Source organism: Streptomyces sp. NPDC046977 (genome assembly GCF_040644455.1).
Lineage (GTDB): Bacteria > Actinomycetota > Actinomycetes > Streptomycetales > Streptomycetaceae > Actinacidiphila.
In genome coordinates, this window is record NZ_JBEYWO010000015.1 from 1 (window position 1) to 57,671 (window position 57,671).

Consider the following 57,671-nt stretch of genomic DNA (forward strand, 5'->3'; position numbering starts at 1 on the left):
TCGACCGGCATGCCCGTCCAGCTGCACGTCGCCGAGCCGGACCCCTTCGAGCCCGACGACTGGCTGAACGCCTGGTACCTGCGCATGCGCAAGGCTACTGACGGGCCGTTCGGCTCGGCGGGTCAGCGGAGTTGGGCGAAGATTTCCTGGAGCAGACGGCGTTCGTACGTCTCCTCGTGGTCGACGCCGCCCAGCATGTAGCCGCCGAACTTGATGTTGCCGCCGGCGTTGTCCAGGGCGATGACCCCGCGGCCGAGTTCGGTGAGGGCCGCTTCGACGTCCGCCAGTTCCACTTCGGTGTTCTCGCGGATGTACAGCTCGGAGAGCTTCCTGATGGGGAGCAGTTCGCCGTGCCATTCCCGGACCACCGCGTGCTGCTTGAACGCGTCACGGTACATACGGGAGCCGGGAATGATCGCGGGTGCGGCGACGGATATCGTGGTGATCGATCCGGCGTAGGTCTCCGCTATGGAGAGCCAGTTGTCGACCTCCTCCTTCAACTGCCGCAATGTGGTGCCCGGAAGGCCGAGGATTCCCGAGAGATACATCTTGTAGTCGAGGCTCTGCGCCAGGTCCAGGGCCTCGATGACCCGGTCGGGCCCCTTGTTGATGCCCTTGGAGTTGTCCTTCAGCAGCTTGGGGTCGAATGCCTCGATGCCGACGTTCCAGGTCTTCACGAAGCCCTTGCACAGCTCGGCGGACTGCAGGAATTCGTAGACCAGTCCGTACGCGAGCATGAACCGCTCGCCCCGGAGGACCTCCGACGCTGCGCAGCCCTCGGCCAGTTCGTCGAGGAACGAGGTCTGCCCGCCCCATTGCGCTTTCGACATTCCCAGGGTGGAGTCGCCGGCAGCGTAGACATTGGACCTCAGCTCGCCGACCAGGATCTCCAGAGCGGAAACTGCCGCGTTGACGTCGGTCGTCTTGGGGGTCAGTCCCTGGATGGAACAGTGCAGGCACCGGCGGGTGGGGCGCCGGCCCCAGTTGCAGCCGCCGTCGAGCGGGAAGGTGACCATGCGCTGCAATGCGTAGTGCGAGGCGTACCAGACCTTGAACGCGTCGTCGTAATGGGCCTCCAACTCGTCCTCGATGAGACGGTAGTCGGGGAGCATCCGCTCGTTCAGCGGATAGGTCGGCGCCGGCTGGTTGCGGACCTCCCCGGAGCCGTCGCGGTAGGCGAGCGAAGGGATCCGGGAGAGCTCCAGCCCTCCTTCGAGCCACGACAGCAGCCCCATCATGGTGAACGGCCCGTTGTTGCCGGTGCAGACGAAGTCCACGATCTTCGACCCGTACGCGCCCGTGAGGACCTCGCGGTGCAGGATCCCGGGGTGGTCGTTGCCGAAGACGATCACGGCACGCGGGTTCACCCGCTTGATCTCGGCGGCGACGATGTAGGCCCACATCGCGGTCGAGGAATAGACGGTGAAGGCCGCCACGTCGGGCGGGTCCGCCTGGATCCGCGCTCGCACGTTCTCCCAGTCGAGGTGGCTCATGTCCAGGTACTGCCAGCCGATTTCCGGGAAGCACGCGTTCTGATACGTGATCATCTCGACCAGCGACGAATGCGGATAGACCGTTCCCTCATTCGCGTAGCGGGACTGGTCGCCCGCGTCGTCGATCAGGGCGCCGCCGCCGGAGTGGCTGCCGCGATGAGCGGATGTGAGCGGCAGCCCGACGTACCAGACCGTCCGGACCCTTTTCTCCCGCGAGCCCGGGACGGGATGATCGACCGGATAGGACCACACATATCGGGAGTCGGTGGCGGAGACCAGCTCTTCCACTGGCTCAAGGCTCATCATCACGGTCTCTCAGCTTTCTGAAAAGGGGAGCTCGCTGCGACCGGCGTACTCGCCGGCATCGCATTTCATCGGTGCGACCAGGTCGCCGACGGCCCCGTGTCGCCATTCCGGCTCGATCGGTCAGCGGTCCCGTGCACAACAAGGAGCATCCGCCGCACCAGATCGTACGGGGGCGGCCCGTGTGGATCACGTCAAGACGGGGTCGTTCTCCGTCATGAAAGCGTTAATCGCCGAGTGGCCGGCCGGGGCCCGATTCATGATGATCCGCGGACACCCCTGGAAACAGAAGTCCGCCCGCATCGCGCACGGTTGGAGGAGACGGCCTCCCCGGAACCAGAAAGGGACCGTCCCAGGATTGCGTGCCTGGTTTTCCGCCCCACCGGAAGCGCACCCGGAAGCGCACGTGCCGCTCGCTGTGCCGGGAACCCTCTCGGCGAGCCCGCCGAAAGAACGAAGAAGAGGACCATGAGCAACACAGGCGACGGCCTGCGCGAACAGCTGACGGCGCGCTTCGCGGCCGGCCGCGAGGCCGTGGCCCGGGCAGCGGCGCTCCCCGCGACCACCGCCGCGGAAGGCCCTGTCCCGCTGTCGCCCGCACAGCGCCGACTGTGGTTCCTCTCGCTGCTGGAACCGGACAGCGCGGCGTACAACGTGCCCGTGGTCGTGCGGCTCACCGGACAGGTGGACGAGCCGGCGCTGACCGGCGCCCTGCGCGACCTGGCCGAGCGGCACCGCGTGCTGCGCGGCGTCGTCGACGCGGACGGCCCCGAGCCGCTGGTGCGGACCCGGTCGGCCGCCGAGGTCCCGGTGACCGTCACGGACCTGGGCGCGGACGACCTGGACGCGGCGCTCGCCGAGGAGACCGGCCGCCCGTTCCGGCTCACGGCCGAACCGCCGATGCGCGCCGTGGTGTTCCGTACGCCCGGCTGCTGGGTGCTGGCCATGACGCTGCACCACATCGCCACGGACGGCTGGTCCCAGCGCATCCTCATGACGGACCTGGCGGCCCTCTACGCCGTCCGGCACGGGGACGGCGAACCGCTGCCCCCGGCACCGCAGTACGCGGACCTGGCGCACGACAGCCCCGATGAGCCGGGTGCGCCGGGTGCGCCGGACGGGCTCGACTGGTGGACCGCGCAGCTGGCCGGGCTGCCCGCCGTGCTCGACCTGCCCACCGACCGCCCGCGGACCCTGGAATCGGCCTGGCCGGGCGCGGCGGCACCGGTCGCCGTACCGCCCGCGACCGCGGACCGGGTGCGCGCGGTCGCCGCCGAGACCGGGGCCTCCCCGTTCATGGTGCTCATGGCCGCCTGGCAGGCCCTCCTCGGACGGCTCGCCGACACCACGGACATCGCGGTGGGCGTACCGCACGCGGGCCGGCACACCGAGGCGAGCGAGCCGGTCGTCGGCTGCTTCCTGGACACCGTCGTGATGCGCACCGACCTCGGCGGCGAGCCCACCGGTCGCGACCTGATCGCCCGTGTGCGGGCCGGCGCGCTCGACGCTTTCGGCCACTCCCGCGTTCCGTTCGAGGACGTCGTGCGACGGCTCCGCCCCGAGCGGATCCTGTCGGCCACCCCGGTCTTCCAGGTGCTGCTCAACCTCTACGACGAGGTGGCCCCGCCCGCGCTGCCCGGCGTACGGGCCGAGTGGTCGTACGTGCCGCCCCGCGCGGCCAAGTTCGACCTGAGCATGGAACTCGCCGACTCCGGCCCGGGCCTGGGGCTGAACGGCCGGCTCGAGTACCGGCGCGACCTGTTCGAGCCCGGAACCGCGGACAGGATCGTGCGGTGGTTCCTCGCCCTGCTGGAAGCGATGACCCTCGACCCGGGACGTCCGGTCGGCGACATCCCCCTGGAACCGGTGACGGGCCCCGCCCTGGCAGGCCCGGTCGCGGAACCGGCCGGAGTGCCGGTCCACGCGCTCGTCGAGCGCCAGGCGGACGAGCGCCCCGACGCGACCGCCGTGACCGCGGCGGACGGCTCCCTCACGTACCGCGAATTGGAGGCCCGCGCCAACCGTCTCGCGCACCGGCTGATCGCCCTCGGCGTCGTCCCGGACCAGCCGGTCGGCATCCTGCTGGACCCCGGGACCGGCTTCGCCACGGCCGTGCTCGCCGTCCTCAAGGCCGGTGGCGCGTACCTGCCGATGGACACGGCCTGGCCCGCCGCCCGTATCCGCGGCATGCTCCGCACCTCCGGTGCCCGGCTGGTCGTGGCGACGGGCGAACCCGCCGACCGCGTCCGCGGGTTCGCCGACGTCGTGGAACCCGGCGCCGCCGCCGACGCCTGGCCCGACACGCGTCCCGCGGTGCGGGTCGGCCCCGATCACCTGGCCCACGTCGTCTTCACCTCCGGATCGACCGGTGCGCCCAAGGGCGTGGCCGTGACGCACGGCAACCTGGCGCACTGCGTGACCGGTCTGACCGCGCGTATGCCCGATGTCGCGGGCGGGTCCTTCGCGATCGTGTCCACGGTCGCGGCCGACCTGGGCCTCGCCTGCCTCTACGGCGCGTGGCTCACCGGCGGCACCCTGCACCTGCCGGACCGGGAGACGGCCACCGACCCTCGGGCCTTCGCCGCGTACCTCGCGCGGCACCGGGTGGACGTGGTCAAGCTCGTCCCCAGTCACCTGACCATGCTCGCCCGCCACGGCGACCTGGCCGCCGTCCTGCCCGCGAAGCTGCTGATCCTCGGCGGGGAGGGCTGCCCGTGGTCCCTGGTGGAGGAGCTCCGCCGGGTGCGGCCCGGCCTCGCCGTGCACACGCACTACGGGCCCACCGAGGCGACCATGATGTCGCTCGTCTGCGACGTGGACGGGGTCGCCGAGCAGGGGCGCACCGAACTGGTGCCGCTCGGCCGCCCGTTGCCCAATGTGACGGGCCTGGTCGTGGACCGCGCGGGCCGGCCCCGGCCGGCCGGCGTCCCCGGTGAACTGCTGCTCGGCGGGCCCGGTGTGTCCCGCGGCTACGTGGGGCGCCCGGACCTGACCGCCGAGCGGTTCGTGGACGGCCCGGACGGCGGGCGCTGGTACCGCACCGGCGATCTCGTCCGGCTGCGCGACGGGGGCGAGGTGGAGTTCCTCGGCCGCACCGACGACCAGGTCAAGGTGCGCGGCCACCGGGTCGAACCCGGCGAGGTGACCGCCGCGCTGCGAGCGCTGCCCGAGGTGGCCGACGCCGTCGTACTGCCCGAGGGGGAAGGGGACCAGCGGCGGCTGGCCTGCTGGGTCGTGCCCGCTCCCCACCGCACGATCCGGGCGGACGCGATCCGCTCGCGGCTGAGGGAGTCCCTGGCCGCCCACATGGTGCCGGACACGATCGTCGTGGTGACCGGCATCCCGCTCACCCCCAACGGCAAGCCCGACCGGGCGGCCCTGCGGGAGGCGCCGAGGCCCGTCGAGCCCGGGACCGCCCCGGCGGCACCGGCCGGCCACGCCGAAAAAACGGTGGCCCGGGTCTGGGAGGCCGTTCTCGGCCTGCCCCGGGTCGGCGCGGCGGACGACTTCTTCGCGCTCGGCGGTCACTCCTTCGCGGCCACCAGGATGGTGGGCATGCTGGCCGAGGCCACCGGTTGCAGGCTGCCGGTGCGCGTCGTCTTCGAACGGCCGGTGCTGCGCGACCTGGCCGCCGAGCTGGAGCGCCGCACGGCGGAGCCGGCGGTGTCCGGACCGGTGCCCCGGCGGCCGGACCCCGGCGCCCCGGTCCGGTTGTCACCCGCACAGGAGCGGCTGTGGTTCCTGTGGCGGCTGCGTCCCGACAGCGACGCCTACAACACCAGCGTGGCGCTGCGGCTGGCGGGTCCGCTCGACGTCGAGGCCCTGCGCGCCGCGGTGCGCGACCTCGGCGCCCGTCACGAGGTGTTGCGTGCCGTCGTCGCCGAGACGGAGGCGGGGCCGGTGGCCGTACCGGCCGCCCCCGAGTCCCTCGCGATGCCCGTGACCGGGGCCGCCGCGGACGAGGTCGGCGCCGCCGTGCGCGCGGAGACCTCGCGCCCGTTCGCGCTGGACGCCGAACCACCCCTACGAGCCCTGCTGTTGGGCGTCTCCGCCGCCGAGCATGTCCTCGTGCTGACGGTGCATCACATCGCCGTGGACGCGTGGTCGTGGACGACCGTCCTGGACGACCTGTCGGCACTGTACGCGGCACGGCGCGGCACCGGCCCCGCTCCGGAACCCCTCGCCGTCCAGTACGCGGACCTCGCCGAGTGGCAGCGCACCGGGCGCGACCGCGCGGACGCGGAAGCGCACCTGGCCTGGTGGACGGCGCACCTGGACGGCCTGAACCCCCTCGCTCTCCCGGTGGACCGGCCGCGCGGCCCGGTGGCCGGCTGGTCGGGAGCGTCCGAGCCGGTCGCCCTCCCCGCGCATCTGGCCGCACGGCTGCGGAAAGTCGCCGCGGAGCTGGACTGCACGCCGTTCATGGTGCTGCTGACCACCTGGCAGGCGCTGCTGGCCCGGCTCGCCGGCACCGAGGACGTGCCGGTCGGCGTCCCGGTGTCCGGACGCAACCGGCCCGGCACGGAACGCATGGTGGGCTGCTTCGCCAACACCCTCGTGCTGCGCGGCGACCTGTCCGGCGACCCCACGGTCAAGGACGCGCTGCTGCGCACCCGGGCCCGGGTCCTGGAAGCCCTCGACCACGCCGAGACGCCGTTCGAGGAGGTCGTGCGGGAACTCCGCCCGGAACGCGACCCCGACTCGACGCCCCTGTTCCGGACGGTGCTCAACGTCATCGGCCTGCCCGCGGCGGCCGACCGGTTCGCCGACCTCGCGGCGACGCCGATCGAGACCGCGCGCGCGGCGGCGCAGACCGACCTCTCGCTCGCCCTGGTCGACGACGGCACCGGGTTCACCGGCACGCTGACCTACCGCACCGGCCTGTTCGACCGGGCCACCGTACGGCGCTGGGCGCGCTGGTACATCGCCCTGATCGAGACCGCGCTCGGCGAGCCGGACCGGCCGATCCTCGGACTCGACCCGCTCTCGGCCGCGGAACGCGCGGAACTGCGCTCGGCCGCCACGGGCCACGCCCTGCCGGAAGGCAGACCGGCCACCGTCGTCAGCGCCGTCCTCGACCAGGCCCGCCGCCGGCCGGACGCCGTCGCGGTCGTCGCGGCCGACGGCACGGTGGACTACGCCGAACTCGCCGCCTGGTCGGGGCAGGTCGCGGCCGTCCTCGCCGAACAGGGCCTGCGGCCCGGCGAACCCGTCGGCGTCTGCCTGCCCCGCGGTCGGCGTCTGCCGGGCGCGCTGCTCGCCGTCCTGCGCGCGGGCGCGGCCTATGTGCCGCTGGACCCCGAGCACCCGTCCGACCGGCTGGCGCGCCTGGCCGCGGACGCGGGCGTGCGGTGCGTCCTGGCGGACGGCACCGCCTCCGCCGCGGCCCGCGCCCTGCCGGGGGTCACCGTGATCGACGTGACCGACGTGGACGAAGCCGCGTCCCGGGCCCCCGCGGCCGACCTGCCGGAGCCCGATCCGCGGCAGGTCGCCTACGTCCTGTTCACCTCCGGCTCGACCGGGCGCCCGAAGGGCGTGCAGGTCACCCACGCCAACCTCGCCGCCTTCGTCGCCGCCCTGTCGGCGAGCCCCGGCATGACGGAGAACGACGTCACCCTCGGCGTGGTGCCGTTCACCTTCGACGTGTTCGGCTACGAGCTGTGGGTCACGCTCGCCCATGGCGCCCGGCTCGCCCTCGCGGACCGCGACACGACCGCCGACGGCCACGCCTTGGCCGACTGGATCGAGCGCACCGGCGTGACGGTCGCGACGGCGACCCCGACCGCGCTGCGCCTGCTGCACACCGCGGACTGGGCCGACCGTCCCACGATGCGGGTGATCAGCATCGGCGAATTGCTCGACCCCGCCCTGGCCCGTGAACTCGCAGGTCGTGTCGGCGCGTTGTGGAACGCGTACGGGCCCACCGAGACCACGGTCTACGCCACGATCGGCCGCGTCGAGCACCCCGCCGACGAGCACGCCGTGCCCATCGGCGGCCCCATCGCCGGTACGCGCGTCCACGTCGTCGACCGGTGGTGGAGACCCGCCCTGCCGGGCAGCGTCGGCGAGTTGTGGATCGCGGGCGCGGGCGTGGCCGACGGCTACCTCCACCGTCCGGAGCTGACCGCCGAGCGCTTCGTCACCGGCCCCGGCGGCGAGCGGTGCTACCGCACCGGCGACCTCGTCCGGTGGCAGGGCCGGCAGCTGGAATACCTGGGGCGCACCGACCTCCAGGCGAAGGTCCGCGGCCACCGCATCGAGCCCGGCGAGATCGAGTCCGTGCTCCGCGAACACCCCGGCGTCGCCGACGCGGCCGTCGTCGTCGCGGGCCCCGACGGTGAGAAGCACCTGGTGGGTTACGTCGTGCCCCGCACACCCGGGCACACGTCGTTCGAGGGCCATCTCGCCGCCCGGCTGCCCGACTACATGGTCCCGCGCCGCTGGGTGCTGATGGACGCCTTCCCCACCACGCCCAACGGCAAGACGGACCGCGCCGCGCTGCCGGAACCCGCCGAGGCGGACCGGCCGGCCGCCGCTCCGGAGTCGATGATGGAGCAACTGGTGGCCAAGGTGTGGGGCGACGTCCTCGGCACCGGCGCGATCGGACGCGAGGACGACTTCTTCCGGCTCGGCGGCGACTCGTTCTCCGCGACCCGGGTGATGGGCCGGCTCCGTGAGGCCCTGGGCCAGCGGCTGCCCGTCCGGGCGCTGTTCGACCGCCCGGTGCTCGCCGACTTCGCCGAGCACGTGGAGCTGACGATGCTCGACCGCCTCGCGGCCGAGCCGGACGGGGAGTCGCGATGACGGCACCGAGCACGTCCCCCGCGTACGACGCACCGCGCCCCCTGATCCTGGTGGGCTTCACGTACGCGTCCCTGCTCGCCGTGGGCGGCTTCGAGCCCGACGGTTCGGTGATCGTCGTCGAGGAACCCGACGTCGTCCGCAAGCGCGGGCTCCGCGACCAGGCGCGGGCCGTGCCCGTGATCCGCGAACTCATCGAGTGGCCCTACCAACGAGAAGGCGCCGCCGACGAGTTCTTCGACGCCCACCCCGATCTGGCCCCCGCGGCCGTCGGGCCCACGGGCGAGTACGCGACGTACTTCGCCGCGCGCCTCGCCGAGCGGTACGGGCTGCCCGGGACCGGCCCCGGCGCGGCACGGCTGCTGCGCGACAAGTCGCTGCTGCGGGAGGCCGCCCGCGAGGCCGGACTGCCCAACCCCGCGTCACAGGCCGTGGCCAGTGCGGCGGAGGTGCGGGCGTTCATGGCGGCCCACCACGGACCCGTCGTGCTCAAGCCGGTCGACCTGCAAGGTTCCCTCGGCGCGCGCATCCTGCGGTCCGCCGACGAGGCCGACGAGGCCTGGTCCGGGAGCCTCGCGGAGTGCGCGGCCCAGCGGGACGGAGCGTCGATGCCGGACCGGGACGTCCCCGCCCGCATGGTGGCGGAACACTACGTCGGCGGCCGGCCCTTCAGCGTGGAACTGCTGGTCTCCTCCGGCCGCGTGCTGTTCGGCAACGTGACCGAGGAGGTCATGTTCCCCGGGCCCCGGCCCGTCGAGCGCGGGCAGCTGGTGCCCGCCGAGATACCCGCCGACCTCGACGCCCTGCTGCGGGAGCAGACCGGGCGGATCGTGACGGCGACGGACTTCGGCACGGGTGTGGTCCACTGCGAGTGGATCGTCGAGGACGGCACCCCCTATCTGATCGAGTGCGCCGGCCGCCTGCCCGGCGACAGCATCGTCGACCTGATCGAGTGGGCCTACGACATCGAACTCGTCCGCGCCTACTGGACCCTGCTCAAGGGCCGCCCGCTCCCGCAGCCGCTGCCGCGGCATCCCAAGCGGGCGGCGGCCGTCCGGTTCACCCACGCCGCACCCGGCGTGGTGGAGAGCGTCGACGGACTCGCCCAGGCCTACGCCGTCCCCGACGTCATCCACTGCGAGGTCCTGGTGCGGCCCGGTGCGACCGTCGAGACGCTCCGCAGCTCCCAGGACCGCAGCGCGTACGCCCTCAGCTGCGCGGCGACGCCCGCCGAGGCGGTACGCCGGGCCGAGGAGGCGATCGGCCGCCTCAGGATCACCACACGGCCGCCGTCCGGCACGCCCGGTCCCTGAGGACCCGGTGCCGGACCAGCCGGAAGTTCACAGCACACACGCTTGCCGAAGGATGAACGCCATGGGAGCCGGGGCTCTCGGAGAAGACGCGCGCATGACCACGACCGACGCACGGGAACGCACCCGCGCGCTGCTGGAGCAGCGGCTCGCCGCCGCCCTCGCCGAACCCGCCGCCACCCTGCCGCGCCGCACCGACCCGTCCGCGCCGGTGCCGCTCACCTCGGCGCAGGCCCGGCTGTGGTTCCTCGAACAACTCGGCACCAGCGGTGCCGCGTTCCACGCCCGCGTCGTCCTGCGGCTGCGCGGATCACTCGACGGGCCGGCCCTGCTCGGCGCCGTCCGGGACCTGGCCGAGCGGCACGAGGTGCTTCGCGGCCGGATCGAGGAACGGGACGGGGCACCCGTCACCGTCGTGGGCGGCGCCGACGACGTGCCGGTGCTCGCCGAGGACGTCGCGCCGGAACACCTGGAGGCGGCACTCGCCGCCGAGTCCGACCGGCCGTTCGACCTGGCGCGGCGGCCGCCGATGCGCGCCGCGCTGTTCCGGACCGGCGACGTCGCGGTGCTCGCGCTGACGTTCCATCACATCGCCATCGACGGCACGTCCATGGGCCTGATCCGCGCGGAACTGCCGCACCTGTACGCGGCCAGGCTCGGACTGCGCGAGGCCCCGGAGCTCCCGGCACAGCACACCGACCACGCCGCCTGGCTGGCCTCCCGCCCCGAACCGGCCGACGACCTCGACTGGTGGGAGGAGCGGCTGTCGGGCCTCGCGCCCCAGCTGAACCTGCCCGCCGACCGCCCCCGGCCCGCCGTCGCCGGCCCCGAGGGCGGCGAGGTCGACCTGGAGATCGCCGCCGACTGCGCCGAGCGGGTCCGGGCGCTCGCCGCGCGGACCGGCTGCACCCCGTTCATGGTCTTCCTCGCGACCTGGCAGGCCCTGCTGTCGCGCATGTGCGCCACCACCGACGTGCCGGTGGGCGTGGTCGAGTCGGGCCGCCGCCACCCCGGCACGGACGCCATGGTGGGCTGCTTCGTCAACACCGTCGTCATGCGCACCGACCTGTCCGGCGACCCGACCTGGACGCAACTCCTCCAGCGGACCCGGGAAGTGGCACTGGACGCGTTCGCCCACGCCGACGTGCCCTTCGAGCGGCTCGTGGCCCGGGTGCGCCCCGACCGCAGCGCCACCACCGCCCCCATCGTGCAGACCCTGTTCAACTTCATCGTCCTGGACGACGAACCGTCCGCCTTCCCGGGACTGGAGGCGGACGCCGTGAGCAGACCCGTGCTCTCCGCCAAGTCCGACCTCCACCTCACCCTGGCCGAAGGGCCCGCAGGCTTCACCGGCACCCTCAACTACCGCAGCGACCTCTTCGACGCCGAGACCGTACGGGCCGTCACCACCTGGTACGGCAACCTGCTGGCGCGAATGCTGGACGACCCCGAAGGGCGCGTAAACGACGCCGCGTTGGCGCCCACCGCCGACTCGGTGCTGCGCGGCCCGGTGCGCGAGGACCCGCCCCGCACCCTGCACTCGCTCGTCGAACGGTGGGCCGACCGCACCCCCGACGCGCTCGCCGTCGTGGCCCCCGACGGACGGCTGACCTACGGCGAACTCGACCGTGCGGCCAACCGCGTCGCCCACGCGCTGATCGCCGCCGGAGTCACCCGCGACGAGCCCGTCGCCGTCCTGCTGGAGCACTCGGTGGCGCTGCCCGCCGCCCTCCACGGCGTCCTCAAGGCCGGCGCAGGCTACCTCCCGCTGGACGCCATGTACCCCGCGAGCCGGATCGCCTCGATCCTGGGGACCGCCGGGGTCCGCACCGTGGTGACCGTGCGGGAGTTCGCCGACGCGGTCCGGGGAGAGGGCAGGCATGTCGTCGTCCTGGACGACCCCGCCGTACTCCGGGACCGCCCCGAGCACCGGCCCGACGTGCCGGTGCGCCCCGGCCACCTGCTGCACGTCATCTTCACCTCCGGATCCACCGGAACGCCCAAGGGCGTCGCCGTGGAGCACGGCAGCGTGACGGACTACCTGGACGGCGTCCTGGAACGGCTCGGCGAGGACGTCCACGGCGGCGTCTACGCCGTGATGTCCACGATCGCGGCCGACTTCGCCCACACCTGCTTCCACGCGGCCCTCACCACCGGCGGCACCCTCCACTTCGTGGCCCGGGAGACGGCCATGGACCCGGCCGCGCTGGCGGGCTACCTCGCCGGCAACCCCATGGACGTCATCAAGCTCGTCCCCAGCCACTTCGAACTGCTCGCCGCCCACGGCGACATCGGCGCCGTACTGCCGCGCAAGCTGCTGATGTTCGCCGGCGAGGCGCTGCCCTGGTCCATCGTCGAGCGGGCCCGCGCGGCCCGTCCCGGACTGCGGGTGCAGAACCACTACGGGCACACTGAATCCACCATGGTCCGCACGGTCTGCGACGTCGACGACGTTCCGGAGGGCCTGCGTACCGGCATCGTCCCGCTCGGCCGCCCGATCCCCAACACCACCGGCTTCCTCGCCGACCGGGACGGCCGCCCTCTGCCCGCCGGCATACCGGGGGAGTTCCTCGTCGGCGGCCCCGGGGTCGCCCGCGGCTACATCGGCGCGCCGGAGCTGACCGCGCAGCGGTTCGTCACCGTGGACGGGCAGCGCCTGTACCGCTCGGGCGACCTCCTGCGGATGCGGCCGGACGGCTGGGTGGAGTTCCGCGGCCGCGTCGACGACCAGGTGAAGGTGCGCGGCTACCGGGTGGAACCGGGCGACGTCGCCGAGGCCCTGCGCGGGCTGCCCGGAGTCGCCGAAGCCGTCGTGCTGCCCGTCGGCGAGGGCCGGCAGCAGGGCCTCGCCGGCTGGGTCGTGCCGGAGCCCGGCACCCGGCTGGAGTCCCGCGAGGTCCGTACCGGACTGCGCGACCGGCTGCCCGAGTACATGGTGCCCGCCTCCCTCACCGTGCTCGACCGCTTCCCGCTCACACCGAACGGCAAGGTCGACAGGGCCGCCCTGCCGCGCCCCGCCGCGCAGGACGCCGGGGAACGCGTGCCGCCCGGCACCCCCACCGAGCACCGCCTCGCCCAAGTGTGGGCCCAGGTCCTCGGACTGCCCGCCGTCGGGATCGACGACGACTTCTTCGCGCTCGGCGGCGACTCGTTCACCGCCGTCCGTACCGTCCGGGCCAGCGACCCCGGCCTGCGGGTCATCGACATGTTCACCCGTCCCACCGTGCGTGAACTGGCCGCACACCTCGACGCGTCCCACACCGGACAGGGCCGTCTGCTGCACCGCCTGAGCGGGTCGCCGAACCCCCGGGCCACGGTGGTCTGCGTCCCGTACGGCGGCGGGTCCGCGGCCGTCTACCAGCCGCTCGCCGCGGCACTGCCGGACGATCTGGCGCTCCTCGCGGCCGAGTTGCCGGGACACGACCCCGCCCGCCCCGCCGAGGAATTCCTGCCGCTCGACGTACTCACCGAACGGCTCGCCGCGGAGATCGAGGCGACCGTCGCAGGGCCCCTGGTCGTCTACGGGCACTCCGTGGGATCGGCCGCCGCCGTCGCGCTCGCCCGCAGGCTGGAGGCCGCCGGACGCGACGTGCTCGGCGTCGCCGTCGCGGGCAACTTCCCGTCCGCGCGGCTGCCGGGACGCACGTCCGCCTGGGTCAACCGCGTCCTGCCCTTGGAGCGCTGGGCCTCCAGCCGGCACTACCGCGACGTCCTGCGCACGACCGGCGGAATCCTCGACGACACGGACGAGGCGACCACGCGGACCGCACTGCGCGCCATGCGGCACGACTCGGCCGAGGCCCGCGCGTGGTACGCCAGGGAACTGGCCGCGCCGCGCGCCGCGCTGGCCGCGCCCGTACTGTGCGTCGTGGGCGAGGCCGACCACTCGACCGAGCTGTACCAGGAGCGCCACCGCGAATGGGGGGCCTTCGCCGACCGGGTCGAACTCGCCACCATCCCCAAGGCGGGCCACTACTTCCTGCGGCACCAGGCGACCGCACTCGCCCCCCTGCTCGCGGCGCGGATCACCGACTGGAGCGAAGGACGCCTGCCCCGGCCGCTCGCCGGGACCGGCGCCGCGCGCCGCACCGGCCTGCGGGCCTTCTACACGGTCGCCGCCGGGCAGTTCCTGTCCATGCTGGGCGGCAGCCTCAGCATGTTCGCGCTCGGGGTGTGGGCCTACCAGCGCAGCGGCCGCGTGCTGGACCTCGCGCTCGTCACGATGCTCGCCACCCTGCCCGCGCTCCTGGTCACCCCGGTCGGCGGAACGGTCGCCGACCGGGTCGACCGCCGCCGCGTCATGATCGCGGCCGACGGCACGAGCGCACTCGCCATGGCCGCCCTCGCGGTGCTCCTGGCCACGGGGCGGATGTCCCTGGCGGGCGTGTGCCTCATCGTGACCGTCACCTCGGTCGCGACCGCCTTCCACCGGCCCGCGTACCTGGCGGCCACCGCCCAGCTGGTGCCCAAGCCCCATCTGCCGCAGGCCAACGCGCTCGTGGGCCTCGGACTCGGCTTCGCCACCGTGGTCGGACCGCTCCTGGGCGGTGTGCTCGTGGCGTTCGCGGGCGTGTCCGGTGTCGTGGGCGTGGGGGTGGGCGCGTTCGCCGCGGGCATCGCGTCCCTGCTGGCCGTCCGCTTCCCCGACCGCATGTTCCCCCGCCGGCGGGAGTCCTTCGGGCGGGCGCTGACCGGGGGCTGGCGCTTCATCGCCCGGCGCAGGCCGCTGCTGCTGCTCATCGGCTTCGCCGCGGTCCTCAACCTCTTCGCCTCGGTGGTCTTCGTCGCGGTGCAGCCGCTCGTCCTCTCCTTCGCCGGCACCGCGCAACTCGGCTTGGTGACCACGGTGGGCGGCGTGGGCGGCGTGCTCGGGGGACTGCTGATGATCCCCTGGGGCGGCACCCGGCGCCGGGCCATCGGCATGATCGCCGCCACCCTCGGGGTGGGCGCGGGCACGGTGGTGATGGGCCTGCACGCGTCCCTGCCCGTGGTGGCGGCCGGCCTCGCGTTGCGGATGGGCGCCATGGCCGTGATGAACGCCCACTGGCTGTCCATCATCCAGGTCAAGGTCGGACAGGAACTCCAGGGCCGGGTCATGGCCACCAATGTCATGCTCGCGCTCGCCACCCAGCCGGTCGGCTTCCTCGCGGCGGGCCCGCTCGCCGACGGCGTGTTCGCCCCCGTCCTGCGCGGCCATCCGGCACTCGGCGACGTGCTCGGCACCGGTCCCGGACGCGGCATGGCCCTGCTGATGATCGTGTGCGGGCTGTGCATCGCGGCCTGGGGCACCCTCGGTCTCCTGCACCGGCCGCTGCGGCGGCTCGAGGACGACCTGCCCGACGCGACCCCCGACGCCGAGACCGACCACGACCTGGACGTCGTCCAGGCGTGGGCGGACCGGCGGTTGGCCCTCACCCGGCACCACGGCTGAGTCCGCCGCCCTGCCCCCGAGTCCCCGGCAGCAGTCCAGCCGGCACCACTCCGCGTGGCCTCCTCGAGGCCACCCACCCAGACACGAGGAACAGACCGTGCCCGTGCACGACAAGCCCAGCCGCACACCGGAGCGGGAGCCGGCCGAACCCGTCGCCGTCATCGGCATGGCCGGCCGGTTCGCCGGCGCCGACACCGTCGACGAGTTGTGGGCGCTCCTGCGCGACGGCACCGACGCGATCAGCGAGATCCCCGCCGACCGGTACGACGTCGGCCCGTACTACGACCCCACCCCGCGCACCCCCGGCCGCACCGTCAGCCGGTGGGGCGGTTTCATCGGGCAGGTCACGGACTTCGACGCCGGCTTCTTCGGCATCACCCCGCGCGAGGCCGACAAGACGGACCCCCAGCAGCGTCTGCTGCTGGAGGTCGCCCACGAGGCCCTGGAGGACGCGGGCGTCCCGCTGTCCGCGCTGGCCGGCTCCGACACCGGCGTCTACATCGGCCAGATCGGCGAGGACTACTGGCATGTGCAGCGTGCCGCGCGGGACCGCTTCGACCTGTACGACATGACCGGAGCGGGCCTGCGCGCCACCACGTCGGGGCGCCTGTCCTTCGCCTTCGACCTGCGCGGCCCCAGCCTCACCGTCGACGCGGCCTGCTCCTCGGGACTGGTGGCGGTGCACCACGCCGTGCAGGCCCTGCGCTCCGGCGAATGCCGCATGGCCGTCGCGGGCGCGGCCCACCTGCTGCTCCAGCCGGACATCGGCGTCGCGTACTCCAGCGCGGGCATGCTGGCCAAGGACGGCCGCTGCAAGTTCGGCGACGCCTCCGCCGACGGCTTCGTCCGCAGCGAGGGCATCGGCGCCGTGATCCTCAAGCCCCTCTCCCAGGCCCTGGCCGACGGGGACCGCGTCCGCGCCGTCCTGCGCGGCTCCGCGGTGGGCAACGACGGCCGGTCCGGGGGATACATGGTCGCCCCCGCGGTCGAGGGCCAGCGCGACGTCCTGCTGCGCGCGTACGCCGACGCGGGCGTGGACCCGGCCGACGTGGACTACGTGGAGGCGCACGGCACCGGGACCCCCGTCGGCGACCCGGTCGAACTCCAGGCGCTCTCCGAGGTCCTGGGCACCGGCCGGCCCGCCGGCCGCCCCGCGCTCGTCGGCTCGGTCAAGACCAACATCGGGCACAGCGAGGCGGCGGCGGGCATCGCCGGGCTCATCAAGGCCGTGCTCTGCCTCGAACAGCGCCTCGTCCCCCCGAGTCTGCACTTCCACGAACCCAGCCCCGCCGTCCCGTGGACGACGCTCCCGCTGACCGTCGCGACGCGGAGCACGCCACTGCCCGACACCGGCCGGCCCGCACGCGCGGGCGTCAACAGCTTCGGCATCTCCGGCACCAACGCCCACGTCGTCCTGGAGGAACACGTGCCCGCTCCGGCGCCCGCGGACGACCCGGCGCAGGACCGCACGGAACTGCTCACCCTCTCCGCCGCGACCCCCGAGGCGCTCAAGGCGGTCGCCGCGTCCGTCGCGCGGTTCCTGGCCGGTGAGGACGGCCGCGCGCACCGGCTCCGCGACATCTGCCACAGCGCGGCACTGCACCGATCCCACTTCGACAGCCGGCTGGCGCTGCCCGTCTCCTCGCACGAGCAGGCCGTACGGGCGCTGACCGCCTTCACCCAGGACGACGCCGAACCCTCCCTGTCCTGGTCGGAGTACACCGACCCCGCCCGGCGCCCGTCGGTCGCGTTCGTCTTCCCCGGCCAGGGCTCCCAGTGGATCGGCATGGGCCGTGAACTGCTCGACAGCGAGCCGGTGTTCGCCCGGGCCATGCGGACGTGCGACGCCGCGGTCCGGGCCGAGACCGGCTGGTCGGTCGTCGACCTCCTGCGGAACGGCCGCGAGGAAGACTTTGCCGAACTCGACGTCGTCCAGCCCACGTTGTGGGCGATGGAGATCGCCCTGGCCGAGGTGTGGCGCTCCTGGGGCGTCGAGCCCGACGTCGTCATCGGCCACAGCATGGGGGAGTCCGCGGCGGCGTACATCGCGGGGGCCCTGAGCATCGAGGACGCCGCGGCCGTCATCTGCCGCCGCAGCCGGATCGCCAAGCGGCTGGCCGGCCGCGGCGCCATGGCCGTCGTCGCGCTGTCCGCCGACGAGGCAGCCCGGGCCCTCGCCGGCCACGAGGACACCGTCTCGGTCGCGGCCGCCAACAGCCCGTCCTCGACACTGCTCGCCGGGGACCCGAACGCCCTTGCCGAGGTCCTGGCGGGACTCGACGCGCAGGGGACACCCAACCGGCTCGTCAACGTCGACTTCGCCTCGCACTCCCCGCAGACGGACGCGCTCCGCGACGACCTGCTGGACGCGCTGAAGGACCTCACCCCGTGCCGGGCCGCCGTCCCGATCCACTCGACCCTGCTCGGCGAGGTCATCGACGGCACCGGCATGGACGCCGAATACTGGGCCAGAAACCTCCGGGAACCCGTCGACTTCGTCGGCGCGGTGCGCCATCAATTCGACACTGGCAACACCGGCGACACCGTGTTCATCGAGATCAGCCCTCACCCCGTGCTGGTCAACGGCATCAAGGAGACCGGTCGTGCCGCCGGCCGCGACGACATCACCGCGGTCGGTTCGCTGCGCCGCGACGAGGACGAGCGCAGCGCCCTGCTGACCGCGGCCGCGAAGCTCCACACCGCCGGAGTGCCGCTGGACCTCGCGGCCGTCGTGGACGGAGGCCGCCGCGTCCCGCTGCCCACGTACCCCTGGCAGCGCACCCGGCACTGGACCCCCGCTCCCACGGCGCCCGCGCAACCCCGGTACGACACCGCGTCCGGCCACCCGCTTCTGGGGACCCGTACGACGGCCCCGGGCAGCACCACCACCTGGGAGGGCCCCCTCGACCCGGGCCGCAACGCCTACCTGGCCGACCACCGGATCCAGGACACCGTCATCGTGCCCGGCACGGCCTATCTCGAACTGCTCACGGAAGCCGCCCGTCAGCTCCTCGGTGACGGACCGGTGGCGCTGACCGACGTCCACTACCGCCAGGCCCTCTACCTCGACGGGAACGGCCCGGCCCCCACTCTGAGGGTCAGCGCCGTCGACGGTGAGGAAGGCCTGGAGCTCCAGGTCCTCGGCCGATCCGCAGGCGAGGCCCAGTGGGTCCTGCACGCCGAGGCCACGGCCCGCGCCCTGCACGAACCGGACCAACCGGTCCCCGTCGACCTGGCGGCCGTCCGGAAGACCCTTCCCACACACCAGAACGCCGCCGAGTTCTACCCCTACAACGCCCAACGCGGCAACCAGTGGAACGGCGTGTTCCGGGGGCTGGCGGAACTGTGGCGCCGGGACGGCGAGGCGCTGGCACGCGTCGAGGGCCCCGAAGGACTGCACGCCGCCCTCGCCGAGCACCACTTCCACCCCGCGCTGCTCGACGCCGCCTGCCATGTGATGACCGCTGCCCGTCCCCGCACGGTGGCGGACACCGAGAGCGTCTTCGTCTTCGGCGGCATCGACGAGTACCGCTCCTACCACCGGCCCGGCCGCGAGGTGTTCAGCCACGCCCGCCTGGTCCCGACCGCGCGCGAGGACTCCTTCGCCGCCGACATCCGCGTCGCGGACCCCACCGGCCGTCTCCTCGCCGAGATGCGCGGTGCCCGAATCCAGTACCTCGCCGGCCACGCCCCGGCACTCGAGGAGGCCCCCGTGAACACCGCCCCCGCCCGGCCGACGGACGACCTGGACAGCATGCTCCACGAACTCCGGTGGACGCCGCTGCCCCGCACCGTCCCTGCCACCACGCCCACCGGCCACGGAACCTGGGTGCTCCTCAGCGACAGCGGCCCCTTCGGACGCGCCGTGGCCAGGGGACTCGCCGCCGAGGGCCAGGACACCGTCGTCGTGACCGCCGCCGCGAGCTACCAGGCCGCCGGCGACCGGTACCGCATCGACCCCGCCGACCCCGCGCAGTACGCCGCGGTCCTGGACGACATCGCGGACCGCGGCCCGCTCCGGGGCATCGTGCACCTGTGGTCCCTGGACGCGACAGCGGGACGCGAGGCCACGGGGAAGGAGATCGACCGGGCTCAACTGCTCTCCTGCGGCAGCGTCGTCCACCTCACCCAGGCCCTGACCGCCAGGGAACACCCCGACGCCCCCGGCCTGTGGCTGGTCAGCCGCCACGCCCAGCGTGTCGCCCCCGAGGACCGCCACGTCGCCCCCTTCCAGGCGCTGCTGTGGGGCCTGGGACGCACCCTCGCCGCCGAGCACCCGGAGCTGCGCACACGCCTGGTGGACCTCGACCGCAACATCACGAGCGTCGAGGCCCTGGTCGCGGACCTCCTCGGGCCGGACGACGAGGACCAGTTCGCGCTGCGGGACGGCACGCGCCGGGTCGCCCGCCTGGTCGCGCGCCGCAAGGCCTCCGCGGAGCCGGGACCGACGGCGGCCGTGCGGCTCTCCCTTCCGCGGCCGGGCACCCCCGGCGACCGGTGGCTGACCCCGTTCACGCCGCCCGCGCCGGAGGCGGACGAGGTCGCCGTCCGCGTCTCGCACGCCGCCCTGGACCACCCCGACGCCCCCTCCGGCGAGGACCGACCCCTGGGCACGGGCTGCTCCGGGACGGTCGTCGCCGTGGGGGCCGGCGTGCGCGACGTGGCCGTCGGCGACCTGGTCGTCGCCCTCGCCGAGAACGCGACGGCCTCGCACGTCGTCACGAAGGCGGTCCTGACCGCGCCGCTGCCCAGCGGTGTCACGCCCGCCGAGGCGGCCGCCCTGCCGCGGGCGTACCTCACCGCGTACTACGCGCTCCACGACGTCGCCCGCGTCGGGAAGGGCGACCGCGTACTGGTGCGTTCGGCGAGCGCCGGAGTCGACTTGGCCGCGGTCGACGTGGCCCGATGGCTGGGCGCGGACGTCCACGCCGTCGCCGCGAGCGCGGACGAGCGGCAGCGGCTGACGGAGCGTGGCGCCCGGCACGTCACGGACCGCACGTCCACCGGCGGACCCGGATTCGACACCGTCCTGAGCACGGCCGCGGGCCGCCGCGCCGACCTCCCCCTGACGGCACCCTACGGCCACTTCGTGGAGCTCACCGGGCCCGACGGCGTCGATGCCGCGCCCTTCGACCGGACCCTTCCCGCACCCAACCTCTCCCTCCACGCCGTCGACATCGTTCATCTGATGCGGCATCAGCCCGGGCGTGCGGGCTCGGTGTTGCGGGCCATCGCCGAATTCGTCGGCAAGGGGGAGCTCTCCCCGCTGCCCCACCGCGAGGTCGGTGCCGCCGAAGCCGGCCGGATCCTCCAGCGCACCGGCACGTCAGGTCCGCGCGGCGTCCAAGCCGTCATCGCCTTCCCCGACGAGGTGCTGCCCGCCGCACCGCGCCGGCGGGACACCACGTCCGGCACACCCGTGCGCCCCGCGGGTACCTACCTCATCACCGGTGGCGCGGGAGGCATCGGCGCACGGCTCGCGTCCTGGCTCGCCGACCAGGGAGCCCGCACCCTCCTCCTGACCGGCCGGACCTCCCTGCCCGACCCCGGCCCGTTGCGCGACCTCGCGGGCCGGGGCGTCGACGTCGAGTACGCGGCCGTCGACGTGGCCGACCACCAGGCCATGCGGGCGCTCCTCGCCGACAGGGCCCACCGGGGCAAGGCACCGCTGCGCGGCGTGTTCCACGCGGCCGGGACCTACGAATCCGTCCCGGTGACCGACACCACCCCCGAGCACCTGGACGCCCTCCTCAGCGCCAAGGTCTCAGGAGCCTGGAACCTCCACCGGCTGGTGCACGACACGCCCCTGGACATGTTCGTCCTGTTCTCCTCCGGCTCCTCCGTCCTGTCGTCGCCCCTGCTCGGCGGCTACGCGGCCGGCAACGCGTTCCTCGACGCCCTCGCCCACCACCGGCTCGCGGCCGGCGCCCCGGCCACCTCGGTCAACTGGGGCTACTGGGACGGCGTCGGCATGATCGCCCGGCACGAGGAGGACGCCGGCCGCAGCCTCGTCCCCCACGGCATGGCGAGCTTCTCGCCCGACGAGGGGCTCGGCGTCCTGGGCGGCATCCTCGCCGAAGGCAGTTCGCACCGCATCGTCCTGCGGATCGACTGGCCGTCCTGGGCACGCGTCCATCCCGAGGCGGCCCATGTCCCGCTGCTCGGCGAACTCCTCGACCGCGCCCCGGAGCGGCCCGCCCCGGAGCGGCCCGCCCCGGAGCGGACGGCACCACGTCACATCACGCCTGTCCCCGCACCCCGGGAAGAGACGGATCCGGGGGTCGTCGAAACGGTGACGAAGCTGGCCGCCGCCATCCTCGGCCTGAACCCGGAGCGGCTGAACGCGAGCCGGCCGCTCAGCAGGATGGGCATGGACTCGATGATGGCGGTCCAGCTCAGGAACGAGATCGACCGCCGCCTCAAGGTCAAGCTGCCGATGGTCAAGGTCCTCCGCGACAGCTCCGTCGACTCCCTGGCCCGGGCCGTCGCCGAAGCGAAGGCCGCCACCACGGCCGACCACGCGCCGGAAGGAGCGTCCTCGAAGTGAAGACCCCCGACCTGTACATCGCGGGACTCGGCGTCCACGTCCCCGCCGTCCTGGACGCGGGCAAAGCCGTGGAACTGGGCCTGTACGACGCCGAGGACCACGAGTTCCAGGGGTGGACCGGAGCCGCGGTCGCCGGTGACACAACGCCGCCGGACATGGCCGTGCTCGCGGCACGCCAGGCGACCGGACGCGCCGGCACCCACCCCCACGACCTCGTGCTCCACATCCACGCCTGCATGCACAGGCAGGGACCCGGGGGCTGGTCGCCCCAGCACTACATCCTGCGCCACATCACCGACCAGGACATCCCCTCCTACCAGGTCAGCCAGGCATGCAACGGCCTGATCGGCTCCCTCGAACTCGCCGCCTGCTACCTCCGGGCCGTCCCCGAGCGCGCCGCCGCACTCGTCACGGGCGCCGACAACCTCAGCACCCCGCACTTCAACCGCTGGGCATCCCTGGAGAACGGCGTCCTCGGCGACGGGGCGAGCGCCGTCGTCCTCACCAAGGAACCGGGCTTCGCCCGGCTCCTGTCGATCAGCAGCGGCTCCACCGCCGAGGTCGAAGAGCGGTTCCGCGACGAGGAGTTCCCTCCCGTCACGGCAGTGGACGCGGACGCCGAGGACCGACCGGCGGCGTCCGTGCCCGAGGACGAGGCGATCTCCGAGGCCGTGGGACGCCAAGGGGAACTCCGGACGGAACTCGCCCTGCGCACGATCGCCGAAGCGGGCCTCGGCGTCGCCGACATCACCCGCGTGGCCCACATCTTCACCGGCCGCGAGAGCTACCTCAAGGGCATCCTCGCCCCCATGGGCCTCCGCACCGAGCAAGGGCTGCTCCAACTCGGACGCCGGCTCGGCCACATGACGGTCAGCGACCAGATCGTGGGCCTCAACCACCTCGTCGAAACACGCGAAGTCGGCGCGGGCGACCATGTGCTGATCGTGGCCCACGGCGGCGGCGTCTCGATCACGTGCGCCGTCGTCCGTATCGAGTACCTTCCGGCGTGGGCCACCGGCCGGCCCTCAGCCGTACCCGCGGACGCCTGACGCCGCATCGCCCGCGAACGCGGATGCCCTCGGCGCAAGCCGCCGAGGGCTGGGCCGTGTTTGAGAACGTGACGGAGGTCAGGCGGTGAACATGGTCAGGATGGTGGCGATCCTTCCGTCGCGGACGGTGATGACGTCGATTCCGTGGACGGCGGGATTGCCGGGCGCACCGAAGGCCCAGGCAAGAGCTCCGGTGCGGGAGCCTCACCCGCGCCGACCGCCCTTCCGGATGCCTGTCCGTGCAGGGAGGCCTGGCCGAGGGCAGCGACAGCGGCCGGATCGCCAGGTTCCTGGCCGACAGCCGCCTCGCCGGCGAACATGCCCTGGCGCAGCGACTGGCCCGCGCCGTCGAGGAGGGCGACCTGCCCGCGGGGACCGACCCTCACGCACTCGCCCGCTACGTCATGGTGGTCAGCGAGGGCAACGCGGGTGCACGCTGCGGCCGGTGCGGCACGTGCGGCCCTCCATGCCACCGTCGACATCGCCCTGCAGGCGATACCTCGGACTCCCGCAGACGCGGCCGTCTGACAGTGCCGGCACCACGCCTGTGCGAATTCCGACAACACCTTCGCCGTGATCCAGCCTGATGAGGACGATCACGCCTGGTTCGCATCCATCGCTGTCCTGGACGAGGGCGGCTACGAGATCGTCCTTCGCGACACCACACGCACTCGGAGGCAAGCCCCCGATCAGCCGCGTCAACAACGCTGCGGGTCAATGCACCTGGGCGAGGTGATCCCGCGCCCACTCCGAGACGCCGCTCAACTTGGCCGCGGCTCTGGCCGGGTCACCTGTTCGGACGGGCTGGTCGACCTCGAAGTCGTAGCCGGTCAGGCCGCTTTCCTCCTCGACGATACGGGCGATGCGGTAGGCCAGGTCCATCACCGCCGAAGCCGCCGGCCCTGAGTAGCGGTACGCCACCTCGATGCCGGCCGTGTCCCCCGAGTAGTCGAGCTGCACGCGTCCCGGCGACCCCACCGTCTGCAGGGTCAGGCAGTACAGGTACCGCTCGGACGTGACAGGTCCGGCCTCCCGCGAGACCCGTTCGACAATGCGCTCCCACTCGGCCTCCTGGTTGTCGGAAAGCCGCAGCTGCGGAAGGTCGGCATCGGGGTCGACGCCGGCGTTGAGGAGGTCGAGCGTCTGCTGCAGCGTCAGGCCCGGGCGCACGCGCACGAGCGTGATGTCGTAGGTCACCGGGGCAATCTACGCGGAGACGACCGCCGCCCGCTCCAAGGCCGAGGGGTACCTCGGTCGCCGGGAGTAGGTCCCGCGCCTCAGGCGCCCGTCCCTCCCGCTTGACTAGGGTCGGCCCTCATGGAGACCACGGGAGGCGTTCGCCGTCAGTCGGCGGAGCGTATGCGCGACGCACTCGAACGGCTCGGCACCGAGCGGGACGCATGGGTGTCGACGGCCCACCCCGAACACGGGCCGCACCAGGTGCCGCTGTGGTTCCTGTGGGACGGTCAGGCCGTGTGGATGTGCACCGGCGCCACGTCCGTGACGATGCGGAACATCCACAGGGATCCGCACGTGCACGTGTCGCTGCCGGACACCTTCGACGTGGTCCTCCTCCACGGCGAGGCGGAATGCTTCCCGGACCAGGAGGCGCCCGCAAGCGCGGCGGAGGCGTTCGCCGGCAAATTCGGCTGGGACCCGCGCAAGGAAGCGGCTTCCTTCGTGTACATACGCGTGGTCCCGAGGACCGTGCGCGCGTGGCGCGGCGAGCCGGAACTCCGCGGCAGCGTCATCATGCGCGACGGGATGTGGCTGGAATAGGCGAAGGCGGTCCGCCGCGCGGTCGGTGACCGGCCGGGCAGCAGTCGTGGCCGACCCCGGGACCGTTTGGCGCCGCCAGTGGGGCAGCCACCCGAGCCCGCCCCGGGCGCGGCGGCCGTCGTCCGCCCGACCCTACTCGCACCCCGGGACACCCCCGTTGTCAGTGCCTCCTGGCATCGTTCCGGGCATGTTCGACGGACTTCACGACATCGACTGGGCCTCGATGGGGCACGCGTACGGTTCGGCCGAGGAGGTGCCGGGGCTGCTGGCGGCGCTGCGCTCGCCGGACGCCGAGGAACGCCGCGAGGCCCTCGACCGCTTCTACAGCGCGGTCCACCACCAGGGCAGCGTGTACCCGCCCACGGCGGCCAGCCTCCCCTTCCTGTTCGAGCTGGCCGTCGACGGCGCCACGCCCGACCGGGCGGCCGTCGTCGCGCTGATGGTCAGCATCGGCCGGGAGTCACTCGACCGGGGCTTCGAGGACGACGGCACGGAGATCGAGTACTACCCGCCGATGGGCTGCGGCCAAGCCGTCGCCTTCCTGCGCGAACGTGCGGACGGGATCACCGAACTCGCCCGCGACGCCGACCCGGGCGTGCGCCTGGCCGCGATTCCCGGGCTCGGGCTCTTCCTCGACGACGCCGACCGGGCCGCCGCGGTACTGCGGGAACGGCTGGCCGCCGAGCGCGGCATGGCCGCGCGGCTGCGGATCGCGGCTGCGGCGGCCACCTTGGCCCTGCGCCTGCCGGTGGCCTCGCGGCAGGTCATGGACTGGCTCACCGGACTCGCGGCCGACCCGGACCAGGGTCCCGCGACCCGTCTGGCGGCCCTGGTCCAGCGGGCCCGGTGCGCCCCGGACGAGATCGGCGAGGACGTCGTACCGGCCGCCGTCGGCCTGCTGCGCGAGACCGCCCGCGCGATACCCGTGCGGCGCATCGCACCCGTCCCGGAGCACCCCGCGGTGTCCACCGACGGAGTCGCGCCCCAGATCGTCGAGGCCTTCGCGGATCTCGACCGGCACACGCGCGTGCTCGCACCCACAACGGCCCTGCTGCGTACGTTCCACGACGCCCTGGGCGCGCGGGTGCCCGAGCGCACCGCTGTGCTGGCCGAGCAGTTGAGCAGCCCCGATCCCGGCTCGCGGCTGGACGCGGTCCGTATGAGCGGTGAGCTGATGCGGGCCTGGCGCGGGGACCACACCGGGCTGCTCCTGCTGGTCGCCGACCAACTCACCACGGCCGACGCGGAGGTCGCCGCCGAGGCCGCGGCCGTCCTGGAATCCTGCCACCCGATCGCCGCCCCGGCCCGGGAGGCTCTCGCCGCGCACATCGACGCCCAACTCGCGCAATACGGCCCCGATGTGTGGGCGGCGCCGGAAGCACCGCTGCGCAGAAGCCACCAGGAGGCCGTCCGGGCGTTGGCGCGCCTCGGCGACGCACGCGCGCTGCCGATGCTGCTGACCGCGCTGGACAGCGACGTGGACGCCTGGCGCGCGATCCAGGTGGCAGAGCATCTGCCGCAGGCCGCCGACCAGTTGGTGCCCCGGCTCTGTGACCACCTGCGCCGGATCGACCTCTCCCAGCAGTGGACCGAGATGAGCGCCCGCGCGATCCTTTCCGCCCTGGCGGCACTCGGCGACCCGGCCGCGGTTCCTTCGGTCGTGCACACGCTCGTTGCCGCGCAGGGCCACGGGCAGGACCGCGTCACGCAGTCGGCCCTGCAGGCCTTGAGGGCCTTCGGACCGGCTGCGGGAGGTGCGCTGGACGCGATCCGGTCACTGACCACGGCCGCGAACGTGCACGTAAGTCGTGCCGCCGTTGCCGCCCTGTGGGCCGTCGGCCGCGACCGGGGCGAGATCCTGTCGGTCCTGCTCGGTCTCCTCGACGAGGACACCAGTTTCTGCGTCGATGACGCGGCCGACCTGCTCGGCGAGATGGGCCCGTCCGCGTCCGTGGCACTGCCGCGCCTGCGGGAGCACTTGGCCGACGACTACACATGGATCCGGGTGCACTGCGCGGCCGCGCTCTGGGAGATCGGCGGCGAGGCCGAGGCGCCGGCCGTCGTGGACGCCCTGCTACATGCCATGGCGGAGAACCCCCGGACGGCCAACCACGTCGTGGCCTGCCTCGACCGCATGGGCCCCCTCGCGGCACCGGCGCTGCCTCTGCTCCGCGCCCAACTGGCCCTGCCCCGGCGTGGCGGCAGGTTCCAGAGCATCGGCAACGACGAGGAACTCCAGCGGGTCAGCCGCACCCTCATCGCCCGGCTCGATCCCCCGAACGAACCCACGGACCACGAGACGCACAGGGCGGGCCGACCCGCATGAAGCCGATGTCCCAGCCCGAGCCGGCACGCGCGGCATTCGAGGTGGACGGGCGACGCCTGTCCTACCTCGACTTCGGCGGCCCGGGGAGACCCCTGCTCGCCCTCCACGGCCACTTCAACGAGGCGCGCACCTTCACCGGTCTGGCGCGCGCGCTGGCCCCCGCCTGGCGCGTCGTGGCCCTCGACCAGCGCGGACACGGCTTCTCGGACCGGCCGCCGGACTTCTCGCGCGCGGGCTACGTCCACGACGCCGCCGCACTCCTCGCCCACCTCGGCCTGTCTCAGGCGGTGGTGCTCGGCCACTCGCTCGGCGGAGTCAACGCCTACCAGCTCGCCGCACACCACCCCGCCGCGGTCAGCGCGCTGATCATCGAGGACATCGGCGTGGAGATCGACGACGACCTGTCCTTCTGCCTGGCGTGGCCGCACCGGGCGCCCACCCGTACGGCCCTGGCCGGACGCCTCGGCGACTCGGCGCGGTACCTGACCGACGCCATCCGCGAATACCCCGACGGCTGGGGCCTGGCCTTCCGCCCGCAGGACATGGTCACCTCCGTCGGCCAGGTCAACGGCGACCACTGGGACGACTGGCTCGCCACCGACTGCCCCGCCCTGCTCGTCCACGGCACCCGGAGCGACACCCTCACCGCGGAACACGCCGCGGCCATGGCGGCCCGGCGTCCCCGCACCCGGCTTGTCGCCCTGGCGACCGGGCACACCGTGCACGAGACCGACCCCGCCGGCTTCGCCGCGGCCGTGAGCGACTTCCTCGACGGCCTGTGACCGGCCGACGCCACCGCCGGCCGGCCCCTCGCTGTCCCGCTACTCGGTCTCGTGCATCTGCTGCCAGGAGGCCTCGTGGTCGTCCGGGCCCCTGGTGCCGAACCGGGCGTTGAGTTCGGCGAGTTGCCGCTCGGTGGGGTGCGGGCCCAGCTTGCCCATCTCCAGGAAGAGCTCCTCGTTCCCGGCCGGCGACGACACGAACAGCGCCCGTCCGCCGGTGGGCGTGGTGAAGGTGTGCTGGCTGCCCCTGGGCACCACGACGACGGTCCCCGGGCCACCGGAGAAGGTCGCGTCGCCGACCCGGAAGTCGTAGCGGCCCTCCAGGACGTAGATGACCTTCATGAAGTCGTGGTGGGCGTGCGGGGGGTTCTCGGTGATCACGTCATGGGTGAAGACGAACACCCCGAGGGCGTCGTCGACGTCCTTGCCGCGTACCAGCACCTCGAGCCAGTGGCGGCCCCCCGGCTCCACACGCTCGCCCTCACCCGGCGCCACCGCCCAGCCGTCCGTGCCCCAGTTGCCCACCATGTCTCCTGTCCATCGGTCATGTCGAAAAGATCGCCAGAAATGCGCGTACTTCTGCACGGAACGTGCTGAACCGTGACGGTCCGTACGAACCGCATCTCGGGCGCGCACCGCCACGATGGGCGAGCGGCGGGGAGCCGGACAAGAAGTGTTGCTGTTTCCGGGAATCGGGCCGGGGAACACCACGTTCCCCTGGGCGTGGAATCTTCCGGCGCCATCGCCCAGACCCTGGCCGAAGTGGGCCCTCAGCTGCGACGACACCGCATGCGGGCCGGTGTGACCCTGACGGCGCTCGCCAAGGCGACCGGCATCTCCAAGAGCACCCTGTCGCGCCTGGAGGCCGGCGGGCGGCGCCCCGGCCTGGAACTCCTGCTGCCGATCACGCAGGCACTGGGCATCGCCCTGGACGACGTGATCCACGTGTCGCCCCCGGAGGGCCCCGCCAACCGGCTCGCACCGCAGCCGTGGAACGGGATGGTGCGTCTGCCGCTCGCGCAGGAGATCGGCCCGATCCAGTCGTTCAAGCTGATCGTGCCGCCGGGCCGTACCGATCCCGTGCCCCAGACCCACGAGGGGCACATGTGGATGTACGTGCTGGCCGGCCGCCTGCGACTCGTCCTCAACGACATGGACCTTCAGGTGAGGGTCGGCGAGTCGGCGGAGTTCAGCACGCGGATGGCGCACTGGTTCGGCAACAGCGGCCAGGAGCCCGCCGAAGTCCTCTGCCTGTTCGGCCGCCAGGGCGAGCGGATACGCCGCCGCGTGGCACCGCCCCCCACGGGGCACGGTGCCACCTCCCGCGAGGAGCCCGCTGACCCTCCCGCCACGAGCGCGTGACCCGACGGCCCTGAGGCACCCACGACGGACGGGAATCCGGTTGGCCGGTACCCGCGGGTCTGCGACGATGCAGTCGTTCCCCGACCGGAGAGGGCCCTTGTTCGTTTTCGTTTGCGCCCGGTGCGACGCCGAGTTGACCGTTCCGCTGTCCCAGGTCTCGCTTCCGGTCCATGCCCGCCAGGTGTACGGGAACGGCCTTCAGCTTCCGGTGCTCATGGAGTCGGGCACCTTCGCCGTCGACCCGGATCCCTGGGGCGGTCCCTGGCGGGTGTGGGACGAGCTCGATCCGGGCGAGGCGGAGGCACGCGGCATCTACGCGCCCGTGCACGCTCTGTCCGACGCCCCGCCCGGACAGAGCGTCATCGCGCCCGGTGACATTCGCGGGGCCCGGCTGATTCCCGGGAAGCGCGGCGGTGCCTGCTGCGGCCTCGACGGGGCCGACGGGCCCAACATGGCCTGCTTGGGGTGCGACCTGCCCGTGGCGGCGCGCGTCGACGACTGCTCGCTCTGGCAGGTGGTGCGGCTCGGCCCGGACGCCGTGCGCCGGGTCCGGGTGGGTGCGGACGCCGCGCCGCTCTCCTGGGCGGAACTGATGGGAAACGCGGAGAGCGCGCCGCCGTTCGAGCCGATCACCTCGTGGGGAGGACGACGTGGGTCGGGCCGCCACTGGTCCTGGAGCCCGCAATGGACGGCGGCAGCCGGCCGGGCGCTCGCCCACCTGCTGGTGGCCTCCCAAGGGCAGCCCGTGAGGGTCCCCGACGGCATGACCGCCACGGTGTTCCAGCACGCACTCGACACCATGCTGCCCGCCGGTGCGCCGGCCCGGCAGGCCGTCCTGGCAGGACCGGGCCGGCCCGTCCCCGTCGAGGGCGCCGACATCCTCCTCGTGCCGGTCCATCCCGGGACCGGCCGGACCTGGGCCCCCGCCGGCCCGGCGCCCTCCGCGTACTCGGTGCCCTTGCCGCCGGCGGTGTGGCGGTGGCTGGACTCTCCCCAGCCGTACTCGTCCCTTCCCGCGTCGGGCCGCATACCCCTGGACGTCCTGCGCGACGAGTCGCTCCCGCCGCGCCGCGACGAACGTTTCCGGGCCGACTGGCCGACGTTCCAGCACACCTTGGTGCGGCTGCCGGGCGTGCGCAGCCCGTGGCTGCGCACGATCGTCGACACGTTCAGGCAGGACAGGGCCTAAGGCCTCTTCCGGCCACCGCCAACCCGCCCTCAGCGCCAGCCGAGTTCGGGTGCCACGTAGGTGAGGATGCTCTCCAGCAGGTGCGCGTTGTAGTCGACCCCGAGCTGGTTCGGGATGGTCAGCAGCAGGGTGTCCGCGGCCTGGATCGCCTCGTCGTCCCGCAGCAGCTTCACCAGTTCCTCCGGCTCCGCGGCGTAGGAACGCCCGAAGACGGCCCGGGTCGTGTCGTCGATCATGCCGACCTGGTCCCTGGAGCCGCGGTCGCGGCCGAAGTACGCCCGGTCGAGGTCGTTGGTCAGCGCGAAGATGCTGCGGCTGACCGACACCCGCGGTTCGCGGGCGTGCCCCGCCTTCCGGAACGCCTCGCGGTACGCCTCGATCTGCTTGCGCTGCTGGACGTGCAGCGGCTCACCCGACTCGTCGTTCTTCAACGTCGAGCTCTGCAGGTTCATCCCCAGCTCGGCGGCCCAGACCGCGGTCGCGTTCGAGGCGGAACCCCACCAGATCCGGTCGCGCAGCCCCTCGGAGTGCGGTTCGATCCGCAGCAGCCCGGGCGGGTTGGGGAACATCGGCCGCGGGTTGGGCGTGGCGAAACCCTCCCCGCCGAGGACGGTGAGGAACGCCTCGGTGTGGCGGCGGGCCATGTCGGCGTCCGTCTCGCCCGGCGCGGGGTTGTAGCCGAACAGCCGCCAGCCCTCGATCACCTGCTCCGGTGAGCCGCGGCTGATGCCCAGTTGCAGCCGACCGGACGAGATGAGGTCGGCCGCGCCCGCGTCCTCGGCCATGTACAGCGGGTTCTCGTAGCGCATGTCGATCACGCCGGTGCCGATCTCGATCTTCGAGGTCCGCGCACCGATCGCCGCGAGCAGCGGGAAGGGGCTGGCCGCCTGCCGGGCGAAGTGGTGCACCCGGAAGTACGCACCGTCCACGCCGAGTTCCTCGGCGGCGACCGCGAGATCGATGGACTGGTGCAGGACGTCCATGGCCGACCGGGCCTGCGAGTGCTCGCTGGGCGACCAGTGGCCGAAGGAGAGGAATCCGATCTTCTTCACCCCGTGCCCAGCGCTCGGCGGCCACGTTTGATTCCCACCGCGGAGCCCCGCGGCGCACGGGCAAGGGGGCGTCAGCCTCGGGGCAGGACGGGCCCGTAACGTACCGGCAGGCTGAGCGGGCCGCGGATCATGCCGGAGAGGATCCAGTCGATCTCGTCGAGAGGGACGGCCGCCTCGATGCCGGGGATGCGCCGCAGCAGCACTTCTAGGCCCGTGGTCGCCTCGAGCCGGGCCAGCGGAGCGCCCAGACAGTGGTGGATGCCGTGGCCGAAGGCCAAATGCCGGGCGGCAGGACGTGACACGTCGAGCACGGAGGGGTCCTCGCCCGCGGGCATGGGTGCGCCGCGGTTCGCGGACCACAGCGCGATGCCGACGACGCTTCCGCGGGGGATGAAGTGGCCGCCGAGTTCGAGGTCACGGGCGGCATAGCGGTGGGAGGCGACTTCGACAGAGCTGTCGTAGCGCAGGAACTCCTCCACGGCTCCCGGGATGAGGCCGGGCTTCCCTTCGAGCAGGCGCATCTGCGCCGGGTCACGCAGCAGCCCGAGGAGGGCGTTGCCCAGGAGGTTCACGGTGGTGTCGTGGCCCGCGATGACCATGAGGATGCAGGTACCGACGAGCTCCTCGTCGGTCAGCCGTCCGTCGTCCTCGTCGCGCGCCGCGACCAGCGCCGAGATCAGGTCGTCCTGCGGGCGCGCCCGCTTCTCGTCGATGAGCCGTCCCACCATGCCGTGCAGGCCGGCCACGGAACTGCGGTGGTCCTCGGCCCCGGTGTCGAGTGCCTTCCTGCTCCAGAGGCGGAAGCGGGCGCGGTGCTCGTCGGGGATGCCGAGCAGTTCGGCGATGACGGTCATGGGGAGTGGCGCGGTGAAGGACTCGACGAGGTCGGCGGTACGGCGCGACGCCATGGCGTCGATCAGGTCCTCCGCGATCTGCCGGACGCGCGGGGCCAGCCCGGCCGTGCGATGCGGGGTGAAGACCCCGGACACCAGGCGCCGCAGGCGGGTGTGGTCCTGCCCGTCGGCCTCCAGCATGTGGCCCCCGAGGCCCACTCCGGGCTTGTTCAGCACGAAATCGGCGGCCGCGAGGGCGTCGGCCGCCGGCGAGGGGTCCTTGAGCAGGGCCGGGTGGGTCAGGGCCTCACGCGCCAGGTCGTAGTCCACGACCAGCCAGCCGTACAGGCCGGGATACAGTTCCGCCCGGTGCACCGGGCCCTGCCGTCGCAGCGCCTCGTAGCGGTTCGGCGCGTCCGCCTTGAATGCGGCGTCCATGTGTACGGGCGAGCCACCCGCCGGGCGACCGGGCTCCTCGGAACGCGTGCGGTCCGTGCACCTCATCGATCATCGTCCTCTCACACATCCCCGAGCGGACCACTGCGGGTAGTACAAGTCGATGAAAGTCGGCATTTCGTACCAAAGGGTACTACCGCCCGGTGATGTGCGACGCGGACTGCTTTTCCGAGCCGAGCCGAGCCGGACGGGCCCCGCCGGTCGCAGCGGCCGACGGATCGCCCGCCATACTGCCGGCGTGACGAGACCGACCGGGCCCGTGATCATCTTCGATGACGCGTTCCACATGTACGTCCTCAGGGACCATGCGTTCGCCGAGGCATGGTGGGAGGAGCCCGACGAGTACACCTGCGGCTTCGACGCCCTGGCCAGGCCCCTTCGGATGACGGGTGAACCCCACCGGGTCCACCTCGAACCGGCCGGCGCGGAACCGGACGAGGCGGAGTTGCGCCGCCTGGTGGCCGGTCACTACCGCCGCTATCTCCGCGATCAGAGGCCGCCCCAGGCGGCGGACCTCGCGGAATTCGTGGCGGCACTGCCCCGCGAGGGCGGGTGACCGCGGCATCGGCCGCCGAGCTGTGAGCCCGGCAGGCGCGCTCTCCTGGGCCGGGGGCGCGGTCCGCGGAAGGGGCTCGCGGTCCTGGAGCCTGCCGCGCCCGGCGGCACGGTCGTGCATGCCGACCCGGTCTGAACCCATTCGCACCTTTTACGCCGTACAATCAGCCGACATCGCCTTGACGGGATGGGTCCGGCCATGCGCACAGGAATCGCGGAGTCGGGGGGCACGCAGGGAGGGCTGGCCCGGGCTTGCCTGATCGCGGTCGTGTCCGTCGACGGCAGGGGCCGGGTGAACGGATGGAGTGACGAGGCCGAGGCCATCCTCGGCTACCACCGCGGCGAGGCAATGGGCCGCCCGGTGCACGAATTCGTCGCCGACGGGCAGCCGCGTCCCCCGCTGGCCGGCCGCACCCGGCACGACCGGTCGAGCCGCACAGTGCTGAGGCACAAGGCCGGTCACCGTGTGGAGGCGAACGTCCTGGTGCAGTCGGCGGTCGCCGACGGCAGCCCCACGGTCTGGTTCCTGAGCCCGGTGTCCCCGGCGGACGCGGCGGCCCGCGACGTCGGCCTGCTCGAAGGGGCATGGACACAGTCCAGCGCCGCCATCTGCCTGTGGTCGACGGAGCTGCGCCTGCTGTGGGCGAACGCGTTCTCGCACGTGGTGTTCAAGGCGGGCACCGACGAGGTGCACGGGCGGCTGCCCACCGAGATCTTCGCGCCCGACAGCCAGCACCACGCGCTCGAGGAGGCCATGCGCCAGGCACGGGACACGGGGACCCCACGCTCCGTCCTCACCTACGAGAAGGTGCCCGGCGAGAACCGGCCGCACGAGTGGGTGATCCACATCGACCCGGTCCGCGACCGGCACGGCGGGGTGATCGCGCTGTGCACCATGGCCCGGAACAACTCCACGGAGTTCTGGGCCCGCCAGCGGCTCAGCCTCCTGGACGAGGCGCGCCGCACGATCGGGCACTCCCTGGACGTGGAGCGGACGGCCCGCGAACTCGCCGACCTCTCGGTGCCGGACCTCGCGGACGTCGCGCTGGTCCACCTGCTTCCCGAGACGCTGGGCAACGACCGGACGGGCGTGCACGGCCCCGTGGAGACACGGCTGGTCGCGGCGAGCGGCGAGCGCGGCCCGGCTGCGCCGGGCACCGGCGTGAACGGCGCACGGAACGGACGGGCTCCCGGCCGCACGGACTGGCAGGCCGTGGACCGCGACTCCCTGCCGGGCCGGGCGCTGCGGGAACGGCGTGCCGTGCGGGTCGATCTGCCGCACCCCGCCGTTGCCTGGCCCGGCTGGGGCACCGACCTGCCCGCGGGCCGGGCCGGGGGAGGGGCGATCTCCGCGCCGCTGACCGCGCGCGGCATCACGCTGGGCGTTGTCACCTTCCTCCGGCACGAACTGCCCTTCGACGCCGAGGACCTGCTGCTCGTCGAGGAACTGGCCGAGACCACGGCCGTCTGCATCGACCACGCCCGCCACTTCGAGCGGGAGCACAGCACGGCGCTCGCCCTTCAGCAGAGCCTGCTCCCGCGGGAGCCTCCCGCACAGAGCGCGGTGGACGCCGCCTACGGCTACCGGCCCGCCGATCTCGCGGCCGGGGTGGGCGGCGACTGGTTCGACGTGATCCCGCTGTCGGGCGCGCGGGTGGCCCTGGTCGTCGGTGACGTCGTGGGCCACGGGGTGGAGGCGGCCGCGACCATGGGCCGGCTGCGTTCCGTCGTCCGTACCCTCGCCGACATCGACCTCCCGCCGGAGGAACTGCTGACCTCCCTGGACGACATCGTGAACCGGATGGACCGCGAGAGGGAGGCCGACGCCTCCGATCCGGAGGTCGGGGCGTCGGTGCTGTACGCCGTGTACGACCCGGTGTCGCGCCGGTGCTGTGTGGCGCGTGCGGCGCACGTGGCGCCGCTGCTGGTGCTGCCGGACGGGACGAGCGAGCTGCTGGACGTGCCTGACGGGCCGCCGCTGGGACTGGGCGGACTGCCCTTCGAGTCGGCCGAGGTGCAGCTCCCTGAGGACTGCCTGCTCGTGCTGTTCACCGACGGCGTCGTGGAGTCCCGGGACCGTGACCTCGGCGCCGGGATCGCGCGGCTGCAGGAGTGCCTGGTCGACGTCAGCGGCTGCTCGCCCGCCGCCGTGTGCGACGACGTCCTGGCCGCGATGCTTCCCCGGCGCGGCGACGACGCGGCCCTGCTGGTGGCCCGGCCCCGCGCGCTGGACGCGGCCGACCTCGCCCAGTGGGAGGTTCCGGCCGATGCCTCGGCGGTGGCCGCGGTGCGCGGCATGGTGACGGAGCGGCTGGCCGCGTGGGGCCTTGACGACCGGTCGTTCACCACCGAGCTGATCGTCAGCGAACTGGTCACCAACGCGGTGCGCTACGGCAAGGCCCCCATCCGCCTGCGGCTGATCCGCGACCAGGCCCTGATCTGCGAGGTCACCGACGCCAGCGACGCAGCACCGCACATGCGGCGTGCGCGCAGCTACGACGAGGGCGGCCGGGGGCTGTTCCTCGTCGCCCAGTTGTCCACGAGCTGGGGCAGCCGCCATGTCACGGATGGCAAGATCATCTGGGCGGAACAGCAACTCGCCCCCGCGGAGTGATCCGCGTGGCACGACGGGTCGTGCGGACTGTTCGGAAGCAACAGAGGGGGAGAGGCCTGTGAGTTACGACATTTATGTCCACCGCTTCGAGGGTGGTGAGTCGGCCCCCTTGGACAAGGTCATCGCGGCCGAGGTCCTCGACTCGTACGTCGTCGTACGTGTACCCGATAACAAATTCCTTCAGCTGGACATGGGGCGGAACGAGCGGGCCGATGTCTACTTCAGCACTGACACCCACATCACTTTCACTCGCTTCGGAGGGGAGAGGATCATGGACATTGTCGCCGAACTGCTGGAACGATTGGGGGCGTCTCTGGTTCTCCTGGGCGGGACGGTGGTCCTCCGGCAGGAGGCGCACCGCGAGCATCTGCCCCAGCTCATGCGGGACGACGACTGGTCCGTCGTCGTTGCGCGGACCGGGCAGGAGATCATGCGGGCGATCGAGGCATCGTGACCCTCCGGGGGCCTGTGCCGGTACCGGTTCACAGGCCCCCCTCGGGGTTCCCGCCTCTGCCGTGGCCCGCGTACCGAGGGGGACGGTTCTGCCAGTTGGGCCTTGGCCGTGGCCTCCGGCCGTGGTCCGTGAGACCACCTCACTCGGTCGCATCCGGGGGCACGAGCACGCTCACCCGGTAGAAGGGCGGAGACGGAAACCGCCCGCACGCTTTGTCGACCCGCACATGACGCAGATCAACCTCGGGTCGCTCCTCGGCCAGAGCGTGGACCCGCGCCCGAACCTCGGCAGAGTCCTCGGTTTCGTACAGGACTTCCCAGCGCCACCCGGCTACGGCCGCGGCAGCCCGTTCGTACTCCTCGCGTACACGCCGCTTCCTCTTCCGCTGTCCGGGCGCGGTCATCACCCTGGCGCCTGGCGGTTCCACTGGCAACGGCGGTTCACGCCTGGTCAGGTGATGCCCAGGCGGGCCAGGACCCCGCTCACGGCGGGCGGGGGGGCCTGAGCCGCCGCTGAGCGGCGAGTCCCACGCGGGGTCGTGCCAGGGGCTCCCGGAGGGGTGCTCAAGCAGGTGCTGTGCGGCCGTCCCGGCGGTGTCCGGAGGGGCTCCTACCGCGATCAGTGCTGCGGTGAGCGTCGTGATCGCCTCGTCCGACGGTTCGTGCGCGGTGAGCAAGGGGAGCAGCAGCAGAAGACGGGCAGCGGGGTCCTTGATCCCTCCGCCTGTCGCGCTCGGACTGTCGGCGATGCGGATGAGGTCACGCCACGTCAGTGTCTCCCCGTGCCAGTCGCCGTCCCAGCCGGCGACTCGCTGCGCGGTGCTCCAACTGGGATGCGTCAACAAGTAGTCGACTCCGTAGTCGTCGACGAGATTGCGGTAGACCACCACGGCCTCGTAACCGCCGTCCACCGGCATCCGGAACACCGGCCATCGCTCCGGGTCCATGAGCAGGTCGGACATGGCGTCGACGTCGGCTCCGTCATCGCCGAACCACTCGGGCCCGGCGCCCGCATCACGACAACACGGGCCCCACAGATGGTTCGACCAGAAGCCCGGGCGGTCCACCAGTGGCTCGCCCGCGACCAGCGGACCACCGTTGTATCCCTTGATCAGCACACCGTAAGCCTGCCATCTTCCTTTGCCGGACCGCCCGAACGGGGTGGGGGCGGTCCGGCCGCCCGTGTCGGCTCGGGCAGTGGGCTACGCGGCGGAGCCGCGCAGGCTTGCGAGGTCGGCGTGTGCCTGCCGGCGCATCGCGGGGACGAGCGGGCGCAGCGGCTCGGGCAGGACCGCCATCATGGCCTCGACCTCGTCGGGCGCGCCCACCTCGTCGATGAAGCCGAACATGAGGTGCGCGGCCACGGTGGGCCCGGTGGCGATCACCCGCTGGGAGAGCTCCGCCCAGTACTCGGGGGTGACGTGCTCGCGCAGGGCGGGGAAGAGGATGGGCTCCTCGTGGTCCAGGTGGCTGTGCACGGTGTCGCGCACCGCGACGGCCGCCTCGTGGAGCTCGGCCCGGGCGCCTGCCCCGGCGCCGGCGTCGTCCCCGGTCAGCGCGACGGCGGCGAGGCGGTCGAGGTCGTCCTCCAGCCGCTCGTGCTCCTCGCTCAGCCCCTTGAGCCCCTCGGCGGCGTCCGGCGCCGTCGCGACGATCTGCGGCCACAGTTCCTCGTCCTCCGTCTCGTGGTGGTGGCGCAGGTTCACCACGAGGAAGTCGCGCAGTTGCGCCAGCGTCTCCAGGGGCGCGGACGGGCGGAGGGCGGCCTCTGCGAGCAGGGTGGTGGCGGCGCGGTGGACCTCGTGGGCAAGGCGGGTCTCGATGACGGCCATGGGCTCAGCGGCAGAATTGATCATATGGCGGAACGTATTCAATATGGGTGCCTATTGTCAATATGGTCACTTGTAGTGAAGGGCGTACACTCCTCCTGTGACCAGCCGGAAGTACCACTCACCCCTGCGCACCCACTCGGCGACCGCCACCCGGGAAGCGATCCTCAGCAGTGCCCACGAGCTCTTCTCGGCCAAGGGGTATCCGCTGGTGACGATCGGGGAGATCGCGGAGGCGGCCAAGGTCGCGGTGCCCACGGTGTACAGCACCATGGGGAACAAGCCGAAGATCCTGACGGCCCTGCTGGAGCCGGCGCTCACCGACCCCGCCATCGCCGACGCCCTTGCCGCGGTCGACGCGAGCGACGACCCGCGCGCCGTGATCGAGCTGACCGCGGAAGGCACCCGGCTCACCCACGAACGCCACTGGGACCTTGTGTACGGGCTCTTCTACCGCGACCCGCCCGGTGAACCGGCCGTCAAGGCCGTCCTGGACAAGGGAGCCGACGACTACGTTCACGCCCTCACCCGCGTGGCGGACCGCCTGGTGGCACTCGAATCACTCGCCGCCGACGTGAGCCACGCCGACGCTGTCGACCTGCTCTGGTTCCACCTCGGCCCGCACGCCTGGATCACCCTCGTCGGCGAGCGCGGTTGGCCCTTCGACCGCGCCCGGACCTGGATCGCCGCCGCCGCCCGCAGGGCACTGCTCCGGAGCTCCTGAATCGTCACAGCAAAGCCGGCAGGTCCCCTCCACCCCGGGAGAAGACCTGCCGGCTCCGCGAAGCGTGCGCCCGAGGCCGGTCAGCGGACGCGGATGAACACCACGTCGTAACCCTGGTTCGTGGCGCGGTTCTTGATGTAGACGCCGTCCTTGCCGCCGTTGGGGTTGGTCGTGTTGCCCTCGACGGTGGTGAAGGAGGCGCCGCCGCTCACCGTGCGCACGATGCCGATGTGCTCGTTGCCGTCGTTGAAGTTGCTCCCGCCGTTCCAGTCGAAGGCAACGATGTCGCCGGGCTGCGGGTTGGTCGTCACCGACAGGTGGTAGTTGCCGGCGCGTGCCTGCTTCACCCAGCCGGAGACGTAGCTGTTGCGGTAGGAGGTGGCACCCGTCTGCCTGGCCACCCAGCTCACGAACGTCGCGCACCAGGCGTAGTTGTTGGTGGACAGGGACAGGCCCACGGACGCACCGTAGCTGTTCGCCCTGGCGCTGCCCTCGACCGTGCCGACCTCGGCGGCGGCGACGTCGAGGAGCTTGGCGTAACCACCGCCGGGCGGCGGGGACGAGGGCGGGGTGACCGCGCCGTACAGGGCGGCCTTGGTGTTCGGGCCCACCCTTCCGTCGACGCCGAGGCCCTTCTCGGCCTGGAAGTCGCGCACCGCGCTGTCCGTCATCGGGCCGAAGTCGCCGTCGACGGCGAGATCGGCGCCGTGGTGGTTGAGGAGGCTCTGCAGTTCGGTGACGCAGCCGCTGCGTTGGCCCTGGACGATGTCCGTCGGGCACGAGGCGGAGTTCAGGTTGATCGGCGCGGGGGCGCCGTTGCCGCCGCCACCGCCGATGTTGGAGTACAGGGCGTTCTTGGTGTTCGGGCCCACCTCGCCGTCGACCGAGAGCCCGGCCGAGGACTGGAACGACCGCACGGCCGCCACGGTCAGGGGGCCGAACTCGCCGTCGATGTCGAGGTGCTGGCCCTTGCCGTTGAGCAGCGCCTGGAGGGTCGCGACGCAACCGCCGGTCTGGCCCTCCACGATGTTCGACGGGCACGAGGACGACCGCAGGTCGAGGCCCGTCGACGGCGCCTCGTCGGTGTCGTACAGCTCCCGCTTGGTGTTCGCGCCGACCTCGCCGTCGACCGACAGGCCGTGCGAGGACTGGAAGCTGCGGACCGCGTTGTACGTCTCCGGCCCGAACTCGCCGTCCACGCTGACCGCGTAGCCGAAGTGGCGCAGCAGCCGCTGGAGTTCGGTGACGCAGCCGCCCTTGGCGCCCTGCACGATGTTCGCGGGGCACGACGAGGACGTGAGGTTCACCGGCGAGGGCGCGGTGCCCCCGGTCGCGTACAGCTTGCTCTTGGTCTGCGGGCCCACCCGGCCGTCCACGGCGATCGCGGTGGCGGCCTGGAACTCCCGCACGGCGTAGAGCGTGTTGGCGCCGAACTCGCCGTCCACCAGGAGACCCGCGCCGTGCGCGTTGAGCAGGTTCTGCAGTTCGGTGACGCAGCCGCTCACCTGGCCCTGGACGATGTCCGTCGGGCAGGACGACGAGGTGAGCTTGATGGGCGCGGGCGCGGCCATCGCCGGGCCGGCGCCGATCAGGGTGGCGGTGGTGAGGATCGCCGCGGTGGCCGCGAAGCTCACGATCCTGGCACGCCAGCCGGGTCTGGGGCGCGCGGCAGGGAGGCGTGACAGGCGTAAGGCGTTTCTCATGACGACGGAGGTCTCCTTCGACGGATCATCTGATGAGCGTCCGGGTCGCGTGGCCGCCGGGCGGCCGCGCACGACGCTGACAGCTGCCGCCCGGGCGGGCAATCGGGTTCCGAACAACTGACCGGATTTCGTCGCCGTGTCCGGGAGGAGGGCTCCGCCCGCACCTCCTCCGGGCCGCGCGTGTCAGCGGGCGTGGGTTTCGAGCCAGGGCACGATGTGGTCGACGTAGCTGTCGACGTTGGACAGGGGTGTGCCGGGCAGGACGGCGATGAGGTGCTCGATGCCGAACGTCGCGTCCCAGACCCGGGCTCGGCGGTAGGTGTCGTGGTCGACGGCGTCACGGACGGTGTCCCAGCCGTGCCAGGCCATGCAGGCCGCGTCGACGGCGGGGTCGAAGGGCAGGGCGAGGTCCCAGTCCAGGACGCCGACGAGCGTGCCGTGGGGATTCCAGTGGATGTTGGAGCCGCCGAGGTCGCCGTGGACCAGTGCGTCCGGTACGGGTTCCAACGCGAGGGCGTCGTCCAGCCGGCGCCGGCCTTCGTCGCGCCAGCGGGCGGGCAGACGCGGGATGACATCCTCGGCCAGAACGCCGGCCCAGCCTCCTGCCGGTGCCGGTGGCCGCGCGGGGGACAGGGCGCGACGGAGTTCCGCGGTGAGGGGGACATCGCGCAGGGCCCGCAGGAGTTCCCCGATCTGAGCCGGGTCGCCCTCGCCTTCGGGGAGTGCGGTGCCGTCGATCCACGACACCGCGACAGCGGCGCGGCCGTCGAAGTCCGTGACGGGCGTGAGCGGCTCGGGCACGGCGAACGGAAGACCGGCGGCGCCGACGGCGCGCAGCAGTTCCGTCCGGCGGGGCAGCGCCTCCGCGCCCGACGGGCGTTTGCTGATCCGGACCGCCGCAATGCCCGGGAGGAGCACGACGTGATGGATGTTGCCGTCGGCGGCCAGCCGCGCGCGGTCCAGCGGCGCGCCCGGCAGGAGCGCGTCGACGATCGCCAGCAGGTCCGCGGGCACGCGGTGGCTCACGTCTGAGTCCCCTTCACATGTCGTGTGCGTGGGCATGGGCAACTGAGCGCTCCCTCAGCACCCCCCTATGCTGCCGCAGCGCGGCAAGCACGGGAAACCGGCCGGGCCCCGGCTTCGCGGAGATGCGTGGTCCCATCGCGTGTGGTCCGATGGACGCCCGGGCCGAGGGCGCACGTCCCGGACCGGCACCGTGCCGCGCGGCGCCGGCACTCGCACTCGCACCGCGGGAGGTCATGATGCGTGGAGGATCGCGGGAGCGCGCCTCCCTCATCCGCCCGGGCGGGTGGTCCGGATGACGGAGGAGCTGCGCGGCCTGCGCGGCATGCTCGAGCAGGTTGACAGCGCGTCCCTGGTCGACGCCATGGGACGCGTCCACGGGCACCGCGCGGACATCGTCGACCTCGTCAGCCCCGACCCGTCCCGGGTCATGTTCGGACCGGCCGTCACGGTCGCGTTCCTGCCGTACCGCGACGATCTGCCGGAGAAGGACCTCGGATTCGCCACGGTGTTCTACCGGGCGGTGGGCGACGCCCCGGAGGGCAAGGTCGTGGTGATGTCCAGCGGTGGCCATCCCGACGTCTCCCACGCCGGTGGCACCAAGCTGTCGCGGCTGCACAACCACCATGTGGCGGGGGTGCTCGCCGACGGCCGGCTGCGCGACTTCTCCGAGCTCGCCGGCTACGGATTCGCCACATGGTGCCGCGGGCAGGCCACCCACTGGGGCGGGGCCACCGTGATGCCGTACGCGGCCAACATCGCCGTCGAGATCGGCGGCGTCTGCGTCGTGCCGGGCGACTACGTCTACGCCGACTCCGGTGGCGCCGTCGTCATCCCCGCCGGCAGCGTGCGGCGCGTGCTGGAGGAGGCGGTCCGCATCGAGGCCGAGGACAAGCACAGTGCCGAGGTGATCCGCGCCGAGGACCCCGTCCGGCTGCGGAGCGGCGAACAGACCGCGAGCGAGACGTAGTCCGAAGGGGCGGCCGTTCGGGACGGCCGTCCCGCTGCCGAATGGCTCACGGCCCGCGCGTCGCGTCGCGATCGGCTGGCGGACCGCGTGGGCGGACGTCATTGTGGCAGGAAGATCGCCGACCGCATGGCCGCCGCCGGGCCGCCGCGCAGGGCCCGGTGACGGAGTGACGGAACCCCTGGAGCGCCCACGTGACCGGCCAGCCGGAATTCGCCGACAGCCCGCCCGCCCGTTACGACGACCTGCGGGCCCTGATGATCAACTGCACGCTGAAGCGGTCGCCGGAGGTCAGCAACAGCCAGGGGCTGGTCGACCGGAGCGTGAGCATCCTGACCGAACAGGGCGTCGGCGTGGACGTCATCAGGGCGGTCGACCACGACATCGCCACCGGCACCTGGCCGGACATGACCGAGCACGGCTGGGAGAGCGACGCGTGGCCCGAGCTGTACCAGCGGGTCCTGCGTGCGGACATCGTCGTGCTGGCCGGCCCCATCTGGCTCGGCGACAACAGCTCGGTGATGAAGCGGGTCATCGAGCGGCTGTACGCGTGCTCCAGCCTGCTGAACGAGCGCGGCCAGTACGCGTACTACGGGCGGGTGGCCGGCTGCCTGATCACCGGCAACGAGGACGGGGCGAAGCACTGCGCCATGAACATCCTCTACAGCCTCCAGCACCTCGGTTTCACCATCCCGCCGCAGGCCGACGCCGGTTGGGTCGGCGAGGCCGGCCCGGGGCCCTCCTACCTCGACCCCGGTTCCGGCGGGCCCCAGAACGACTTCACCAACCGCAACCTCACCTTCATGACGTGGAACCTGCTGCACCTGGGCAGGGCCCTGAAGGACCTCGGCGGCATCCCCGCCTACGGCAACCAGCGCAGCGCCTGGGACGCGGGCTGCCGCAGCGGGAACGCCAACCCCGAGCACCGCTGACCGTCCCCCGGAGGCGGGCCGTCCTCCCCGTACGGCAGCGGTGCGTCAGCGCATCCGGAAGACCGGGCCGCGGGGGGTGAACGGCAGTACCGCGCGCTGCGGTACGAGGAAGGCGTGCTCGCGCCGAATGCGGAGGACGTCGCAGTCGCCGTCGGTGATGACCAGGACCGGAGCCGTCGGCGGGAAGTCCTCGGCCCGCTGCAGGAGGTCCACGGCCGGTTGCAGCACGGTGCCGCCCCGGCCCCGGACTCGTACCCGGTGGGCGATCTCGGCGACGGGCAGGTAGCCGGCGTCGAAGGGGGCCGCGTCGCAGAAGACCACGCGCGCCCCTGTCACGTCACGGGCGGCGGCATAGGAGGCGATCGCGCCGAGACCCTTGCCCAGCAGCGTCCTGTCCATGGACAGCGAGGTGTCCAGCAGCACGCCGAACGTGCAGCGCGCCACCTCCTCGGGAGGGAAACTCCGGCCCGCCCGGGGGATGTCCGGCGTGGAGGCCTGGCGGCGCGCGGGACGGGCGTAGCTGCGTACCGCTTCGGGCCGCGGCACGTACTCGTCGAACCAGCGCGCCAGTCTGGCGTCCCAGGGCAGCGGCGGATGGGAGAGCGCCTGGATCTCCTCGACGAGTCCGGCCGGCAGGAAGCCGCGCTCGCGCCGGTGCAGATCGAAGCCCTGGCGCAGACCGCGCCGGTAGAACTCGTCCAGGTCCACCCAGGCCGGGGCGGTCTCCCCGGGGCGCGGCAGGGGCTCGCCCAGGACGTCCCCCAGCCCCTTGCCGCGCAGCGTGGCGAGGCGGCGCAGCCTGCGCTGGTCCCGGGCGATGCGGTCGTAGACCTCCTCGGTGGACAGGCCCGCGAGCGCGGTGTCGTGGAGCAGTCCTTCCGGCATCTGCCCGACGTCCATCTCGACCAGCCAGCCGTTGATCACGTAGTCGGCGGCGACATTGAACAGGTACGGGTCGCGCCCGCCGAGGCGCTCGCCGTGGCGCAGCGCGGCGTGCAGCATCTCGTGGGCGAGAACGAACCGCCATTCCTCGTCGGTGCTGCGGTACAGGGGGTTGAGGTAGATCTCGCCCGCCTCGGCGTTGACGGCGGCGATCGAGATCCGCTGGGCGCGGGCGAGTTCGGCGTCGGCCACGAGGGTCATGCCCGCGGCGATGCCGCCCAGCAGCGGGTACGAGGAGACGAACCAGCTCAGCGCCCGCTCCCAGGGACGCTGGGGCCGGCGCGCCCCGGTGAGCTCCTCACGGCGGCCACCGGCGACGTCCATGGCCGCCGACATCGTCCGGGTCAGGGCGCTCGCGAAGGCGGCGGTCCAGTCCTCGGGGCTCTGCCAGGGCCGGTGCCAGGGGCGCAGCAGCTGGTCGGGGTGCGAGCCCGCCGTACCGCACGCGGCGTGCTCGGGCGGGATGCCGTCGCGCCGCCAGCGCGCGGCCAGTTCGTCCTCGTCGCCGCCCGGGAAGCTCTCGGGGAGGGCCACGGGCGCCCGGCCCACGGGGAAGGTGGCCAGGAAGCGGTTGACGACCGTGCAGCGCGCGGCCAGGTCGAACCGGTCGGGCTGTTCCCGTGCGCCCCGGGCTGCCGGGACATGGCCGAAGCCCAGGTGCAGAAGGCAGTGCGCCAGCACCCAGGCCCACTCCTCCGGCTCGCCGCGGCGCAGCGGGTCCGCGTGCACGACGCCGTCGGAGGTCACCGCGGCCCAGCCGCCGCCGCGGGGGTGCTCCGCGCAGTCCTTGCCGCGGCACAGGGTGCCGTTGACGGCGGACAGGGCGGACAGGGCGGCCAGTGCGGTGTTGCGGCGCAGCAGGTCCACCCCGGCCGCGAACGCCTGGGCCGCCGGGTCGTCCTTGGCCTCGGAACGCCTCCGCGACGACGAGCCCCGCGCGCCGCTCACCGGCGCGCCTCGACCAGCCGCGGCATGTCGCGGGCGGCCTCCAGCAGGAACCAGGAGGGCAGCACAGGGTTGTCGTCGGCGCCGTCGGCGATCACGGTCTGGGCGACCTCGACGGAGATCTCCGCCAGCTGCACCAGCAACGACTTGGCGCGGTAGGCGGTCTGGCGCACGGCCGGGGAGGCGTGCTCCTTGTTCGCCGGAAGCTCCTTGATGAGGCGGCCGCGGAAGGAGTCGGCGAGGTAGTAGAGCAGGTCGCGGTCCTCGACGCGGTGCGGCCAGGTCGCGTCGCCCTTGAGGATGGCCTCCAGGCCGTACGAGTGACGGACGATCTTGACGTAGCCGCAGAAGGCCACCGCGTGCGTGGGACTGAGCATGCCGTGGGCCAGGACCTTGAGCGTCTCCTCGTCCAGAGCGGGGCCGAAGGAGTGCAGCGCGTCCGAGAGCATGTGCCAGGACCGCGGGGTGGAGAACGGCTCCTCGGTCTTGGGAGGGGCGGACCACAGGTGGTCCGGCCGGTCGGTGAGGTGGTCGGTGATCCACGGATGGATGCCGGCGGTCGCCGCCCACTCCAGCCAGTCCGTGGCCGAGGCCCGGAGATGCACGTGCGCGAGGCGGTTCACCAAGGCGGAGGCCATGGGCCGGGCCAGGGCGTTGTCGGTGGCGCGGTTGCCCGCACCGATCACGATGCTTCCGGCCGGCAACTCGTACGAGCCGATGCGCCGGTCGAGGATCAGGGAGTAGAACGCCTTCTGCACATCGGGGGTGGCCGCGTTCAGCTCGTCCAGGAACAGGCAGTACGGCTCGTCGCGGGCGATCGACTCGGGCGGGCAGAACCGCGACCGGCCGTCGACGATCTGCGGTACCCCAATGAGGTCCTCCGGAGCCAGCTGGGTCCCGATCAGGCTCACGCAGTCCAGGCCCAGCGAGTCGGCGAACTTCCTGACCAGCGACGACTTCCCGATGCCGGGTGCGCCCCACAGGAACACGGGCCGGACGGTGGCGAGGCCCAGCAGCAATTCGGGCACCTGGGAAGGCGATACGGTGACAACACCCTGCAAGCGTGGGCTCCTTGGCTGACCGGGAAGGTGTGGCGACGACGGGCCACCGCGCACGGCGCGGGTGACGGCGACCAGCATTTCCTGCGACAGTGCCCGCGCGCATCCGCTTTTCGCGGCGCGGGCGCGGCGGCCGAACGTCCAGGCCTCACACGTTCGCGATGTGCCCTGGTCTTCAGGGGCATGAGTACATCCTGGGGTCCCCGCACGCCGCGCCGCACTGCGTAGGATTCCGGACGCCCATGCTGACCAGAACAGCGCTCAAGGAGCAGTGCGTGGCATCGACCCTCGTGTGCACGATGCTCTTGTCCCGTGGAGCAGAGGCCGTCTACGCGTGGGAAGACGGCGATGGAGCCGTCGGATATGTACTCATTGACGCTGAGGAAGAAATCGCCCGTCCTTGCACGCGGCAGGGGAGAGCGCTCGGCGACACGGTGCTCCGCAAGCACGTGGGCAACGTCGAGGAACCCGACCCCGACCCGGTCAAGAGGCGTTCCTTCCTGGTCGCGGCGTCAGTGATCTTCCAGGAGTGGCAACGCCAGGGCCGGTTGCCGCAGAGGATCAGCCGCACGTACTGGTAGCTGACGCGGCAGCGGGAGAAGCGCGGGCCCGTGCCGGTGTCCTGGGCATCGTCCAGGGTTCCCAAATTGGGGTGAACCGCCATTTCATTCCACATTCCCACGCGGAAGAACTGAGGAAATTCTTGCGACGGGATGGGCATCCTTTTGCCTCCCTCGGGAGTCTCCATCGGGGTCGGCATTGTCATGCCGTCAGCCCAGAGAAACATTTGAGGTATACACTTTGAAAAACGGCATAAAGAACATGTCCCGCGTGTCCGCGGTGACCATCACCGCGGGAGCGGTGATATCCGCCGGAGCGCTCACGACTCCGGCTCACGCCGCGACGATCGCGGTGCCCACGATCACCGCCCAGGGCGGCTTCGTGATGAACAACGGGACCGGCGCGGCCCTCTTCTCGAAGGCCGCCGACACCCGTCGCTCCACCGGCTCGACGACCAAGATCATGACTGCGCGGGTCGTGCTCGCCCAGCCGCATCTGAATCTCGACACCAAGGTCACGATCCAGAAGGCGTACAGCGACTACATCGTCTCCAAGGGTGCGTCCTCGGCGCACCTGATCGTCGGCGACAAGGTGACTGTCCGTCAGCTGCTGTACGGGCTGATGCTGCCTTCCGGCTGCGACGCGGCCTACGCCCTCGCCGACAAGTTCGGCACCGGCACCTCGCGGGCAGCGCGGGTCAAGTCGTTCATCGGCAAGATGAACTCGACGGCCAAGAGCCTGGGTCTGAAGAACACCCACTTCGACTCGTTCGACGGCATCGGGAGCGGGGCGAACTACTCCACCCCGCGCGACCTGACCAAGCTCGCCAGCAACGCGATGAAGTACGCCGACTTCCGCACCGTCGTGAAGACGAAGTCGACCAAGCAGAAGGTGACCACGAAGAGCGGCGGCTACCGCTACATGACGTGGACCAACACCAACACCCTGCTCGGCAGCTACTCCGGGACCATCGGGGTCAAGACCGGCTCCGGTCCCGCTGCCAAGTACTGCCTGGTCTTCGCGGCGACCCGGAACGGCAAGACGGTCATCGGTACCGTTCTCGCTTCCTCTTCGGCGGCCAACCGTACGACGGACGCGACGAAGCTGATGAACTACGCGTTCAAGAAGTAGTCGCACCGGCATGAAGGAGGGGCTGCTCACGACCGTCCGGTCGTGGGCAGCCCCTTCGTCGTTTCGTCGTTTCGTCGTCTCGCCGCGGCAAGCGGGGAAGCAAGCCCACCAGCGGCATCGCGTGCCGCCGTGCGCCGGTGCGGGGGTTCGTCTGCGGATCCCCAAGTCCCTTTAAAATAAGGGTGGTTGTGAGCACTCCGCTTGCGGTCGGCGTGTTAGCGTCCCGCGTCGGTCGCCAGTGACCGTGCACCCCTCGATTGGAGTCTCATGGCCTCAACAAGGCTGGCCCGGATACGACACGCTTTCCCCGCCGTCGCGTTGGTACTGGCCGCGGGCGGCTTCGCCGCCGCGGCTCCCACGACCGCCGTCGCTGCCGCCTCCGCTTCGATCTGCACCTCCAATGTGAAGGCGACCGGTGTGAGCGGGCTGTGGCTCGAAGTGCCCGGCACCTCGTCCGGAAGCTCGACGTGTTTTCTCGAGCAGGGCGACAACAGCGAAGCGGTCCGCGCGCTGCAGTACTCGATGAACCGGTGCTACGGCAAGAGCCTCTCGCTCGACGGGGACTTCGGCCCGGCGACCAGGAGCGCACTGATCTCGGTCCAGAAGGCCATCGGCGCCGCGCAGGACGGCGGGTACGGCACCGAGACGCGCGGCAAGATGCTGCACGCGGGCACCGTCAACGGCTGCCAGAAGTGGTCGCACGACGGCTGGACCTGACGGGCCGCCGCCGGGTCGGTACGCCATGACCCGGCGGCACGACAGTGTGAGGCGCGCCGGGCCGTTCGGCACCGGTGCGCCACACGCCGGCCCATGGTCAGCCGCCGTCCTGAGAGCGAAGCGGAACGGAGTGCCCGGTGGTGGAGTCGATTCCGATGACCTGTTCCGTGCCGTCACCGATTCCGACGGGGAACTGCCAGACGGTGTGCCACGTCCCCTCCTGGTCCGCGAGGGCGAGGGTGCCCTTGCCGATGGTGATGTCCGGGGTCAGGTTGAGGTCCGGACTGCGGCGGGCGGCAGCCCTTGCCTGGGGCTCGGTGAGCTGGGGAGCCGGCACATCGACGGGGTCGGCGACCTCCCGCACGCGGATGGCGAAGAGCCGGCCCGTGCTGTCGATCTTCACGTCGAGACGCATGGGCATGAGCACGCCGTGGACGGTACGCCGCCAGCTGACGTTCCACCCCGGCCCGCCGTCGACGACCGGGCGGCTCTCGACCCGCGAGCCGGGCAACGCCCAAGGAAAGTGCTGCCGCACGTAGTAGGTGGCGATCGTGCGGGCGTCCTGGGCGCTCTTCGGGGCGCGGAGGCCGTCCACGACCGTGATGGAGCTGACGAGAGAGGAGTCCACGCCCTCCTGGTACGGCATGAAGTCGGCGCTGAAGTCTCCGTCGTCGGGCCAGTTCAGCATGATCGAGCCCTTGCCTATCACGGCTACGACGAACTTGCTCCCGGGAACGTACTGCACTTTCCCTACGGTGAGCCGGGTCCCGAAGGCCTCGCGGGTCCGGGCTTCGGCGGCCTTGCGCATCTCGGCGCTGCCGTACTGCACGCTCGTGGCGTCGACGAAGAACAGCTTCATGAGCAGGAATCCGGCCAGCGCGTCGACGGCGAGCACGCCTGCGAGGGACCAGGCGAACGGCCGGGGATTTCCGCGCCAGGCCGGGACGCGCATGCGGGCGGCCGCAGCCGTCAATCCCCAGCCCAGGGCCGCGCCCAGAGCCGCGCCAGTGGAGTTGGCCACCCAGTCCGAGCTGTCGCAGGTACGCGCCACCACGGGGACGGTGCCCTGGACGACCTCGATGGTCAGGCTCAGCGCACCGGCTCCCAGGGCCACGGCGACGGGCTGCCGGAGGGCGAGGGCGCCGAACAAGCCCAGAGGGACGAACAAGGCGACATTGAGCAGCCCTTGGTCGTTGAGGAAAGCCTCACTCACCTGGCGGCTGATCGTGCAGTTCCCCACGTACCCGCTGCCTGATCCCCAGAAGGTGAGCAGCAGGACGGCGGCGGTGCTGCCGGTGAAGCAACTGGTCGTCCACGGACGGGGATGATGACCGCGGCGTGCCCACGTGTAGGTGGCCGCCATGGTCGCGAGGGTCAGCAATAAGGCGATGGCGATGAAGCGTCCGTGGCCGTCGAAGACTGCGTGCAGCATGTGTGGGGAGCTCCAGGGATTGCGGGCGGCCGAAGGGTGGTGACAGTGTGTCAGCCAGAGAGGTATGGGCGTGACGCAGATCGTGCCGTACGGGCTCAGGCTGTCCGGGCCCGTTGTCCCGCGCGCCAGATGCGCCTGAGGGCTTCGAGTTCGGCGCGGGGAAACTGTGCACGGGGTTTCGCCTCACCGGCGAGCAGGCCGGCGACTGCTGTCAGCAGAGCCTCCGGCGCGGTCGTGATGCAGGAGGCGGTGACGGCGGCCTCGGCTTCGTTATCGGCTCAGGATCGCTGTTGCGACCTCGTCGGGGTGGGTGAGCATACCCTCGTGCGTTCCAGGAACCATGACAGGCTCCAATCCAAGTCGCGCCGCGAACTCGGCACCTGGCCTCGGAAGCGCGCGATCGTCCTCGCCGAGGATGTACAGGGCAGGTATGCCGAGCTCCGGAACAGTGGGGACGTCGAGGGCGTCCAGAAAGTAGTTTCCAGGCTGTGGTGTCAGCAGATCGGCGACCAGTCGCTGCGTGCTCACGTCGACGTCCTGCATGAGCATTTCTTGCACGCGTTCCAGCGTGGGCGGAATGGAACGTCTGAAGGTCGTGGCCGGCCGGGTCGTCACCGTCCCCCAGACCAGGAAGAGTGAGGCACACAACGTGGCGCCCGGCCGCGCGCAGCCGCTCGGCCACGGGACGCCAGGCCCACCCGCCATGCCAGGCACCCGGGATGGCAACGAACGCAGAGTTCATGCTGAGTCCTCAAAGGGCCGCGTATGACTCCGCCCCTGTACACCGGAGAAGAGCCAGACATCGTTCGCGCCGGGACGCCCGAAATCATCTGGAATGGCGTGGCCTTCCTTGCGGCTCTCCTCCGTGAGAGTCGTGACTTCTGTCGGAGCCCAGCTGTGCGAAGCGAGCCACTTATCGGGGTTGTCGTCGACGGGACCGTAGCGGAAGACGTTCGTCAACAAGTTCCAAGCCGCCTTCTCCTCCTCGTCCAACGCGTCGTACTGAACATCCTCGTTCCTCCAGACGCGAACGAAGTACTCGCTCACCATCGCACTGCCGCGCGCAGAAAGACCAGTAATTTCCGCCATCAGCCGGTCCGTGGCCTCGCGAGTCAAGTACATCAGAAGCCCCTCAGCGACCCAGAGCGCAGGTTTCGAGGGGTCAAACCCCCCCGTGGCGCAGCGGTTCGGACAGCCCGGCCGTCACATCTGCAGTCCATGCTTTCCTGCGGCATGTGGGCACTCTGCGGCCTTGGCAAACCGCTTGCGGGGCTGGAGCGCGAGTTTTGGCCCGAGGTGATTGATGATGCGGTCCACCGCCGACTTGGAGACCCCGAACAGCGGGGCGAGCTGCCGCAAGGTCAGGTTCGTCCGCCAGTACGCGACAACCAGCAAAACCCGGTCCTCCAACGGCAGGCTCCACGGTCGTCCTCTACGGACCGCATCCGCTCCTTCGCGGCGCAGCGCGGTGATCAGCTTGCCAAACTGACGCGGGCTCAGCCCAGCGAACGGGGCTGTCCAGGACGGGTTCGACGCTGTGATCACACCAGGCACCACAAGATCTTTTCACGCACCGCACCCGTGCTGGCCTGCGGGTAGTTAGGAGAAGAGGTATCTCTGCGGCTCAACAGCGCTGAGCAGGCACTCGCGGTCGTCCGCGCTGATCAGTCCGTCCGGAAGAGTCTCGTCCGCCAACAACGCGCGCAGCGCAGAAGCGTGTGCGGCGAAGGCGGCCCTGCACCATTCGCGTTCCGGGTGATCGCATTCGTTGCCGAGCAACAGGACCTGGCGTTCGTTGTCCGCGTCGACAGGTTGAGACAGCTCCGCGGCAACGACCAAGAGGTCGACCAGGCCGGAACGCACCGCGATGTCAGGGAGGGCTGCCAGACGGATCAGGAAGGGCAGGGCGGCTGACATCGCGGCGCTCACGTGAAAGACGCTGTTCATCAAGACGTTGTCCAGCGTGCGCAGGGCCTCGGGGCCGGCTATCTGATCGAGGAGACCGCGGAGCAGGACCGGGATCCCGGCAGGACACCCCGGAATCTGCGACCAAGCGACATCGGCGCAGCCCAGCAGCGCCGGGTGGCCGCATTCAGCTTGCTCTATCTGCGGATACTCGCGGAGGAACCAAGCGACGGCAGCCTCCTTGGCTGCCGCATCCATTACGCACATCCCTCCGCCCCTGCCCCATCTCGCACGACATCGCCCCGAAGGGCGTCCGCCGGATGAAACTCTTCCCGGGGCGGGCGTCGAACGCAAGCGCCGAGGCCAACAGCCGACGCCCCACCCTGAGGCAGGGGCGTGACAGCCCGGCACCGCATTCCGGGACAGCCCTTAGGCGATGCCGGGTGATGCGCAAATCGAGCGGCCGCGGCGGACGTTGAGCAGTTCATGGGGCGGGGTACGCGCATTGGCCATCGGGTGCGCGTGGCGGGCTCTGCCGCCGTGCTCGGGGATATCGAAGTCGACCGCTCACCGCCGGCTGGTGCTCATCTGCTGAGCAGGAGGCAGGGACCAAGCCCTTCGTGCCTTGATCCCGCGGGCAGGGGCGTTGTCAGAGCCTGCCGGTAGGTTTTGCCGTCATGAGCCCCCCCGAGGAACTCGGCATGGTGGACTGGTCCGCCCTGAAGGACGCGTACGGTCCGGCCGGCGAGGTGCCCGTATGGATCCGCGCGCTGTACGCGGAACAGGATCCGGAGACCGAGGACGGCGAGTCGGTGATCGGCGAGCTCGTCAACCACATCAACCATCAGGGGTCGATCCACCCGGCGACGGTCGCGGCCGTCCCCTTCCTCGCGCACCTTGCCCTGCACAGGGATTTTCACCGGGCAGGCCTCCTGCACGTGCTGACCCGTCTCGCCGGGGATCCCGAGGAGGGGGCCGAGCGCGACCCTCTCAGTGAGCGGCTGCGAGCCGCGGTCGTGGCCGAACTACCTGCGCTGATCACGTGCCTGACCGATCCCGACAGCGCGGTGCGGCAACAGGCGATCCGCTTGACCGTGGTCGCCCCGCAGCCGCTCGATCCAGCCGTTCGGGCCACCCTGAGCGACCTGTCCGCACATGATCCGGATGCATGGACCCGGGCCGACGCCATGACCGCCCTGGCCGTGACCGATCCGGACCAGGACGCCGTGCGATGCAGGGAAGCCAGGGCACTCGCGGACGACGCGCCCGAAGTCCGGTTGTCCGCAGCCCAGCTCGGACTGGAACGCGCGCAGCGGCCGTTCCCGGCCGCGCTGGTGAACATCGTTGCCGTGGACGGCGCCAGGGACCTGGGCTGCTACTGGGCAACAGGGCGCCTGGAACCCTTTCCGTCCCCCGGACCGCCCGACGCCCGGCTCGGGGACGTGCTGGTCCAGGACCCGCAGGCGGCGCTCACCGTGGCCGAGGCCTGGATCGCGGCGGGCGACGTGGACTACCGCGGCTCCCACCTGGCTGATGACGTGGGCGAGACCTGGCGCGACCAGGACTCCCGGATCGCGGCCGCCCTGGCCCGCGCGGTGCCGCTCTCGCGCCCAGTGACCCACGACCAGTGGATGGCACCCGCACGCGAAGCCTGGCTGCTGCAACAGCTCGCCGACTGGATGCCCCGTGCCGGCGATCCGGGCCCGCAGGTACGGGACATGCTGCTGGCCCAGGCATGCCGTGACGCACCCGAAGCCGCCGCTTCGGCACAGCTCGCGCTCGGGCACTGCGGCGATCTGCGGCTGCTGGAAGCCGGCGCTGTCCCCACCGACGAGGCGATCGCCGCACTGGTCACCCACCACGAGCCGAACCTTCCACCCGTCCTGCACCGGGCTCTGGAGGAACACCTGCCCCAAGGCGCCCCGGCCCTGCTCGACGCACTCACCCCGGCCACCGCCCGCACCTACGCCGCCCACATCGCCGAGGCGTTCCGGGCCCGCCCCACGTTCAGCGCGGCCCAGCTCCTGGGCACCCTCGATCCGGACCTTGTCGACAACGCCACCTTGGACCGCCTCGCGGCGGCCCGACGCGACCACGAGAGGGAGGCGGTGCGTGCCACCGCCGCCGTTTCCCACGCGCTGCTCACCGGTTGGCCCGGAGCCGCGATCGGTCTGCTGCGCGAGCTGCTGGCGGGGGACTCGCCGGAGTGGATCCTGCCCCGGGCCGGCAGGCTCGGGTCCCTGGGGACACCTTTGGCCGCACAGGTTCGGGGACTGTTCGCCGGGCGGGGCGGCCTGGGGCGTGCGGAGGCGGCCGACGCCTACTGGCGCATCACCGCGGATCCCGGTCCGGTGCTTCCCCTGCTGGTCGAACTGGCCGTACCCGACAGGGAGCCCCACGCCGACGACCGCGCGTGGCACCGCCTGGAAGCGCTGCGCACCCTCACAGACATCGGGATCACGCCGCCGGAACTCCTGCCCCTGCTGGACGCATGCGCCCGCTCGCCGCACCGGGTCGCCCGCCCGGACGAGGACGAAGAGCTGCGCGAGCTCGCCGTCGGACTGCTCGCGCGTGCGCGGTGAGCGGCGCAGGTACCGCGGCTTCCGGACGTGGCTGTACAGCCGCCGTGGCCTACCAGTCGCAGCGGTACGAGAACATCTCGCCTTGCCCTTGTGCTGAATAGCCCATTGCCTGGATGGTCCTGTCTCTCGGGTGCCTGTCGGCGAACTGGCTCAGCAAAGTACCGAAGCGGCCCGCCTGACGTGCCACGCCGCGGAACAGATCCTCGGCAGGGTTCGCGAGGATCTCTGTGCTGTGCCACAGAAGTGCCTGGGCGATGGCGATGTTCCGCGGATCGTCAACGGCGGAGGCCAGTGCCGCAGCCCTCAACCCGTCTTCGACAGCTGTCGCGTCACACCGCCGTACGGCCTGGACGGCGACGCGTTCACTGAATGCGAGAAGGAGGGTCTCTCCCAGGCCTTCTATTGCGGCAGCCGTACGGGCATAGTCCCGTTCCGCGCGAAGCGTCCGTACCAGGTCGGTAATGCGTGCATCGCGCGGCGAAGGCGTGTCTTCGTGCCGGTACCCGCCGCGTCGCGGGACGCGCAGGATGGCTGCGACGTTCTTCGGGCTGTCATTCATGGCACCACTGGGGCCGTGGACGACTCGCGGGACGGGAGCGGCCGGCGGGTTTTCAGGTGGTGTCCCACTGGCGGAGCTGGAGGGCGATCCGGCGGACGGGTGCCTCGCCGGCGATGACGTCGCGGACCAGGATCGCGGCGTCCTTCGGCTCGTACGTCAGGGTGTGGCCGTTCACGCGGAGGAACGCGACCGCGGCGAGCCACCCGAACTGGCCGTTGGAGTGCTCCAGGGCCGGGAGCCTGGCCAGGGTGTGGAGCAGCGCGGCGGCCTTGAGCCAGATCGAGCCGTAGATCTCGCGCCGCATGGCCTCCGAGCGGTGCCGGGCGACCGCGGCCGGGAGGATGCCCAGGTCGTCGACCTGCGGGTCGCCCGTGATGTGCTCGGCGACCTGCAGCAGCATCGGGACGTCGGCGTAGATCACTGCGTCGGGACGGCTCACGCGGCGGTCCCGTGCGCCTGGTCGTCGGTGTCGAGCTCGGCCAGGCGGCGGCCGGCCTCGGCGTCCGCGGCGCGGTACGCCTCGTTCGGACGGCCGTCCTCCGGCAGGATCTCGGCGAACGCGTCCTTCACCTTGGCGTGCGCTTCCATCGCGGCTTCCAGGAACGCGGTCGGGACGGCGTTGGCCTGGATGAGCGCCGCCTGCCGGATGAACTCGCGGGTGGGCAGGCCGGCGGCCGCCGCCGCGCGTCGCACCTGGTCGAGCTCGTCGTCGTCGGTGAAGGGGACGTTCATGCCCTTGGTACTCGTCATGTACTGACAGTACCGCCAGTACATCGCATGCCGCGACGCCTTCCGTGTTTTCCGGCGGGGAGGCGGCTTCCCCTTTGATTTTGCGCCGAGTGTTGACCCGCCAAGACATCCGATGTTCACTTCCTGTGGCACGGCCATGCCAACGCCGTGACGTACCCGCACGCCGTCATTCCGCTTGTCGCAGGCGCTTCGAGAGCGAACGGCCTCATGCGCCTTGCTCTGCTCTTTCCGCTACATGTCCCGCCCGGCGCGCCGCTTCACCATGCCCTCGTACGGCACGGGGAGCGAGGGCGCCGGAGAAGCAGTCCCAGCAAGTCATCCGATCAATCACGCTCCACGTCGGCCGGTCGCACCCCCGTCCCAGGCTCTCAGGGCGCCGGTCGGCGCACCCCCATGACCAGCAGGGAGGACATTCGATGAGACTGCGCAGACTTGTGCGAGCGGCGCTCGCAGCCGTCTGCATCATGACCGCGACCGCCGTCGGGCTGTCGGCTCCGGCCGCGGCCGCACCGACGGAGGCCGCGTTCGACTCCGCCGCCGGAGCCCTGAACGTGGATCGCGCCGCCTACATGTCCAAGCACGACCTCGTCTACAACCGGCCCACCACCAACCCCCTGCACGGGCTGACCGTCGGCAACGGCCGTACGGGTGCGATGGCCTGGCAGAACAACGGGCTGACCATGCAGGTGTCCGGCGTCGACACCTCGCAGCAGACGGCGTTCGGGGCGGGACTGCTCAACCTGTCCACGACCCCGGCGCTCGAGAGCGGCTACAGCACCTATCAGCAACGCCTCTCGCTCTACGACGGAACCCTGACCACCTCCTACGACGCCAACCGCACGGTGACGGTCATGGGCGTGCCGAACTCCGAGGTCATGGGCGTGCACGTCGAGGACTCGCGCTCCGGGGTCTCCGCCGTCAACCTCGACCTGGGCCTGTGGGACGTCTCCCAGCTGGGCAACAGCGGTGACGTGCCCAACCTCACCACCTGGAAGACGGTCTCCACGTACGCCGACTCCACCGGCGCCGGAATCAGCCGCGGCCAGTCCGACCCGCAGAACTTCGGCTACACCCTGGCGGCCACGGTGGAGGGGGCGGCCTACAGCACACGGGTCGTCGACGGCCGGACCGTCCGCCTGTCGATCACCCCGTCCCGCAGCTACACCATCTGGTTCACCGCCAGTACCCGGCTCAACGCGCCCTCGCACGACTCGGTGACCGAGGCCAAGCGCGCACTGGCGGCGGCCAAGAGCCGCGGCTACAGCGCGACGCTCGGCGACTACACGTCCTGGTGGCACAACTTCTGGGGCAAGTCGTTCGTGCAGTACTCGGGGCTGTCCGGGGACGCGGACTACCTGGAGAACATCTACTACCTGAGCACGTACATGATCGCCGCCGGCGGATACGGGACCAATCCGTTCCACTTCATCAACGGCGTCTTCCGGGCCACCGGTGACCAGACCAAGTGGAGCAACGCGTACTGGTTCTGGAACCAGCGCGATGTCTACAACTCCTTCCTCGCCTCCAACCACGCCGACCTGATGGCCGGCTTCAACCGCCTCTACAGCGGCAACGC

General features: G+C 72.0%; 39 protein-coding genes and 2 pseudogenes (1 of these 41 running past the window's edge). 22 read left to right on the forward strand and 19 right to left on the reverse strand.

Translation table 11 applies throughout. The features are described 5' to 3' along the window. Positions 1-96: pseudogene (locus tag ABZ883_RS22535) on the forward strand (dienelactone hydrolase); the annotation flags it as partial. Between the two features lie 26 nt (positions 97-122). Here ABZ883_RS22535 and ABZ883_RS22540 read toward each other — a convergent pair. Next, positions 123-1,781, reverse strand: a complete 1,659-nt coding sequence (locus ABZ883_RS22540; RefSeq protein ID WP_360908700.1) for a hypothetical protein — start codon at positions 1,779-1,781, stop codon at positions 123-125. Between the two features lie 483 nt (positions 1,782-2,264). On the opposite strand from ABZ883_RS22540, the gene ABZ883_RS22545 reads away from it, so the two are divergent. The 5 genes from ABZ883_RS22545 (at position 2,265) to ABZ883_RS22565 (ending at position 22,934) form a co-directional block, all read left to right on the forward strand. After that, positions 2,265-8,600, forward strand: coding sequence for an amino acid adenylation domain-containing protein (locus ABZ883_RS22545; protein WP_360908702.1), 6,336 nt, complete (start codon positions 2,265-2,267; stop codon positions 8,598-8,600). After that, on the forward strand, positions 8,597-9,910 hold the full coding sequence (locus ABZ883_RS22550; protein WP_360908704.1) for an ATP-grasp domain-containing protein: 1,314 nt from the start codon (positions 8,597-8,599) through the stop codon (positions 9,908-9,910). The genes ABZ883_RS22545 and ABZ883_RS22550 overlap by 4 nt, the downstream gene beginning before the upstream one ends. A gap of 94 nt (positions 9,911-10,004) precedes the next feature. Next, positions 10,005-15,338 carry an amino acid adenylation domain-containing protein gene (locus ABZ883_RS22555; protein ID WP_360908706.1) on the forward strand — a complete coding sequence of 1,778 codons (5,334 nt, stop codon included), beginning with the start codon at positions 10,005-10,007 and terminating at the stop codon, positions 15,336-15,338. A 97-nt stretch (positions 15,339-15,435) separates the two neighbouring features. Continuing rightward, entirely contained in the window at positions 15,436-21,885 is a 6,450-nt protein-coding gene (locus ABZ883_RS22560) for an SDR family NAD(P)-dependent oxidoreductase (RefSeq protein ID WP_360908708.1), read from the forward strand. Next, positions 21,882-22,934 (forward strand): ketoacyl-ACP synthase III family protein, encoded by a 1,053-nt coding sequence (locus ABZ883_RS22565; RefSeq protein ID WP_360908710.1) that lies wholly within the window; start codon positions 21,882-21,884, stop codon positions 22,932-22,934. The genes ABZ883_RS22560 and ABZ883_RS22565 overlap by 4 nt, the downstream gene beginning before the upstream one ends. Positions 22,935-23,648: 714 nt before the next feature. Here ABZ883_RS22565 and ABZ883_RS22570 read toward each other — a convergent pair. Beyond that, positions 23,649-24,131 (reverse strand): hypothetical protein, encoded by a 483-nt coding sequence (locus ABZ883_RS22570; protein ID WP_360908712.1) that lies wholly within the window; start codon positions 24,129-24,131, stop codon positions 23,649-23,651. 120 nt (positions 24,132-24,251) lie between these two features. On the opposite strand from ABZ883_RS22570, the gene ABZ883_RS22575 reads away from it, so the two are divergent. The 3 genes from ABZ883_RS22575 to ABZ883_RS22585 all read left to right on the forward strand — a co-directional run bounded on the left by ABZ883_RS22575 (position 24,252) and on the right by ABZ883_RS22585 (position 27,821). Continuing rightward, positions 24,252-24,713 carry a pyridoxamine 5'-phosphate oxidase family protein gene (locus tag ABZ883_RS22575; RefSeq protein WP_360908714.1) on the forward strand — a complete coding sequence of 154 codons (462 nt, stop codon included), beginning with the start codon at positions 24,252-24,254 and terminating at the stop codon, positions 24,711-24,713. 187 nt (positions 24,714-24,900) lie between these two features. Continuing rightward, positions 24,901-27,039 (forward strand): HEAT repeat domain-containing protein, encoded by a 2,139-nt coding sequence (locus tag ABZ883_RS22580; RefSeq protein WP_360908716.1) that lies wholly within the window; start codon positions 24,901-24,903, stop codon positions 27,037-27,039. Beyond that, the gene (locus ABZ883_RS22585; protein ID WP_360908718.1) at positions 27,036-27,821 is read left to right on the forward strand and encodes an alpha/beta hydrolase; all 786 of its coding nucleotides are present in this window, start codon (positions 27,036-27,038) and stop codon (positions 27,819-27,821) included. Before ABZ883_RS22580 ends, ABZ883_RS22585 begins: the two co-directional genes overlap by 4 nt. 39 nt (positions 27,822-27,860) lie before the next feature. Here the strand turns inward: ABZ883_RS22585 and ABZ883_RS22590 are convergent, their stop codons facing one another. After that, positions 27,861-28,349, reverse strand: coding sequence for a cupin domain-containing protein (locus tag ABZ883_RS22590; RefSeq protein WP_360908720.1), 489 nt, complete (start codon positions 28,347-28,349; stop codon positions 27,861-27,863). A gap of 195 nt (positions 28,350-28,544) precedes the next feature. Between ABZ883_RS22590 and ABZ883_RS22595 the strand changes: the two genes are divergently transcribed. Next, a complete protein-coding gene (locus ABZ883_RS22595; protein WP_360908722.1) occupies positions 28,545-29,183 on the forward strand; it encodes an XRE family transcriptional regulator in 639 nt (212 codons plus the stop codon). Positions 29,184-29,280: 97 nt separating this feature from the next. Continuing rightward, positions 29,281-30,372: a hypothetical protein gene (locus tag ABZ883_RS22600; RefSeq protein ID WP_360908723.1), complete on the forward strand. Its 1,092-nt coding sequence runs from the start codon at positions 29,281-29,283 to the stop codon at positions 30,370-30,372. Positions 30,373-30,401: 29 nt separating this feature from the next. Here the strand turns inward: ABZ883_RS22600 and ABZ883_RS22605 are convergent, their stop codons facing one another. Both ABZ883_RS22605 and ABZ883_RS22610 read right to left on the reverse strand, forming a co-directional pair. Continuing rightward, the gene (locus tag ABZ883_RS22605) at positions 30,402-31,424 is read right to left on the reverse strand and encodes an LLM class flavin-dependent oxidoreductase (protein WP_360908725.1); all 1,023 of its coding nucleotides are present in this window, start codon (positions 31,422-31,424) and stop codon (positions 30,402-30,404) included. A gap of 71 nt (positions 31,425-31,495) precedes the next feature. Next, positions 31,496-32,695 (reverse strand): cytochrome P450, encoded by a 1,200-nt coding sequence (locus tag ABZ883_RS22610; protein ID WP_360908727.1) that lies wholly within the window; start codon positions 32,693-32,695, stop codon positions 31,496-31,498. Positions 32,696-32,951: 256 nt separating this feature from the next. On the opposite strand from ABZ883_RS22610, the gene ABZ883_RS22615 reads away from it, so the two are divergent. From ABZ883_RS22615 to ABZ883_RS22625, 3 genes are all read left to right on the forward strand, one after another. Continuing rightward, positions 32,952-33,269, forward strand: a complete 318-nt coding sequence (locus ABZ883_RS22615) for a hypothetical protein (RefSeq protein ID WP_360908729.1) — start codon at positions 32,952-32,954, stop codon at positions 33,267-33,269. A gap of 198 nt (positions 33,270-33,467) precedes the next feature. Further along, the gene (locus ABZ883_RS22620) at positions 33,468-35,882 is read left to right on the forward strand and encodes a SpoIIE family protein phosphatase (protein WP_360908731.1); all 2,415 of its coding nucleotides are present in this window, start codon (positions 33,468-33,470) and stop codon (positions 35,880-35,882) included. A 58-nt stretch (positions 35,883-35,940) separates the two neighbouring features. Then, complete coding sequence (locus tag ABZ883_RS22625) at positions 35,941-36,336, forward strand: hypothetical protein (RefSeq protein WP_360908733.1); 396 nt, start codon at positions 35,941-35,943, stop codon at positions 36,334-36,336. A gap of 139 nt (positions 36,337-36,475) precedes the next feature. Here the strand turns inward: ABZ883_RS22625 and ABZ883_RS22630 are convergent, their stop codons facing one another. Together ABZ883_RS22630 and ABZ883_RS22635 are read right to left on the reverse strand one after the other, a co-directional pair. Next, positions 36,476-37,453 carry a hypothetical protein gene (locus ABZ883_RS22630; RefSeq protein WP_360908735.1) on the reverse strand — a complete coding sequence of 326 codons (978 nt, stop codon included), beginning with the start codon at positions 37,451-37,453 and terminating at the stop codon, positions 36,476-36,478. An 84-nt stretch (positions 37,454-37,537) separates the two neighbouring features. Beyond that, positions 37,538-38,191 (reverse strand): hemerythrin domain-containing protein, encoded by a 654-nt coding sequence (locus ABZ883_RS22635; protein WP_360908737.1) that lies wholly within the window; start codon positions 38,189-38,191, stop codon positions 37,538-37,540. A 73-nt stretch (positions 38,192-38,264) separates the two neighbouring features. Here ABZ883_RS22635 and ABZ883_RS22640 point away from each other — a divergent pair, with 73 nt between their 5' ends. Beyond that, a complete protein-coding gene (locus ABZ883_RS22640; RefSeq protein ID WP_360908739.1) occupies positions 38,265-38,888 on the forward strand; it encodes a TetR/AcrR family transcriptional regulator in 624 nt (207 codons plus the stop codon). Positions 38,889-38,968: 80 nt separating this feature from the next. Here ABZ883_RS22640 and ABZ883_RS22645 read toward each other — a convergent pair whose 3' ends face one another. Both ABZ883_RS22645 and ABZ883_RS22650 read right to left on the reverse strand, forming a co-directional pair. After that, positions 38,969-40,522, reverse strand: coding sequence for a peptidoglycan-binding protein (locus ABZ883_RS22645; RefSeq protein WP_360908742.1), 1,554 nt, complete (start codon positions 40,520-40,522; stop codon positions 38,969-38,971). Between the two features lie 252 nt (positions 40,523-40,774). Beyond that, the gene (locus tag ABZ883_RS22650; protein WP_360908744.1) at positions 40,775-41,617 is read right to left on the reverse strand and encodes a phosphotransferase; all 843 of its coding nucleotides are present in this window, start codon (positions 41,615-41,617) and stop codon (positions 40,775-40,777) included. 292 nt (positions 41,618-41,909) lie between these two features. On the opposite strand from ABZ883_RS22650, the gene ABZ883_RS22655 reads away from it, so the two are divergent. Beyond that, positions 41,910-42,584, forward strand: coding sequence for an RraA family protein (locus ABZ883_RS22655; RefSeq protein WP_360908746.1), 675 nt, complete (start codon positions 41,910-41,912; stop codon positions 42,582-42,584). Positions 42,585-42,838: 254 nt separating this feature from the next. Continuing rightward, positions 42,839-43,513, forward strand: coding sequence for a flavodoxin family protein (locus ABZ883_RS22660; RefSeq protein WP_360908802.1), 675 nt, complete (start codon positions 42,839-42,841; stop codon positions 43,511-43,513). A 45-nt stretch (positions 43,514-43,558) separates the two neighbouring features. On the opposite strand, the gene ABZ883_RS22665 is transcribed toward ABZ883_RS22660, so the two are convergent. After that, complete coding sequence (locus tag ABZ883_RS22665) at positions 43,559-45,403, reverse strand: hypothetical protein (protein ID WP_360908748.1); 1,845 nt, start codon at positions 45,401-45,403, stop codon at positions 43,559-43,561. Continuing rightward, positions 45,400-46,461 (reverse strand): MoxR family ATPase, encoded by a 1,062-nt coding sequence (locus ABZ883_RS22670; protein ID WP_360908750.1) that lies wholly within the window; start codon positions 46,459-46,461, stop codon positions 45,400-45,402. Before ABZ883_RS22670 ends, ABZ883_RS22665 begins: the two co-directional genes overlap by 4 nt. Positions 46,462-46,733: 272 nt before the next feature. On the opposite strand from ABZ883_RS22670, the gene ABZ883_RS22675 reads away from it, so the two are divergent. The 3 genes from ABZ883_RS22675 (at position 46,734) to ABZ883_RS22685 (ending at position 48,867) form a co-directional block, all read left to right on the forward strand. Beyond that, positions 46,734-47,039 (forward strand): hypothetical protein, encoded by a 306-nt coding sequence (locus ABZ883_RS22675; protein ID WP_360908752.1) that lies wholly within the window; start codon positions 46,734-46,736, stop codon positions 47,037-47,039. A gap of 241 nt (positions 47,040-47,280) precedes the next feature. Next, entirely contained in the window at positions 47,281-48,150 is an 870-nt protein-coding gene (locus ABZ883_RS22680; protein WP_360908754.1) for a D-alanyl-D-alanine carboxypeptidase, read from the forward strand. A 267-nt stretch (positions 48,151-48,417) separates the two neighbouring features. Beyond that, positions 48,418-48,867, forward strand: a complete 450-nt coding sequence (locus ABZ883_RS22685) for a peptidoglycan-binding domain-containing protein (RefSeq protein WP_360908756.1) — start codon at positions 48,418-48,420, stop codon at positions 48,865-48,867. A gap of 97 nt (positions 48,868-48,964) precedes the next feature. Here ABZ883_RS22685 and ABZ883_RS22690 read toward each other — a convergent pair whose 3' ends face one another. The 5 genes and pseudogenes from ABZ883_RS22690 to ABZ883_RS22710 form a co-directional block, all read right to left on the reverse strand. Continuing rightward, a complete protein-coding gene (locus ABZ883_RS22690; RefSeq protein WP_360908758.1) occupies positions 48,965-50,299 on the reverse strand; it encodes a VanZ family protein in 1,335 nt (444 codons plus the stop codon). A 270-nt stretch (positions 50,300-50,569) separates the two neighbouring features. Then, positions 50,570-50,857, reverse strand: a complete 288-nt coding sequence (locus tag ABZ883_RS22695; RefSeq protein WP_360908760.1) for an alpha/beta hydrolase — start codon at positions 50,855-50,857, stop codon at positions 50,570-50,572. A gap of 180 nt (positions 50,858-51,037) precedes the next feature. Then, entirely contained in the window at positions 51,038-51,421 is a 384-nt protein-coding gene (locus ABZ883_RS22700) for a hypothetical protein (protein ID WP_360908762.1), read from the reverse strand. A 129-nt stretch (positions 51,422-51,550) separates the two neighbouring features. After that, a pseudogene (locus tag ABZ883_RS22705) lies at positions 51,551-51,853 on the reverse strand (transposase family protein); the annotation flags it as partial. 45 nt (positions 51,854-51,898) lie between these two features. Further along, positions 51,899-52,462 carry a hypothetical protein gene (locus ABZ883_RS22710; protein ID WP_360908764.1) on the reverse strand — a complete coding sequence of 188 codons (564 nt, stop codon included), beginning with the start codon at positions 52,460-52,462 and terminating at the stop codon, positions 51,899-51,901. 419 nt (positions 52,463-52,881) lie between these two features. Between ABZ883_RS22710 and ABZ883_RS22715 the strand changes: the two genes are divergently transcribed. Next, the gene (locus ABZ883_RS22715) at positions 52,882-54,786 is read left to right on the forward strand and encodes a hypothetical protein (protein ID WP_360908765.1); all 1,905 of its coding nucleotides are present in this window, start codon (positions 52,882-52,884) and stop codon (positions 54,784-54,786) included. Between the two features lie 49 nt (positions 54,787-54,835). On the opposite strand, the gene ABZ883_RS22720 is transcribed toward ABZ883_RS22715, so the two are convergent. The 3 genes from ABZ883_RS22720 to ABZ883_RS22730 are packed head-to-tail and all read right to left on the reverse strand — an operon-like array spanning position 54,836 to position 56,095. After that, positions 54,836-55,345: a hypothetical protein gene (locus ABZ883_RS22720; protein WP_360908767.1), complete on the reverse strand. Its 510-nt coding sequence runs from the start codon at positions 55,343-55,345 to the stop codon at positions 54,836-54,838. A 52-nt stretch (positions 55,346-55,397) separates the two neighbouring features. After that, on the reverse strand, positions 55,398-55,784 hold the full coding sequence (locus ABZ883_RS22725; protein WP_360908769.1) for a fic family toxin-antitoxin system, toxin component: 387 nt from the start codon (positions 55,782-55,784) through the stop codon (positions 55,398-55,400). Next, entirely contained in the window at positions 55,781-56,095 is a 315-nt protein-coding gene (locus ABZ883_RS22730) for a hypothetical protein (RefSeq protein WP_360908771.1), read from the reverse strand. Before ABZ883_RS22730 ends, ABZ883_RS22725 begins: the two co-directional genes overlap by 4 nt. 416 nt (positions 56,096-56,511) lie before the next feature. On the opposite strand from ABZ883_RS22730, the gene ABZ883_RS22735 reads away from it, so the two are divergent. Further along, on the forward strand, positions 56,512-57,671 hold the 5' portion of the coding sequence (locus ABZ883_RS22735) for a glycoside hydrolase family 95-like protein (protein ID WP_360908774.1). The gene runs 1,570 nt beyond the window's last position; 1,160 of the gene's 2,730 nt are visible here — the first part of the coding sequence; it begins with the start codon at positions 56,512-56,514; its stop codon lies off the right edge, out of view.

What these genes read in the sequence shown, in the direction of transcription:
- ABZ883_RS22545 (WP_360908702.1), top strand. Translation starts at nt 2,265, where the DNA reads ATGAGCAACACAGGCGACGGCCTGCGCGAACAGCTGACGGCGCGCTTC.
- ABZ883_RS22550 (WP_360908704.1), top strand. Translation starts at nt 8,597, where the DNA reads ATGACGGCACCGAGCACGTCCCCCGCGTACGACGCACCGCGCCCCCTG.
- ABZ883_RS22555 (WP_360908706.1), top strand. Translation starts at nt 10,005, where the DNA reads ATGACCACGACCGACGCACGGGAACGCACCCGCGCGCTGCTGGAGCAG.
- ABZ883_RS22575 (WP_360908714.1), top strand. Translation starts at nt 24,252, where the DNA reads ATGGAGACCACGGGAGGCGTTCGCCGTCAGTCGGCGGAGCGTATGCGC.
- ABZ883_RS22580 (WP_360908716.1), top strand. Translation starts at nt 24,901, where the DNA reads ATGTTCGACGGACTTCACGACATCGACTGGGCCTCGATGGGGCACGCG.
- ABZ883_RS22585 (WP_360908718.1), top strand. Translation starts at nt 27,036, where the DNA reads ATGAAGCCGATGTCCCAGCCCGAGCCGGCACGCGCGGCATTCGAGGTG.
- ABZ883_RS22590 (WP_360908720.1), bottom strand. Translation starts at nt 28,349, where the DNA reads ATGGTGGGCAACTGGGGCACGGACGGCTGGGCGGTGGCGCCGGGTGAG.
- ABZ883_RS22610 (WP_360908727.1), bottom strand. Translation starts at nt 32,695, where the DNA reads ATGGACGCCGCATTCAAGGCGGACGCGCCGAACCGCTACGAGGCGCTG.
- ABZ883_RS22620 (WP_360908731.1), top strand. Translation starts at nt 33,468, where the DNA reads ATGCGCACAGGAATCGCGGAGTCGGGGGGCACGCAGGGAGGGCTGGCC.
- ABZ883_RS22635 (WP_360908737.1), bottom strand. Translation starts at nt 38,191, where the DNA reads ATGATCAATTCTGCCGCTGAGCCCATGGCCGTCATCGAGACCCGCCTT.
- ABZ883_RS22655 (WP_360908746.1), top strand. Translation starts at nt 41,910, where the DNA reads ATGACGGAGGAGCTGCGCGGCCTGCGCGGCATGCTCGAGCAGGTTGAC.
- ABZ883_RS22660 (WP_360908802.1), top strand. Translation starts at nt 42,839, where the DNA reads ATGATCAACTGCACGCTGAAGCGGTCGCCGGAGGTCAGCAACAGCCAG.
- ABZ883_RS22680 (WP_360908754.1), top strand. Translation starts at nt 47,281, where the DNA reads ATGTCCCGCGTGTCCGCGGTGACCATCACCGCGGGAGCGGTGATATCC.
- ABZ883_RS22685 (WP_360908756.1), top strand. Translation starts at nt 48,418, where the DNA reads ATGGCCTCAACAAGGCTGGCCCGGATACGACACGCTTTCCCCGCCGTC.
- ABZ883_RS22690 (WP_360908758.1), bottom strand. Translation starts at nt 50,299, where the DNA reads ATGCTGCACGCAGTCTTCGACGGCCACGGACGCTTCATCGCCATCGCC.
- ABZ883_RS22700 (WP_360908762.1), bottom strand. Translation starts at nt 51,421, where the DNA reads ATGTACTTGACTCGCGAGGCCACGGACCGGCTGATGGCGGAAATTACT.
- ABZ883_RS22710 (WP_360908764.1), bottom strand. Translation starts at nt 52,462, where the DNA reads ATGGATGCGGCAGCCAAGGAGGCTGCCGTCGCTTGGTTCCTCCGCGAG.
- ABZ883_RS22715 (WP_360908765.1), top strand. Translation starts at nt 52,882, where the DNA reads ATGAGCCCCCCCGAGGAACTCGGCATGGTGGACTGGTCCGCCCTGAAG.
- ABZ883_RS22720 (WP_360908767.1), bottom strand. Translation starts at nt 55,345, where the DNA reads ATGAATGACAGCCCGAAGAACGTCGCAGCCATCCTGCGCGTCCCGCGA.
- ABZ883_RS22730 (WP_360908771.1), bottom strand. Translation starts at nt 56,095, where the DNA reads ATGACGAGTACCAAGGGCATGAACGTCCCCTTCACCGACGACGACGAG.